This is a genomic window from Acidovorax sp. GW101-11A03 (assembly GCF_059424825.1).
On sequence record NZ_JBWKZU010000006.1, the window covers coordinates 84,261 to 129,045 of the forward strand.

Genomic DNA, 44,785 nt, shown 5'->3' on the forward strand with positions numbered 1-44,785 from the left:
CATCCCCTCCGGTCTGAGCGCTGGCACCCATGCGCTGGTTGCCAGCTACAGCGGCGACACCAACAACGCACCCAGCCTTTCTGCTCGGAGCGTAACGGTCACCGTGGCGTCGGCACTGCCGACTCCCAGTCTGGCACTGACCAAGACCACCGCCGCTGACGGTTCAGTCACGGTATTCATCAAGACCCAGCGAAGCGGGAGCCCTACTGGCCAGATCACGCTGCGAAGCGGCAATACAGTGCTGGGCACTGTGGATCTAGTCCATGGCCTCGGCAGCCTGGTGCTCACCACCCCGCCAGCCGGTGATGCGACCCTCTCGGTTGACTATGCAGGTGATGCGCTGCATGCCGCAACCACGGCCAGTGCAAAACTGCAGGACATTGCAGCCGCGCAAGCCTCCATCACACTGCGCGCCAGCGTAAGCGACCAGTACTACTCCACGGCAGATCTGCGCCTGACGGCCATGGCCGAGGGCGCAGCCAACGGAAGCACCATCACTTTCTATGACGGTGACACCTTGCTGGGCCAAGCCAGCGTGGTCAATGGCATTGCATCACTCACTGTCGGCGTTCCCGCCGGATTGCGCCAGTTGCGTGCTGAATACCAGGGCGCAGGTCAAGGGCAGCCTATCTCGTCAGCCACGACATCGATAGCAGCCCAAGGATCTGGCACAGGCATCGCAGCCGGTTTGAGCTGGCCACCAAACCCAGCCTGGGGCGACACCACCAAGTTCTGGGTCAGTTTGTGGGGGGGCGCCCCTCCGGGAGGCACAGTCAGCTTCTTCTCCAATGGCGTACTGCTGGGCAGCGCGATCTTGGATGCAGAGGGGGATGCATCCTTCAGCACCCGCGACCTGCCTGCAGGATCGAACTCTGTCACCGTGGTCTATTCCGGAGACGATGGGCATGTAGCCATCACCTCCTCCCCCATCGCCGTCGATTTAGCTCAGACCACGACCACCACCACACTGAGTGCCTCCAGAACACAAAGTGTGCAAGGCGAGCCCATCAGCTGGACTGCCAAGGTGATGACAGCCGCCAATGAGCCCGCCCCTTCCGGGGTCGTCAAGTTCTATAGTGGAACCACATTACTAGGCCAAGCCAACGTGGCCAACGGCGTGGCCGTCTTCACGACCTCGGCCTTGCCCGCAGGGATGACCAGCATCCATGCCATCTTTGACGATGGCACTCCTGTACATGCGTCAACCTCCGAGGTGGCCACAGCGCGTGTCAACGTTCCTTTGGATTTTTCAGCCACTCCAGTCAGCACGACTCTCGGAGAGAACGTCACGCTGACGGCCAGAATCGAAGGCAACGCTCCACAAGGCAAGGTCACCTTCCTAGAAGGCTCTCATGTCGTCGGCGTGGCCGATGTCATCAACGGCGTGGCCACTTTGCTCATCCCCTCCGGTCTGAGCGCTGGCACCCATGCGCTGGTTGCCAGCTACAGCGGCGACACCAACAACGCACCCAGCCTTTCTGCTCGGAGCGTAACGGTCACCGTGGCGTCGGCACTGCCGACTCCCAGTCTGGCACTGACCAAGACCACCGCCGCTGACGGTTCAGTCACGGTATTCATCAAGACCCAGGGAAGCGGGAGCCCTACTGGCCAGATCACGCTGCGAAGCGGCAATACAGTGCTGGGCACTGTGGATCTAGTCCATGGCCTCGGCAGCCTGGTGCTCACCACCCCGCCAGCCGGTGATGCGACCCTCTCGGTGGACTATGCAGGTGATGCGCTGCATGCCGCAACCACGGCCAGTGCAAAACTGCAGGACATTGCAGCCGCGCAAGCCTCCATCACACTGCGCGCCAGCGTAAGCGACCAGTACTACTCCACGGCAGATCTGCGCCTGACGGCCATGGCCGAGGGCGCAGCCAACGGAAGCACCATCACTTTCTATGACGGTGACACCTTGCTGGGCCAAGCCAGCGTGGTCAATGGCATTGCATCACTCACTGTCGGCGTTCCCGCCGGATTGCGCCAGTTGCGTGCTGAATACCAGGGCGCAGGTCAAGGGCAGCCTATCTCGTCAGCCACGACATCGATAGCAGCCCAAGGATCTGGCACAGGCATCGCAGCCGGTTTGAGCTGGCCACCAAACCCAGCCTGGGGCGACACCACCAAGTTCTGGGTCAGTTTGTGGGGGGGCGCCCCTCCGGGAGGCACAGTCAGCTTCTTCTCCAATGGCGTACTGCTGGGCAGCGCGATCTTGGATGCAGAGGGGGATGCATCCGTCAGCACCCGCGACCTGCCTGCAGGATCGAACTCTGTCACCGTGGTCTATTCCGGAGACGATGGGCATGTAGCCATCACCTCCTCCCCCATCGCCGTCGATTTAGCTCAGACCACGACCACCACCACACTGAGTGCCTCCAGAACACAAAGTGTGCAAGGCGAGCCCATCAGCTGGACTGCCAAGGTGATGACAGCCGCCAATGAGCCCGCCCCTTCCGGGGTCGTCAAGTTCTATAGTGGAACCACATTACTAGGCCAAGCCAACGTGGCCAACGGCGTGGCCGTCTTCACGACCTCGGCCTTGCCCGCAGGGATGACCAGCATCCATGCCATCTTTGACGATGGCAAAGGCAACACATCAGCATCTGCAAACACCAGTCAGATGGTGTTTCTATCAAACACTGAGTCAAACAGTGCGCCGAAGCCCCCAGTACAGCTCAGCAGCAGCTCGACCACCGCACTTCGCGGCGGGTTTATCACGATCCAGGTCAACGGCACCAATCCCACAGGCCACGTCGCACTTCTGCTGAATGGGGCCTGCCTGGCCGTTGCAGACGTTATCGACAACATGGCAAAAATTCCAGTGGGAGCATTGCCCTCTGGAACTTCCCAACTGGTGGCCACCTACTCCGGCGATGCCAACAATGCGGCAGGCCAAATTGCATTCACTCAGACCCTTCAGGATACCAAGGGCACCAGCGTCACCGAGTTGACCGGATTCAGGCAAGGCGAAAAAACCATCCTGCAAGCGCGCGTAGTCGGGAGTAGCCCCTGGGGGCAGGTGAGCTTCTACAAGGGCGGCACCCTGCTTGGCATAGCCCCCCTCGTCTCTGGTTCCTCCATGCTGGTCCTGGGCGATGCTCTGGCACCCGAAGAGCAGTTCACCGCCGTCTTCAGCGGTGACGAGCTGAACGGAGCAAGCACCTCCAAAACGCTGCTTGCCAGCGGCGTGAGGACGGCAGCGCCTGGTACAGCCGTCAGCACCACGGATCGCGTCGTCCGGCAGATCTACAGCAAAGATGGCCAGCTACTTGCCGCCGTTGACGGTGAAGGGTATTTGCAGGAAATGCGCTATGACGCAGCCGGACGGCAGATCGGCATCATTCGATACGCTACGCGAATCGCTGACTTCTCGGACGAGCCCGCGCTGCAAAGTCGGCTGCAAACTGCACGAAATACGTCGAACCTCAGCGGACTTCGTCCTGCTTCCAGCGCAGGCGACAGCAAGACATACACGCTCTACAACGCCCAGTCCCAAGTGGTCGCCTCCGTTGATGCTGAGGGCTATTTCACCGAATTTGCGTACGACCTCAACGGCAACCTGGCGCAGACAACCCGGTACGCGCAGCGCGTCAATCCAGCGCTTGAACCTGAAGCCTACAGCCTGCCCGCTCTTCGTCCAACCCCTAGTGCTCAGGATCAAACCGTCCGCAAGGAATGGAATGCACGCAACCTGCTGGTGCAAGAGACAGCAGCAGATGGCACAGTCACAAAGTACAGCTACGACGTTTCCGGGAACCTCGTTTCCACGACCAAAGCGGCAGCAACTGCCGACTCGCGCGGCGTTGCCAGCCGATACGACGCCCAAGGGCAGGTGACGGCGGAATTGTCTTCCACGGGCGTGGCCCTGCTCAATGCGGGACAAACGCAGGCGCAGATCGATGCCATCTGGAACCAGTATGGCCTCAAGCACGCCTACGACCTTGCAGGCCGGAGAACCAGCACCACAGACGCCAACGGCAACAAGACGCTCTACTTCTACGATGCAGATCAGCGCCTGACCCATGTGGTCAACGCCCTGGGCGAAGTGGTAGAAAATCAGTACAACGCGTTCGGCCAAATCGCCACCACGGTTCGCTACGGAACCCGTATCAGCCTTGCGGGCCTCACCGGTTCCAACGCCGGGGGACTCGTCAATGCGGCACTCACCAGCGCGTTGAATGCGGCCCGCAATGCGACAGTGGACAGCAAAGATGTCTATACCTACGCAACCACAGGCGCCTTACTGACCCACGGCACGGCACTTGGCCTGCTGACCAGCTACGCCTACAACGCATTCCGCGAAGAATCTGCCCGGACCTTGGTCAACGCCCAAGGCACGGCACTCCAGACCATCACGGCCTACGATCGCCGAGGCCTCAAGACCACCGAAACCCGCGACCCTGGTGGATTGAACACCATCACCAGTGCGGTCTATGACGCCTTCGGGCGTGTGACCAACGCAACGGATGCCATGGGCAACACCCGTTCGCAGGCCTACGACCGCCTGGGGCGCACCGTCAGCCAATCCAATGCCTTGGGCCAAACCGATCACACAGCCTACGACGCCTTTGCACGGATCGTCAGTCACAGTGATGCGCTGGGCAACACCACCACCTATGCCTACGACCACGCTGCGCGCAGCTTGACCGTCACCAGCCCCGAGGGCATCCAAGTCAAGACCATCCATGACCGAACCGGACAGGTCCAAACCGTCATCGATGGCCGTGGCAACTCCACCACCTATACCTATGACGCGGACGGCCACCCCACAGGAACGACCACGGCACTGACCAGTACCTCGAAGCAGTACGACGGCGCCGGACGCCTCATACAGACCACCGACGCGAATGGCGTCAAGGTCAACTTGACCTATGACGCAGCCAACCGCCTGCTGACGCGCACGGTGGACCCCACTGGCTTGAACCTTGTCACAGCCTACACCTACGATGCCAAGGGCCAGCAGCTCTCAGTGACCGATCCAAACGGATCCGTCACACGGTACACCTACGACCTGCAAGGCCAGCTCACCAGCCAGGCAGTGGACCCCAACGGGTTGAATCTCGTCACCCGCTACACCTACGACACGCAAGGCCACACGCTCAGCGTGACAGACCCGAACGGCTCGATCACCCACTACACCTACGACGCCGCCGGACGCCGCACCAAGGAACAGATCGACCCCACAGGTCTAAACCTCACGCGCAGCTACAGCTACGACAAGAACGACAACGTCACCAAGATCGTCGATGCGAACGGTAACGCCAGCTACCGTGGCTACGATGCAGAAAACCGACTCACCTACACGGTAGACGGCGCGGGCGACGTTGTCCAGACTGTCTATGATGCAGTCGGCAGGGTTGCCAAGACCATCGCCTACAAAAACGCCATCCAAACCGCCGGTTTGGATTCCGCTGCTGTGTTCGGGCCGGGCCCGTCCGGCATCGCGGGACAGATAGCGCAACGCCTGGCCCCATCCAGCAGCGACAGCGTCGAGTACCGCATGTACAACGGCGAAGGCTGGCTAATGACCAGTGTCAACGCCCTGGGCGAAGCCACCGCCTACACCCGCGATGCCAATGGCAACGTGCTGGAACAGCGTCGCTACGCCACACGACTGAACACGGGCAACGCAGCCTCGTGGACCACGGAAACCGTGCTCCCGCTCACGGTAGACGACGCGCACGACCTGCGCATTCGCTCCGCCTACGATGCCCTCGGTCGCGCCACCTACTCCATGGACGGCACGGGCGCCGTGGTGCGCTACGTGTACGACGGCAATGGCAACATGCGCGAGCGCACCGCTTTTGCACAGCGCATCAGCGCCAGCACCGGCTGGACTGAAACCGACTTTGCCTACGCCGTCTCCGGCCAGGCCCAGTCTGCGCAGAACGTTGTTCAACGTTTCGGCTATGACAACGCCAACCGGTTGCTGTGGAGTGTGGACGGCGTCGGTGCCGCCACGCGCAACGCTTACGACAAGAACGGCAACCTCATCAAGTCAGTGCGCCTCGCCACCCCGGTGGGCGCAGGCGACGGCCAGTCCACGCCTGGATTCATCGAATCTGCGGGCGACGCAGCTACCGATCATGTCTACGACGCAGCCAACCGGCGCGTGTACACCATCAACGCACTGGGAGGCGTCACGCAGACTGGATACGACGCCAATGGCAACGTCACCCAGCGTCTGGAATACGCCACCACCATCACGCCCCCGTCTACCAGCACAGGGGTTGTGTTCGGCCCCTCCGTCAGCAACTACACCCTCACCAACATCCGCTCTGCCCTGGGTGGAGCCGCTGACTACCAGCCGGGCAATCGCCTGACCCAATACGCCTACGACGCGGCAGACCGATTGGCCGTCTCCGTCAACGCGACAGGCGCGGTGACACGTACCGACTACGGCACCAACACCGTCACCACAACACAGTATGCAGCGCCAGCCAACACAAGCGGACTGACTGCCACCAGCCGACCGCAAGACATCCTGGCCCGTGTGCAGTACAGCTCCGACGACCGCCAGACCACACAGGTACTTGATGCCGCGCGCAGGGTGGTTCTGTCCATCGACGCGCAAGGGTATGCAACAGCCACTGCCTATGACGGCCTGGGCCAAGTCACCTCCACCGTGGCCTACGCAGCGCCCGCCAGCGGCACCCAGGCTGTGGCCACGCCTGGCCAAGACCGCACGACCACCTTCCGCTACGACGCGGCGGGCCGATTGATCGGCAGCACGGACGCACTGCAAGGCTCGGAGAGCTATGCCTACGACGCGCTCGGCAACAAGGCCAGTTTCACCAATAAGAAGGGAAGCCGCTGGGAGTACCAGTACGACGCCGCAGGGCGCATGGTTCTGGAACTCTCCCCACAAGTCCAGCTTGCATCGCTGGTCACCGACGCCAACGGCCGCCTCGCCATCGATGCGTCTCAAACAGGCGCAGCACAAATTGCCACGCAACTCGAATACGACACGTTCGGCAATCTCGCGGCTAGAACCGAGGCCTTGGGCCGCCCCGAAGCGCGGACGACCCGCTACGAGTACGACGCGTTGGGTCGCCAGACCAAGGTCTTCCTGCCCGTCACCGGGGTGTATGACGCCAACTCCGACAACCTCGTCAACAACGGACAAAACGGCAATGCCGGACGCATAGAAGCCGCAGTACAGCTGTGGACCGAAACCCGATACGACGCTCTGGGCAACGCCGTGGCGGGCCGTGATACGGCAGGCAACTGGAGCTACAAGGCATATGACCGCCTCGGCCAACTCGCCTACGAGATGGACGCTGAAGGCTTTGTCACCGGCTACACCCGCAATCGCTGGGGTGAAGCGGAATCGCTGGTGCGATATGCAGAGAAAAGCACGCTCGGCCTCGTCGCAGGAACAGCGCCATCCACTGCGGACTTGCGCTCGCACATGGCGGCCAAGAGCTCTGGCGCCAACCGTGAATTCCTGACCAGCTACGACCGAATGGGCCGCGTCCTGCAGGTTCAAGAACCCTTGGTCTTCAACTACGACAGCGAATCAGGCGTGCAGTCGCAGGGACGCAAGACCACCGTCAACAGCTACGACACGTTCGGCGACCTGATCGGGGTCAGCAAGAACCTGGGTGACGCGCGCTGGAGCACAAGCACCAACCGCTACGACCAACTAGGCCGCATCGTCTCTGCCACCGATGCACTGGGATTCACCACAACCTGGAGCTACGACGCAGCAGGCAACACCTTGCGCAAGGTGGAGTACGCCAGTGCGCAGAGCACGGCGGGTACTGCGCCCAACATATCCAATGGAGACCGCGTCACTGATTTCAGCTACGACCTGCTGAACCGCAAATCGGCAGAAATCCGCCGAGGCGCGGGCTACGCCGAGATCGATCCCAACGCTGCGTGGTCTTTGGTCGAAAGACCCGGAGACCTGACCACCAGCTATACCTACGATGCCTTGGGCAATCTCGTGCGCACCACGGATGCCGCTGGTGGCAATACCTACAGCTACTACGACGCATTGGGCCGGGTCACGGCCGTAGTGGCGCCCGCAGCCAACACTGGCACCGGCGGATTGAACAACGGTGAACGTCAGATTGCCGCATTGACCGAATTCAGCCGCGACGCGCACGGCAACGTTCTGGTATCTATCGAACGGGCCACCGGCGCGCTGGGCGCCAACGAAGCCGGATACACAACAGCTGTGGCCCCAATGCGTGACCGGGTAAGCCTATCGCGCTTCGACGCGCAAGGTCATCTGGTGCAAACCGCCGATGCAGAGGGCGCCAACCGATACTTCTCTTACAACGCGCAAGGCCAGATCGGCAAGGAGTGGCAAACCGTCAGCGTGCTCAATGAGCAGGGTGCGAAGGTTCAACAGACGCTGTGGCGCGCCTACGAGTACGACAAGGTGGGCCGCCAAACCCATACATACACCCCGCTCCAGCAAGGGGCCGCAGGCCCAGTGACCAAGGGCGACACCAGCCTGACCTACAACGCCTTCGGAGAAGTCACTCAGCGCGAAGTGCGTAACGGCCAGACCCTGGTTGCACAAGAAAAGCAGGAGTACGACAACGCCGGGCGCCTGTGGCGCAGCAATGCGGGCGATGGCGTCACCAAGGTCATGGCCTACAACCTGCAAGGCCAGCAGACCGTTCAACTCATTGCCAGCGGCAGCATCACCCTCGACAGCTATGCCAGCACCCAGGCCGCGCTCAACGGGCAGTACATGTCGCCCGGGCAGTTCCGCCGCACCGATATGCGGTACGACGCCCTCGGTCGTCTGACGCAAACGCTTGCGCCTGAACGGGTGAGCGACCAGGCCATGAGCATCTCCACGCGTGAGAGCTTGGTCTACGGGATCATCAGCCAAACACAGGTTGTCAGCGGGCACCCCATCAACACATCCATCAACCAAGTGGATCTGGTCTGGCGCTCTCTGCAAAACCTTGGCAGCGGAGACGTCCGAATCACGCTGACGTACGACACCAAACCCTACACAGCCATCACCAACCAGGAATCGGGCACAGAAAGCAGCTATCCCGCCACGCTCAATCAGAAGATCAGCGTAGTTGTAAGCGCCGAAGAAGCAGTCAATGGTTACGTCCTCAAATGGAGCACCGACGATCTACGCAGGCTTTCGGACGGACGTACAGTGTGGTCGCCAGGCCAACCCTTGGGCATCGGTGCCATCAAGGGCATCAAAGTCGAGAAGATGGATCTCTTCGGCGACTGGGCCACGCTGCACAACGTGGCTCCTCCCGCTCAAGACCTGTCCATTAACTGGTCTGAAACCCCCAGCCCGGGCTTCATCTGGAGCGAATCGGGCGACGGCCGCATCCCTATCTACCGCTACTACAACCGCTTCAGCGGCGCTCACTACTTCAGCACGAGCACCAGCGAACGCGACAACCTGCTCAACCAGCAGCAAGGCTGGCTGGACGAAGGCACGGCAGGCTACGTCAGCGCAAGCCCCGCCGCTGGACTGGTCCCTATCTACCGCCTCACTATGCCCGGGAAGGACGGTGCCATCTATGCGCGTAGCTCCGAACTGTCCACGCTGGCAAGTCAGGGCTGGGTCAACAAGGGTGTTGACGGCTACGTGGGCGACCCCGCTGGCAACGCGCCATTGGGCATGGTCAAGCTCTACAGCCTGCAAAACAACCTCAGCCCCTCCGGCGTGGACAGCGTGCGCACCGACGGCCTGTACACCACGGCCCTCTCGGATCGTAATGCCCTGCTAGGCATCACGCCGCCCGCACCTGGCTCCGCCAACCCGCGCCAACCTACCGTTTACGCAGCGGCAGGCGGGCTGAGCATCGAGGTCACCTATCCGCAGGATTTGATCAGCAGCACCACGCTGGAGTATCGGCCCGCAGGTAGCAGCGGTATTTGGTCGACTGCCCCCACCAGCATCCAGCGCGCCTTCGGCTCTGCCGCTCGCTTTGACGTGAGCCAATTGGGACTGTCTCCGGGCGGCTATGAGTACCGGATCCGCAATACCAATCCAGAAAAGACACGCGACGTTGGCTCTGGCACCTTCACCATCTACGGTGCAGGCGTTCCAGAGCAAGCCTCTATGCCCGTATTGAGCGGTGTGCACCAAAGCACCGCCAACATCGACGGCACCTTCTACAAGGTGCTGCAGTGGCCCAAGCCGTCATCCGACTGGACCGTGACCTTCCGCTATTGGCCGAAGGGGAATCCCAGTGCGGCGACTACACGTGCTGTAGGTAGCGGCATTTTCAGCTACGGCGACGGCCGCACCAGCGGCATGGGTGTGGGCATGCAGGGCATCGCTCTCAACCTGGGGACAGGAGACTTCGACTACGAGGTCCTCGCGCAAAAGTCTGGTGGTGCAGAACAAATGCACGCCACCGGCACGCTTTCCTTGTCACAAGGTGTGAGCTCGTGGGACAGCACTCCGCCTATCACCCAAGGTAACAACAACGTCACCAATCTGGGCATCGTAGGTTACGTCTGGACGAGTCCGGCCCCCGGTCGCGTACCGCTGTACCGCTACTACATGCCGTACAACAACGATCACCACGTTACGACCGCAGATCCCTCGGTGATCGCGCTGTTCGAGCAAGTCATCGCTGACTACCGCGCCAACCCCAGCAGTCCGGAGTACGCGCGATTTGACGGCATCGTGGGCTATGTCGAGAGCTCTCCCACTTCCGACAACCAACGCCTCTACCAATACAAGTACGGCAACGAGAACATCTACCGCCTGACTGCCAATCCGTCTGACATTGGTTGGTACCAAACGCTGTACTCGCCACCAAGCTCGCTCACCCCAGGCGTCTGGTACCAGTCTGCCTACCAGTTTGATGGCTACATTTCTAAGGTGCCGGCCGCCGGTACTACGGCGCTTTATGCGGTGTACGACGGCAACTCGTTCGGCCCCTTGAGCCAAGGCGACTACCTGACCACCTCACAGGAACAAGAGGTGCTCGCCTGGTACATGATGAATGCCAGCAACAGCGCCACGGCCAAGGTCCCCGGTGTCAAGACCAGCACCGCCCAAATCGACGGGCAGATGCAACCCGTCTTGCAGTGGCAGCAACCCGAAGCGGGCGCTCGGGTCACCGTCACGGCGTCGCCCGCCCTGCCCTCGTTTGGCAGCTCGCCCGCCGTGTTTACGCAAGGCGACAGCCATGGCAGCGTGTTCAGCGCAGGCGGCAGCCAGGGCATTGTGCTCAGCACCATGCAGCCGGGCGCCAGCTACACCATCTCGGTCGTCATCGAGTACCCCGCCACCCCATGGCGCAACGCCTACAAGGCCCGCACGGACTTCACCATCAACGTGCCAGCAAGTGGGCCGAATGCTGTCGTTGGCAACACCGACACCACGCAGCCATACACCCCTGGCGCCCGCATTGTTGCCGGCACTCCCTACAACCTCAGTAGCCGCGCCATCACCACCCGTGGTTACGACCGCTGGGGCAACCTCACGGCCTACCAAGACCCCCGGGTTCTTGACGGCACGGGCACCCAGCGCCACACCACCACCTACCGCTACAACGCAAGCAACCAGCTCATCGAGCAGACCCTGCCTCAGAACTACGCGGAGGGCGCCTCCACCACCCGTATCTACTACGACCAGCTCGGTCGTGAGATCGGCGTGCGTGACGGCGAGGGCAACCTCAATATCAAGGTCTATGACGCGGCAGGCAACCTGGTGCAAAAGCGCAATGCCGATGGCGGTCGCACCGACTACCGCTACAACGCCTTTGGAGACCGCACAGCCTCTGCCGAGGTCATCGATGCTCAGCGCACGGTGGTCACCCACTTTGCCTACGACAAGCTCTCGCGCCTGACTTCCACATCGCTGGAGCGCGCCATCACCCGCTATGGCGTCACCAGTACCGACGGCACGGTGCAGGATGCAGCAGCAGGCGGCGCTCCTTCGGCCAACGGCGTCACCCTGCAAACCCAGGAGCAAACCCTGCTCGAGCGTGTGGAGTACGACGAGGCCGGGCGCCGGGTGCGTGTCATCAACGGCAACGACGAATCCACCCGCTACGTCTACGACCGCGCAGGCAATGTCGTCTACTCTGGCCAGGAGGCCAGCTTGCGCCCCGCCGCCAGCACCACGCTACCCGACAGCTATGTGCTCAAGTACGGCTTTGCCTATGAGTACGACGCCCTGGGCCGCAAGATCAGCCAGGCCGACGCCAATGGCTTAGGCCAGACCTGGAGCTACAACACCCTGGGCCGCCTGGTGGGCCACAGCGACAACAACGGCGCTGTGCAATACAACTACGCCTACAACCTGGCCGGCCAGCTCACCCACGAGGGCAACAACGCCTCGCTCAAGAAGGACATCGACTACCAGTACGACGGCGCAGGCCAGCTCACCCGCATCCAGGACAACTTCCTGGGCCAGACCAGCACCTACAGCTACGACTTGGCAGGCAACCGCATCGCCGAACGCATCACACAAAAAACCTTTTTGGCCAATGGGGACTACGCCAACGTGGTCTACCAGGACAACCGCCTGGCTTACGACGCCCAGAACCGCCTGCGCGCGGTGTTCGATGGCCGCGTGGATGTGCGTATCGACTACGACCTGGCAGGCAACCGCAGCCGGGTGTCCACCAAGGTCACCACCCAGTCGGGCGGCACCGAGCAGATCAAGAACAGCGCCACGCTGTTCACCTATGACTCGATGAACCGGCAAAAAGGCAGTTCGGAGTACGCGCTGAACATCACCGCATCGGGCCCGCAGTTGGGCGCCCTGCTGGAGCGGCACAACTACGTCTATGACCTGGGTGGCAACCGCATTGCCGACAACAGCGTGTTCATCAAGGGCGGCGGAGAGAACGGCACCGATGTCAACGGCAGCTATGCCTACACCTACGATGACCTGCACCGCATGGTCAGCTACAACGGCTATGGCCTCGCTGAGCGCCAGACCTACCAGTACGATGGCGCAGGTCGGGTGGCCTACACCATGTCACTCGTCAGGCGCGATGGTCTGTGGCAGGAGGAGCACCGCTACAACCAGTACGACGCCACCGGCAAGCTGCAGGACACGCGCGCCGTGCTGCGCCATGATGAGACCAAAGCCAAAACCCATGTGGACGACATCCGCTACCATGACACCACCGGCAGCAACGCTGCCACTGGCCTGGGCTACGACGCTGCAGGCAACCTCAAGGGCTACCAGCAAATCAGTGATGGCTCCGCCACCACCACCCGCTACCAGTACGCCACACAAAACGGCAGCTATCTGCAGTCCCAAGCCACCACCACCCATGGCGGCACCACAGCCACCAGCAATACCTGGCGGGATGCCAATGGTTTCATCAGCAACATCACCGAAAACAATGCCGATGGCAGCGCCACGTTCAAGGACTTGCGCTTTAACCGAGCCTTTGTGAACGACGCCCAGGGCAATGCCCTGTACGTGAACCAGGCCGCAGGCCAGACCGGTCGCATTCAGAACGGGCCGGGTGGCTATATCGGTGGCTGGGTGGGCGATTCCCTGGACCCAGGCCACATCCAGCGCCAGTTGGTGGCCAATGGTGAGGTGCTGGGGCGCTATGGGGATGCGCCAGACCGCATCAACACCACGCCCCAGGGGCAGGTGCCCAAGTATGTGCACACAACAGACTTCCAGCTGGAAGCGCAGGTGCTCAACTTGAAAGGCGCCAGTGTTGATCCGGTCTCCTACACCGTGGTGGGCGGCGAGACACTGCGCGATGTGGCGCGCAATGTGCTGGGCGATGCCGGCCTGTGGTGGCGCATTGCCGACGCCAATGCCCTGGCGGTCTCGGCCGATGCGCCGCTCACGGCAGGGCAGACACTGTCGGTGCCCAAGCTGGCGCTGAACGCCAACAGCGCTGAGACTTTCCAGCCGTATGACCCGAGCAAGATCACGGGCAGCATGGATCCCACGCTGCCCATGCCTGCGCAGGGGGACAAGTGCGGGGGGATGGGCAAGATCATCATGGCGGTGGTGGCCATTGTGGTGACGATCTATACGGCGGGGGCACTAAGTGCAGGCACCAGCGGCTTCTTCTCCACCATGCAGGCGGGAACCTCGGCTTTGGCAGGCGGTGGCGGCCTGACTGCGGGCGGAGCAGCACTGTCGGCGGCCGCTGGCAGCGTGGTCAGCCAGGTGGTAGGCAACGCCCTTGGAGTACAGGACGGGTTCAGTTGGAAGGCTGTGGCATTGTCCGCGCTCAGTGGGGGCATCGGCTTTGGGCTCAGCGAAATGGGAGTTGCAGGCAGCATCGCCAAGGCCACAAGCAGCAATTTCCTCGGTGCCGCAGGCCAAGCGGCCATTGCCAGTGCTTTGACCCAAGGCGTAAGCGTGGCGACGGGACTGCAAAGGAGCTTTGATTGGAGAGGAGTAGCTGCCTCGGCCGTGGGAGCGGGAGCGGGGGCGGTAGTGGGTGAATCGCTGGGGATGAACAGTCTCAGTTTCAAAACTCTGCCCTTTGGCGAGCAGTTTGGAGCGCGTCTTGCAACCGGGCTGGTGGCAGGGACTGCAGCGGCCGTAGCCCGGGGGGGCAAGGTGGCTATTCAGCAGGTGGCCACCGATGCGTTTGGCAATGCGTTGGGCAGCTCCTTGCTCGACTACGCGAGCAATCCGGGTAGCCCAGTACAGGAGCCCATGCCCAGCGCGCAAGAGGCTTTCCGCGCAAGCGAAATCGCTTACCGCAATACCAACGATCCGCTGGACATGGGCGGGGCCTACGGGCTGCAAGTGGGGCGCGGTGGGTATGGCCTGAGCCCATCAGGCACTTCGCTGTCGCAGTGGAGCGATGAAATCGACGGGGGCATCATGCTCAACGGCAGCATGGCACCAGAGCCCAGAAGCCTGGGCCAGGCCGTGGTGGGCAAAAACCAAGGCCCGCTTGCGGCACTGGCAGCCGCAGGGCTCGATGCCGAGCAGCAGCAAGCCATGTATGGGCAAATGCGGGCCAATGGCACCATCCGCGTAAACGCGCAAGGCGTGCCGCAGGTGCAGCCGGGCCAAGTGCTGGAGTTTGATCTGTCGGATATGAGCGCGGGCAGGCTGGGGGCCAGTGCGATTGCGCAGGAGAGCCGGTTTCGTTCAGAGCGTTTGGCAGCGGCTGCGCAGGCCACCACACTGGACAATCGGGATGCCAGAGACATTCGTGCAGGATTTGGCTACCAAAGCATGCTGGCTAGAGGGCTGAGTGAAGCAGACGCCCTGGCATCCGTCAACAATAGTGGTCGCCCTGCGCAGTACATATCCCAGTGGGATGGCGTGACCCGTCAGGCACCTATCGAAAACTATCTGCAATCTACGCTGGGCGGTCTGGACCCTGTACGGGGCAGCCAGCCGCAAATTCAACTGGCCAGAAGCCTGCCTGAAGCGGCCGTGAATGAGTTGGGAGGTTTGGCCATTGCAAAGGTGCTGGGCGCGGGGGCACAGGTGTTCAACGCAGCAGTACGCAGCGAAACATCGCTACTGAATGCGGAGTTGAAAGCTACGGTCAATAATGCGTTGGTGCGGGATTTGCCGGTGGGAGCGCCTTTGGAGGGGATGGGGGTTGGCAGTGTTGCAAACAAAGCAAACGATTTTGTTACGTTCTATCATGGAACCTCACCCCAGAATGCCGCCAATATTCGACTCGCTGGAATTGATTTATCAAAATCGAAAGCCATTAACGATTTTGGCCCCGGCTTCTACATGACAACCTCACCTGAAGAGGCTATTAGTTCCGCAACGATGATGAGCAGGAGTGCTCAAGATGTTGTGGAATTTAGGGTTCCTCGGTCGGAGCTTGGAGGCCTGAATAGCAAAGTATTCAATGGCGCAGATGCTGAATGGGCTGATTTCGTCACGATGAACAGAAGGCTGGATACTGCACCGTATTTGCCACCAGATGAGTGGGGGTATACGTTTGATATCGTGACGGGGCCCATGTTTGGTGGCGTCAAAAAGGGTGGCATAAGAACATTGCCAGGCAGAGGCGATCAAACAAGTATTCACACACAGGATGCTGTAGACTTGTTCAATAGATATATGCAAGGAAGGTAATATGCCGACGCAGCTGTCGATATCATCAGATGATGAAGATGAGGTTTGGTTGTTTGAGCGAACTGCTCAGCAGCTGCAAAAGGAATATGGGCATACTGAGGCAGAGGCTGTAGATCTTGTGAATCGCTATTACAAGAAGTTTACAGACCCTGCGTTCTGCTCGTTGTACGACCTGTCCGTACAAACCGCAGAATTCTTTTGCCGCGAAGAGTCCTTGTCGATGGCGGATAGAGTTCAGTTCTATGAAGCGATGCGCAATACGCCGGATGAGCAGGCGTTTATCCAGTGGCAACGAGCAAGGCGCCTACCATGAATTGGAGCGATGATGGCAGTATTGATTGAAGGTATCTCGGTGGTAATTCGTTGCCGCTCAATTGTCGAAAAGGCATCCGGAGGTGTTGCCGATTTTATGAAAGCACTTCCCAACAAAACACTCAGGTCGGATGGGGAGTTGGCCTGCGTGCATTTCATGACCCCGCATGACACTAAAGGTTATGTGGACTTCTTGAATGGAAAAGGTCTTTTATATCGAGATGCTGATGGCGCCCCTGTTGATATTGTGATCGTTGATCAAAATCGTGGCCCTATGGTACCTTGCGATTGGATTGATTTTGGCCACACTGATTGGGACAATAATCCTCGCCAGACGGTTGCTGTTTGTTGTGCTCGGCCTACCAAGAATTCCGGCGTCGTGGCTCCGGAAGGTTGGAATTATGCAGAATCCCTAACAGCCACTAGCAGGTTCGTGGCGGGGGATGAGATCCCACCCAATCTAGAGTTTGTGCATCATGAAGGCGGAGTGGATGTTTTAAGGGACAGAGAGACTGGGCAAAACTTCTTTGTTCCTCGCTATTGAAATCAATAAGGCCGCATATGCGTATCCTGTCCGCGTGTCCGCAAGCTCTCTGGCTGTGAGGTTCCGGTGGCTTCTTCTTTTAGCCGTTGATTGGTGCGCTACGTCTTTTTGTTGCGCCCCACCTTGACCGCAAAGCCACCTACTCCGGAAAAAACATCTCCATAGCCCGGGACTCCTCGTGCGTCCAACGCGTGCTCATATTGCGCCGTAGCGCAAAGTCATGTGCGGCCTGGTTCATCAGGCGGCGTGTCTTGACCAGGTTTCCCGATGTCACCCGATTGCCCTGTTTGGTGTTGTCCAGCCAGCCACAAAACCACCGCTTATCGGCCTCCTCGATGTCGGGGTAATGGTGCAGCACGTCAGCGGCGCTAGCCGCTTGGTCGGGCGTTGCCTGTGTTGGAATGTGCCGGTTGAACTCGGCAAAGAAGGCGCTGGCTTGGAAGCGGTTCCCGCTGCCCTTGCCCTGAAATAGCGCCTCGCAGAGTGCATTAAACGTTTCCGGTGGTCCGATAAACGGGCGGATCACAAAGCCTTTGTGCACTTCCAAAAAAATGGCGAAGTTGTGGCCCAGGCAGCCCATCACCAACTCAAAGGGCCGCATGTCAGCAAAGAACAGGCAGTCAAACACCAGGTGATTGAGGTTGTAGCGGAACTTCACCCGCCCCAGATTCTGAGCGCGCATGCTTTGGTAAAGCGGGCTTAGGCCATCCAATTGCATCGTGTCTATCTCCCTTGCTTGTTGATTGCCGTCTTCTTCTTAGCCGCCTTAGGCTTGTTTGGCGGCTCCTCCTGCGTCACAAACCCAATAGGCCGCTTGGGCGCTGGTGGCGGCTCCGCAGGCGTCGCCTTATCAGCCAGTTCGCGCAGCGCCTCAAACACCTGGCGCAGTTGATTGTGTCCTGTCCGTGTGTCCGCAAGCTCTCCGCCACCACTGTGACGCCATTTTTTTCGACAATCTCGGCCTCGCGCCCCAATCCGGCAGCTCATGCAACTGGTTTTCGCTCATCGCACCGAGTTGTTTTGCCTGTTTTTCGGGCAAACCATAGCAGTGGACGAGTTGACCCCTGCCCGATGCGGACACATTACCTGCGCGACGTTTGTCTCGACTTCCGGTTGAGGATCAACATCGCAGCCAGTACCCCAGCATCAGCCCGTCCAGCGCATGCACCCACCGACCTTGTCCGTACCGGCGCTGCACCGCGTTCAGGTCCTGCCCGCTCCAGGCTTCTGCTGGCGTGAGGCCATCCAGGCTCTGGTGCACCCGCACGTGGTTGTAGAAATGGGCGAACTCATGGAGCCACTCTTGCAGCGCATTGGCCGTGGGAATGGAGAGTTGCCGAAGCAGCGGCTTCAAGGTGCCAAACAGCCGCTCGATGCGCCAGTTCTGCCAAGGGCAACCCGGCTCAATCCGCTGGCGTTTGATCCCAGCGATCTTGAAGAACGAGGCCCACAACCGGCTGGTGAACATGGCCTCGTTGTCGGTGCGCACCGCATCGGGCGCACCATGTTCGGCGCAAGCCGCACAGAACTCGGACAGCAAAGTCCAAGTGCATTTGCGCGTGAGGACCTGGATGCGTAGCAAGGCCCGCGAACCATGGTCGATGATGGCAATGGTGGGATGCTGGTTGCCGTCGCTGGTACGGATCAAGGTCAGGTCCATCCCCCACTCCAGCTTAGCAGGCACGCCCCGAGGGGGCTTGCCCCTCATGCCCCGGCGCATCGCAGCGGTGGCTTCACCATTCTCTTTGCACCGCGCATGCACCCAGGTCTTGCCCATCGTCATCCGCTGGCCATGCAGGCGATTGAAGTTGTGGGCGATGGCTCGGGGGGGTTCGCAAATGCACAGCCAGCCGCAGGACTTCGGCCAACACCCATACTCGCTTCTTGCGGGACGGCAGGGCTCCATGAGCCTTGTAACCCGCCACATCAATCCGCAACCTTGGCCTTCCTGCGCCGTTGCCACGCCGTTCGCTTGGGCTTCAATGGGCCAAGGCACAACCACCAGTGCACCAGCAGGTTCACCAGCAAGAGTCGCCGCAGGCGGGGACGCCAACAAAAGGCCAGCAGGATGACAGTCAGGAGGCATTGCATGTGCAACGGATCCAGACGAACCCCGCCTCGTTGAGCTACTGCACCCGCGCCATGCAACTGAAACTGGCCGCTACCGTGCACCCATCAATCGCGAGCAGCTATCAAATTGATGCCAGACTCCCACGCGCACGGCCGGACACCTACCGCCGCAGACACTCCGCGTACTCGCATCAGTTGCCTCAGCAAAGCTCCAGTAGGCTTGCATGTCCGAGAATCCCCCCGCATGCAGCCCACCGCGCTAGGCGCCATTTCGCGACATCCCATCCTCCAAGACCGCACTAGATATCGCGTATCCTGCTGCGTCAGACTTTCTCGCCGATCCCCCATGCAAACCCTGCCCTGCGACCTCCCCCCACTTCTTGCCCAAGCGATTGAAGCCAGCTCCAGCGGTGATGCCGACCTTGCGCTGAGCCTGTTTGCGCAGGCCACTAGGGACCCCGAGATTTCCGCATGGGCGCACTTCCTGATGGGCGCCGAGTACGCCGCCTTGGGGAGGATAGATAAGGCAGAGGCGAGCTTCTCTACGGCCGTGCTGCTCGCACCTGGATTGCCTGTGGCACGGTATCAGCTCGGGCTGCTTCAGTTTTCGTCTGGGCGTGTGCCTGCTGCGTTCCTGACCTGGCAACCGCTGTTGGAAGGCAACCCCGACACGGCCATTTGCCAGTGGATCAAAGGGTTTGCCGCCCTGGCACGCGATGAGTTTTCCGCAGCGCGCAGTCACTTCGAGGCCGGCATTCAGCTGAACACAGACAATCCACCGATGTCGGCAGATATTCGGCGTGTGATCGCGGAGATCGACCAGTTGACAGCTCCTTCTGGTGAAACACCTTCACAGGCGCTGGATGACTCAGCGGGCGCAGAGGAAGGCGATACCGCCCATGTATTGCTGTCGAACTATCAGACGCAAGGATCGCTGCACTGAGTGACTGCGAACTGATCGGCCATGACCCGCATTGACACGTCCGCGCTAAGCGCTTTGCTGCGCGCTCAGCTACAAGCCAAAGCGCAGCACAGCACAGCAAAAGACCCGGCCCCCATGCAATCCAAGGCCCGGGGTGCAGGTGGACAGGACGTGAACTGGCAGGCGCTTGCAACGCCAAAGGATGGTCTCAAGATCACCGCCCAACTGGCGCTGGAGCCAAAGTGGGTCCAGCGCTTGCAAGGAATCTCGCCCGATGACCCAGAGCGCAAGCGCAAGGCGTTTCGGATTTTTCTGGAAGCGGTGTTGGAAAAAGAACTGGGCGCTGTGTTCCAGAGCGATATCCAGTTCTCTCAAGTGGTAGAGCAGGTACTGCAGCAGATTGAATCGGATCCAGAGCTGAGGGAGCAAAGCTTGCACGCAGGCGACGCGCTGCTCAAACAGGTTGCAACCGGGCCAGAGTAGCTGGCCCGTTCGCTTCCTAAGGTGTCGCAAACAATGTGCGGAATTGTGGAATCACATTGTTACCAAACCCGTTGCCGGCACGAACTGAGTCTCCCCAGGTAAAGATCGTGACGACAGCGGGTGGTGGAGCACCGGCTCCGCCATTGACAACCGCCAATGCCGTATGAGGGTCCGTTTCAGCCACGGTCCACGGCCCTCCTTGCCTCTCGGCGTTGATTCGATTGAGCGCGAATGGGCCGCCAAAAGAAGACACCCCAAAATTGAGGCCATGCAGACGTGCGACGTTCAGGGGAGTGCGCTTCACTCTCGCAGCATCGTCCCCTGCGCTGGCCACAAGGTGCGTAAACAGCAACGAGCGAGGCACGCCATTACGCACGTACTCGTCAGCGCCAAACTTCACGAAGTCTCTGGCGACATTGCCGAGTTCAACCTCAAAATCGCCAGGCAAATTTCCTGGACCAAACGGCTGACCATTTGCTGGATTAACACGCCGAGCGAGAGCAGCGTAGCCTAGTCGGCTGGCGGTTCCGTCGGGCTTCTCCGCAATACCAACATCAGTCTCCCACCCAAAGTCGACGCCGAGAAACAAAGCCTTGGCAGCGGGGTCCGTGAAGATGTTGTTGACGATGAATGAACTGATCAATGCAATATCGTTTCGAACTTTGCTCCTGACAGCTGCACTCTCAAAGTTCGGCTTCAGACCGATTTCAGGAATGGGTGAACCCCATCCGATCCAGAACCGATTCAAAGGCTCGTTCCAATTGGTGTACTCAGCCCAGTCTGCGGCTGATACTCCAAATGGATTGGCACCAACTCTTAAAACCCATTCGTGGTTGGCGTGAATCGCGAAGTAGAAGTTGTTAGCCTTGGCGCTGGCCACCAAAGCACCCAACTCCTGCAGCACCTTCTGCTCCTGTCCAGGCCAAGGCGTGTCCAGAAGATCCACTGCGTACGATATGCCGACACGGAACCGCCCCGCGGGGCAAGTTGGAGAGCAAAAAGCGGATCTGATCTCCGAAACCATGGCCAGTTGACCGTCTGAGAGCACGCGATCATCCCGCCAGCCGTCGTTCTGGGTATTGTTTGAAGAGCGAAACACCAGCACTTGCGGACGATGCCACTTGGCGCCACAAATAGCGGTCGCCCCTGTGACTGAGGTCACATGGACATGAGTATTGAACTCCCCGTACTCAGGTTGACCAGGTTTGTGATTGGCAAGGTTGACATCCGCATACCAAGTACCGTTTCCCGCAGAAACCCCTTCATACCAAACCAGGTCGTCCTGGTCACCGCTACTTCCCCATGTTGGGAACTTGACGGATTGAGCATTCCGCACCCCGTGCGCGTATACGCGAAACAGACCAGATGCGGCTAGGGTAGAGGGAGCACTAGGTGCAACTATTGAGCAACTTGGAGCAGCCTGCTGCTCTCTCTGCCAAGTAACAGCAGCGCACAGTCTTTCGTCCCCCGTCGCAGACTTGACATAGACATGGGTTTGGAAATTTCCATACTCGGGATTTCCTGGTTTGTGCCGTGAAAGATCCACGTCTGCGTACCAAGTACCGCCTCCTGCAGAGACTCCCGGATACCAAACAAGATCATCTCCGCCCCCCACATCGCCCCAAGTTGGAAACGACATGCTTTGCGCACCACTAACGCCGTAGGCATAAATTCTGAAGGAACCAGAAGTACTCGATGTCGATGGCAACGCCGGAGCTGCTGAGCTACAACTTGGGGTCACTTGGCTTTCGCGTACCCACGTTGTAGCGCCACAAAGTGACTCCACCCCCGTATGGGTCGTCGCATAAACATGGGTGTCGAAGCGACCAAACTCAGGGGCACCTGCCTTGTGCTGGGCTAGATCCACATCGGCATACCACACGCCATTGCCAGCGTTCGTCCCTTGGTACCAGACAAGGTCATCTTGACCGCCAGAAGCCCCCCAAGTCGGAAACACCATGCGAACAACATTCAAAGGAACATTCTTCGCGGTGACGCGCAGCACCCCAGTTGTACTTGCCGTCGTCGGCGAAGAGGGTGAAACGGTACAAGACGTCTGAGCTGCAGACTCTCCTACAAGGGTCAAGGAGACTGTCAACGCCCCAAGAAAGGTCGATAGAACTCGAAAAACAGGAACCACAAGGCCTCCCTTCTACATGAACTTCACTTCAAACCACTCACCATCCCGTCTGACCCCAACCTCATGGGTAACTCGAAGATGAGTCATCTGTGCACACCGGCATAGCCAGAAATCGAGAAATTTCACTCCTCGCTTTCGGTGGCTCGACCACGGGCTCCGCAGTCAATATTCGGAAAAAATCAGGTTGGCAATCTGTTGGTGTCCCGTCGCGTTGGGATGGTAGGGATCAAGCATCCAGCTGTTGTAGACGCCCTGTGACTGCGCGTTGAAGAGACCTGTCACATCAAAAGTGGGCCATCCCAACTGCGATGCCGGTGTGGAGTAGTAGGTGGTCAGGCGCTGGTTGTGCGCCACATCACCGACCCGGTTCGATGTGATCAATCCGATTTCAGGGTTGTTAGTGGCTTGCTGGCGAACGGCTGCAATGGCCAGTCGGTACTGGTAGCGGAAGACCGAATAGAAGATGGGGCGGGTGTACAGAGACATGCCCGCATATCGCACGGGCTGATAGCAAGCCAGGCCCTCATCCTTTTTCTCGGGAAAGAGCGTTGACGTATTCGCAACCTCAAAGCTGTCGTTAATCCCGAACATCATGAACACCGCATCAGCATCTCTTGCCGTGTAGGGCACGTCGGCGCGGAACGGGTCGTCTGCGGTAAACAAGTTTTTGGCCCCTGCGTTGTCGTAGGTGATTTCGCTGGGTGCATTCTTCAACCTGGCCATGAAACGCCCCAGGTTCAAACCGCCAATGCCATCTGCAATCACAGTGATGGTTCTGGCACTGTTGATGAATCCACCGATGTATTCAGGATTGACGGGGTTGTCCAAGGAGTACGCGGGATAACAGGTGTTCTGGCCTGCGCCATAAGTCCCAGCTGGCCAGATGCGCAGGTCTTTCCCGTAGTAGAGCACGTTGGAGCCCGGATACTCGCTTTTCAAAAGCTGCGCGAACTTGCGAGGGTAGGAGTCGCCGTTCACACCGTACCCGCCAGTTACGCTGTCCCCCAGGAACACAATTTTGGTGTTCTGCCCAGACTCCAGCTTGGCCTCCAGTTGCGGCATCTTGCCGGCGTAGCTGGCCGTGACCACGCCAACGGTCAACAACAGCGATGCGCACACTTTGAGCACGTACTTTTTCATGATCTTCATAGACTTCCCTTTCTGACGGTTTAGAACTGACTCATTGGTATAAAAACAAAACGGGTGTATGCCCACGCGCCCCAGGGAGAGACTTCTGTCCAGGGCAGAGTGTTTGGCTATCGACGTACTAGGCGAAAGGTGGGCGTTTCTTCGGGCAGAGACCCTGTGCATGGACGTGTTCTCGCTGTGGGGAGTCACCGTGTATGGAGCCCGATGTGCCTAAGCGATGGGATGCAACGGCCTATTGGCTCAGGCCTCTTGGAATTGACGATGACCCCGGTTCACCGCCTGCCCCACATCGGTCGTGGATGGGCTGGAACTGCTCAAGGCCCGGCGAGGTGGCAGGGCTGTCTGCACTTGAACAGTGTTCAACGGCACACCATGGCTGGTGGCCACCGTGACACTTGTGCCCACGGATTTTGAGAACGCACGAAGGCTGTTCATTGATTGTTCCTCCCCCTGCGGCTCGGCGGTCATGTTTGCCGCGAGTCCTTCAGAATTTGCAGCGATCCTAACGGCGGGACAAATTTAATGTGCCGCTTTTTACGCTCTGTTTCGAACAAGAAAAATCCGGGCGCAGGTTCTAGGAATGGGATTTCATACCGCGTTCTGGTCTTCGTTGCGGCAGGTCATTGACCACAAACATCCCACGTCTTCGCCTTCTCACCACGCTGCTAAACATAGCCGACCGGCCTCACAGGGGTTCCGATGATGGCAAGACAAATGCATCACCAGGTGACGCCCCGTAAGCAATTGAAAAACTCCCTCCCCCGCTAACACGCTCACATCTTCGTCTGCTAGAACACCCAAGCAGTCGTCTGACTGCTCACAAACGAAAGGGAGAGCGCAATGCGTTTCAAGAGAGTTTTTGGAATGGCTCCTGCCATCTTTTTGACGCTGTCGGCTATGTCATCCGCAACACACGCAGACGACATGACCATTACCTTCCAGGGAACGATAGATCCCATGTTCGGCATCGCAGGGAACTATCACTATGGGTGGATGACTGCGTGCGGATACAAGCACATCAGCGAGCAGTGCAATGGCGCTCCTGCCTCGGGGCCATCCTATGGCGCATGGTTTGACGGTCCCATCAACCCCTACAAATTCGGCTCCGAGACTTACTTCCAGATCCCGCACTCGCAGAACTACCGCATCAAGGTGACGGGGAACAACTGGGGGGCACGCCATCTTTGGCAGATGGAGCCCAACAACACGGTTCATGGTGCGACCATCACCCCAGGGGATTCGGACCTGGACCAATCCCACTACCAAATGCGCAACTGGATTTTTTCACCGTACGTCCAGTACCCGAACATCTACGGTCTCACACATCACGAATGGTACTCATCGGTCAATTTCGTGAATGGCATCCCGTTCTTGGCAGCCGGCGGCGCCACTGTCTGGGGACTGGGCTGGATCAGTTCCGCCGATGGTGGCAACACCTGGGCAATGAATCCGATCAACTACAACGCACCCAGCAACGCCAACCGAATGGTGCTGATTCCAGAGCCATGGAACGCGAGTCTCCCGCCGTTCTATGGCTTTTCACACCCCTCCAACATCGTTAAAGAGGGCATCTACTACTACGCGTTCATGACGAACGCCAGCCAGAAATCCAATGGACAACAAGCGCTGGGTGTCAGTCTGATCCGGACATCCAACCTGGCCTCTTCCAGCGGCTGGCAATATTGGAATGGTGCTGGATGGACCACAGTAAGCCAAGGGACCTATCAGGGGAACGGCGGCCCTCAGCAGCCCTATATCTTCTGGGAGTCCGCCAACGCCTGCTCACACCTCTACGCCCACAATGTCAGAAAGCATGCCAGCAGCGGAAAGTGGATCGTCCTGGGCGCCGACTACTGCGCGGGCTTCGATGGGCAAGGCAACATCGCAGGCAAGGCCGTCTATACCTGGATCGACTCGCTGGCCAACCCAACCTATCTGGACAAAACGCCTGCCAATCAGCCTCGCCCCCCAAAGGTCATCGCCCGGGTCGGCAACTACATTCCCTTCAACGCCTACTACAGCTTCTTTGATGTCAGTGGGAGCCAGAACGTGGGGGACAACTTCGAAGTGGTCAACAACACGCCTTTGTTCACCGCCATCCATCCTGAGAAGCACACGATTCTTCATCAGTTCTTGAACATTTCGTATACGCCCTGAAGAAGCCCCTGATAGCGTGCCCCAGGTGTCATGAAGACACCTGGGGCACGCTGCTGGGTTGCGGGACAGTGACCAGGGTCCTAGCGATGCAGGAAGACTCGTCACCACGCTGGTAGAGCTTCCTTTTGCTCAAGGTAGCGCTATCTGGTCCGGGGGCTCTTGGTAAGTGATGTTGCCCCCCCGCACTTCCGACCCCGTTCTAGTCGCAATTGAGCGCCTGGCCCGTCGCTGGCTCCTGGCGCACTTGAGCGGCCTGTTGCCGCCGGAACTTCCGAGGGTGGCGTCGGGGGCGCGGACCGTTGCTCAACCGCCCATTTGGCGGCTGAACGCATGAAGCAGGCAATGCGGGGTTAGCGTACGGCGGCCGGGATCACGAGCGTTAAAGGGCAGTGATCTGATGGCCTGGCCTTGTCGCGCACGTAGGCAGCGTCCCCATAGTCCTGGCCCTTGGCTACGAGCATTTCCTTGGTGAAGCGATTCGCCAGTGACGGAGATAGTGCGAAGTGGTCAATGCCGAGATGGCACACCTGGTCCCACTCTTCGCCTTCCACAGTCTTCTTTCGGGCGTTGATTTCCGATCGCGCAACGACCAAGCTCGCGCCCGGTGGTTCGTTGTCGGATATCTCGCTCAGCATGGATCCGACTTTGACAGAGGGTAGCAAGAGGGATGTTGCACTGTCCTTGGTGTCGATCCGCGCAGGATGCTTGGTGTCGTAGTTCGTCCCTTTTTGTCGTTGTTGCGGGGTCAAATCACTTTCCAGCAAGGTGCGGTTCCAGTCGCCAAGAACGATGAAGTCCCTTTTGGCCTTCGCTTGCGCTTCTACCCAGGCTTCCAGCGGAGGGACTTGCTTTCTGAAGTCGCCACAGGCGTGGACACGACTCTCATCACCCAAGGGCTCGCTGCGGCAGCCCGCCTTGAGGTGCAGGTTGAGAAACGCCACCTTGGTGCCTTCGATGTCGGCAATCAGCTGAAGGCCCGGCCTGATCTTTCTGCCCTCGAAGCTCATGATTCCCAGCGCGTCATATGGCTCGGCCTTCACCACCTTCACCTTGCCACCCTTTCGGACCGCGAAGGCTATGTTCTGAGCCAGGGTGTCGTCCGGATTCTTGGGCTTGGAGAAATATACATCGAACTCTGCCGGAGGGAACACTTCGGCCACGGCCACCTCATCTCCGATTTCCTGGAGCGCGAACAGGTCGGACTTCAATGCCATCCTGGCGCTGCTCAGGGCCTGGAGCTTCTTGGCGTAGTCAGATTCCGTATGAAGCGGCAGCGACTCTGACTTGCCACTCATGGTCTTGCCGTTCAGTGCGTTGCAGTAGGTGAGGTGCTTGGGTTTTTCCACTCCCTTGGCAGGTTCAACCCAGCCAAGAGGCTCGCAATAGGCACGCCACTCCTTGAACACTTTGGAGCTCATCATGTGCTCCATGTTCCAGGTAGTGATGGACACCTGGGCGCTTGCACTGACAGAGGCCAGTACGCTTGCCAGCGCCAGAAGACATGCATGCATTCTCATCGTTGGAGCCTCACTTCCGTTTGATCAGGGGATTGACCGCAATATGCCAAGTCACCGAGATCTTGCAACGGAAAAATGACGGCAGCAGAACTGCGTGGTCCATGACCCATGGTTAGGCGGCACGATTTCACAAATCCGCCGCTACCAAGAGCTGCAATCAGCGCAAGTGCAGGCCACCTTCAGCGTTAAGCTACCCGCCTCGTTCGGTGCAACGAACAGGTTCAGTCCGTCGGTGAAGTCGCGCAGTTCCAAGGACGCCCGGAAGCGTTTGAAGTTCTCGATTCTCAACCGCTTGAGCTTCATGCGCCAGCTCCACGACCAGGGACCTAGCCAGCGCCAGGATCGCGTCCCGCGCCAGTTCAGGCTCGGTACCGGCTTGCAGCTCGCGCAGCTCCTGCAGCGCCTCGCCCATGAAGCCGTCGGCATGCAACGCTTGAATGTCCTCCTCGGTGGGCTCGATCCTCAATGCCGCCGCGTCCCAAAGGACGGCCCGCGCTTTGGCGCGTGCAGCCCCGAGCGAGGTCGACAGCTTGCGGAGTCCCGCCAAGTTGCAGGCTCCGGATACGCGTACGTGTAGGACATCACTGCCGCCCACCGCATCGAGAGTCCGCACACCCGACTTACCTCTTGCAGCCTGCAAGCTACCACGCCGGAGGTGGGTTCTACAGCATGAGGAGCCACACATGCTCACGGTCAAATAGCGGCCATTGGGTCCGCCGACTGCTTCTGCACGAGTGGCAGCTTGGAATACCACGTTCGAAGATCATCCACGACCCGCCTGGCGCCTTGCGACTGACCAACCCCTCATCCTCTTGACTGGCGACATCGACTCGTTGCAGCTTTAGAGGCCATCGCTAATTGTCGCCATGTTGCGAATATTCCAGGGCACAAGGGCAGAGTGACCCTTCGCGTCACGCCATCTACTCCTCCCGTTCGAGCGCCTCTTGTTCTGCAACGAACCCGGCCTCACGCATCGCCTGCCCTAATTCGGGCCATCCTGCCGCACACGCGAAGTGGTGAATGCGCTCCAAGGTCCGTGTCGAAGCTTTGACCCGCATATTCAGTGGCACATCCTTTGGTGACATCCCATAAGGCTGCAAGAAGAAACCAGCCCTTCGCGCTACACCTGCGATCGTCGAAGCGATTCGAAACCCTCCCTCGTCAACGTCACCCCAGTGATAGATCGGAGTGGTCGGCGGCAGGCTCTCCAGCACACGCCCGTACATTGCGCGCCAAGCCGGCGAGGGCATGCCCGCTGTGTAAATCAGAAGTACCTTGTCGTCCTGTCGGCGTTTGGCTTCACTGTGAAACGTGGTCTTGTTCTCGATGGTGATGACCTCAGTGACCAAACTGCGTGCTCCCAGAATGGTTGCCGCCGGTAGTCCCATGTAGGGCGCATCAATCAACCCGGTCGAGCGATCACGCGCGATGTGCACATGCCCTGCCAACAGCACAGGATGCTCCTCCCGGAAAAGGCCCAGTTCCTGCCAAACCTGGGCCGCAGCCCTTGGGCTGTCCTCAACGCTGCCACTCAGCAGAATGTCAAGTTGAGGTGTGAGCGCCTCAATCCGCTTGCTGTCTAGAAACAGTCGAGCACTAAATTCACGCACCGGGGCGGCAATCGTGTCTTGGCTACGTGCTTTGCAGGCTCGAATGGTCTTGGCCGCATCGATCCAAGCGCCCGCGACCTGCGGGCCCAAGCCGCGTATCTTTGCCATGCCAGTCCAGAGCCCAATCACGTCCAGAATTACTGGGAACTCTGTTTTCAGCGGCTCCAGCCGCCCAATGGTCTTTGACAATTGGTCCGCATAGGTTCTGCGTCCCAGGAACCGAGCCAGTGCCTGGACGTCCACTAGGTCAATGCGCTCAATCAATCCATCCTTCGGATTCAGCTTGTCACGCTGCAACATAACGGCGCCGGCGTCGCGCGCTGCGAGGAAGGTCTCATCACATTCCTGCTTTTGATGCCAGCTCCGCAGTTCCCTGTAGGGCTTCAGGTGCATGGCTGTCAGCGCGGGTGCGCGCGCACGGGCGCCGGCAGCGTGCTTGTCGCCGGCATCCAACAGTTTGGCCAACAGGTCCTTGGCGATGGTGCCTGCACTCATGGGGTCGCATCAGCAGGTTGTGCAATGGACTCCTGGCGGACGGCCAACAGCTCAGCTTCCAGAAGCTCAGGGTGGTACTCCCACATATCCTCTCGGAACTGCTCTCGCATGGCTTCGCTAACCCTGCGCTCCTCCACTTGGATCACATGGCGGGTTTCGTCCTTCATGATTTCGAAGTAGCGGTGCAGGAATGCAGTCAGCGTAGGCAGGTTCTCCCCTGGACTTGCCAGCAACACCTGCAGACCGAGCTTTTCGAGATAGCGCATGGTGGCCACGATGTTGGGCGTATCCATCTTGTCAAAGGCTTCGTCCAGCAGGATGAGCCGCAAACCATCCTGGTTGTTCTCATCCATGCGGTAGGCGGAGGACAGCGCCGCGCCGGCGATCACGTACAGCGGCGCGCGGTGCTCGCCACCGGAGCCGGGGCCAATGCGCTTGCTCAGGTGCCCGACCGTCTTGGTGACGCCGGTGACCGGGTCGTCGGTTTCAATCTCGATATCGAACTCGAAGAACTCCCGATAGTCATCCAGCGGGCTCTTAACCGCGGCATTGCCGGTGGTGGTTTTCTCGCGCAACAGCTCCGCGAACTGGGCGGGGATTTCTCCGGCATCTCCAAACAGACTGCCGTCGGCGCCGAAGTCGGCGATGTTCTCGATGAACTTCTTCAGTGGCATTAGGTCTGGGCGCACCTTGGCCTGGAACTGGTACCGCTCCCCATTGGTGAAGGCGGGGGAGGCTTTTAGCGCAGCATTCAAGCGCTTGAAGGTGGTGGTCAGGTACTTGAGGTTGGCGTGGAGGGCCAATGCCACGTCCTGGCGGAAGGTGTTCTGCGAGGCAAGATAGGCTTCCTGCGCCTGGGCCTTGTACTGGGGTAGCTCCGTGTTCTGCAGCCTGCTGACTTGCTGCTCCATCCATTCCTTGGCTTTGCGCCAGTCGGACGTCACCTCATCGCTGATAGCTTCGCGGTGCTCCGTGAGGAAGGTCCCAAGCAGCGTTTGGGCCGGGCCCAGATGCCGCGTCATGGCGGTGTTACAGCGTCTGGACTGGGTTTCGCACTGGTTGGCCATGGCTTGGTAGTCGTCGCCATATTGCTCCAGCAGCGCGTCCCAGCGATCGGAAGCATATTCCGGGTCATAGTCGGCATGGCTGCGGCAGGTTTCGTGCACTGTGCGCTTGCCCTGGAGCTCCTGCAGCTTGGCTGCGCATTCTCTGGTCAATCTCTCCAGTTCTGTCTCGGCCCGCACAACGGCATCACGGGCTTTGCGGGAATCTGTGTCCAGCTGAGGCTTGCGCGCCTGCAGTTCCCGTAGTTTGGCGGACAGGGCCTGGTACTCGGCACTGGTGCTTCCAGCGATACGTTTCTCGGCGAGTTCTCTCTCGGTGAGCGCTTCGCCCAGCTGGCGGGCAGATCCAAGTAGGAGGCGCAGGGTCTCAGGGGACGACAAGCTTTGCACCGCCAGGCGGATCCGATCAATGTCGCCCTGGCGCCCTTGAAGGTCAGCAACCTGTTGGTTCAGTTTGCGGGATTCGGCCCTGAGTCCGTCGACCTGGCCTTTGGCGCCGGCGCCGATCTGCAGGTCCGCCTCTGGCACCAGGCGTAGCCGCTCAAAGTCTCCGGGCCCCACCAGCATGCCGTCCAGGGTTAGGGTTCGCTCGCCCCGCAGCGCCTCTTGGGCGGAATTCGCGCGTTTGAGGTTGCCCAGCTTGCCACGCAGGTAGGCCACGGCCACCTGGTTGCTGCCCTGTATCAGGCTGGCCGCCGTGTCGGCGGCCGGCTGGCCCTGCCCAGGCCGGGCTCGGTCGGAGCGCACGATCTTGACGCCGTAGATACTGCGTTTGCCCTGCAAGGACTGGTAGATGCCAAAGGCTCTTTCCTCCTCCCGCGAGTCCCGCAGCAGAATGGCCTCCACGTTCTTGGCCAGATAAGCTTCGATCGCTGGCTGCCATTTGGGATCGGTCACCTTCACCAGGTCACAGACGGGGGTGGGGTGCAATCCGTGGTCCGCGAACTCATGCATCAGTAAAGCCGTAGGGGTACTGACCTGCGCGCGGTTGGTATTGGCGCGCTCCATGCCAAGGCCGATGGTATTGAGACGCTCTTTGGCGATCCGTAGCTGCTCCTTGACGACGTCGTGCTCCTCATTCAGGTGTGCACCAGCGGCCTTCAGCGCTTCTCCAAGGTTCCGGATGATCTGGCCCAGCGCATCCTGGTCGACTTGGTTCTGCTCCCAGGAGAACGCACCAAGCTGCTGTGCGGCCTGCGCAAGCGCGGGCTGCCACTGGGTAAGTAGGCCGTTGGAACTGGTGTTTTGGAGCAGCTGTCGGAAGCTGCTCAGCTCCGCCTTCAGATCTTTTTCCTGGCGGGCGGTTTTTGCTTGCGCCTGCGCCAGATCCTGCTGGGCGCCCGCGTTCTCGGCATGGTCCGCATGGGCTTGCTGCAGGCCTGACAGTTGAGCCACTTCGCGGGTCCAGGCCTCCAGCGCCTGATCGGCTTTAGTGCTGGCCTTGGTGCACTCTTCGAACACGCCCTCTTGGTCAAACTTTTGCCCCGTCAGCATTTCGTGGGCCACGTTGCTGAGCTCGTACGCCGCGGAGGCCTGTAGTCCCGTCCACGTGGCGGATTTGCGCGCCTCGGCCAGTGCAGCTTCAAAGTTCTTGCTGACCTCCTGGCCTTGCTTGATTTTGAGCTCGACGCCCTCGACCAATAGGTTGATCCGCTTGAAGGTCTCCACCAGCTGCTTGAATCGGGCGATATTGGTGGGGCGGTCTTCCAGCACGTCATTGCGGACGATCTGGTCCACGGATTTGGAGAAACTCATACGCAGCGCGAAGCGGAAGGCACGCGCGAACGCATCGTAGGACGCCGAGCCCGCCTTGCCGCGCAGCATGAACAGCACTTGCTTGACATAGCTGGCACCATCGTCAAACAGCGGTTCCTCACCGGTGACTTTGGATTGCTCCAGAAGCCGGTGACGGAAACTGCTCCAGGGCAGCGGCATGGTCGCGCCATCCACTGTCTGCAGGTGCTCAGACATGGTCAGCTCCACGCCGCGGATGACGTAGCGCCCCAGCACCTTTTCTGCCTCATTGCTCAGTGAGGCCTCAATGCACACGCCCATGGAAACCGGCTCATTGGTCTCGGTGTCGCGCCAGACCAGCGTGATGTAGGTAGTGGCCTGCGGCCGTGCGCACTGTTCGATGGTGTCACCGTACTGGCCCAGGCAGTAGGAACGCAGGGTGCGGCTTTGCTGGTGGGATTTGTTGTCGGCCTGCGCATTGAAGTGCATCTGGTTCTTGTTGGCGCCCATCATGGCGATCTGCACCGCATCGAGCGCCGAGCTCTTGCCGCTGCCGTTGCGGCCAAATAGACCGGTGATTTCTTCCAGACGGAATTCCTGCTGCTCGTACAACAGGAACTGCACCAGTTTGACGCTCTCAAGCCGCTTCATTGTTCATCCCCTGGTTGTCCTCAATCGCTACTGGCTCGCCGGCTGCCCCCTCCACATGCGCCTCGTCCTTGACTGCGCCCCACTGCGCCAGCCGAATCAGGGCCGTCTCGCCCAGCACGTCGACGATGGCCGGACGGATGGCCACGCCACCAGCCGACTGCTCCTGCAAGGCGGTGAGATGGCCGCTGTCATCGTCTTCCAGGCGCCGGGCGATACCCCAACGCTTGGCGGAGCGCAGCAGCGTGTCGAGCTCGCCGCGGGTGGGAAGGTCGCGCCCGGTCATGAGGTGGAACTTCTCCTGTAGCTCGATGTAGTCGCACAGGACCTCGCCGTCTTCGGTGAGTCCGCCGGCGCGCACGCCTTCGTCGTACAAGCCGCGCAGCACCAAGGCAAACAGTGTCTGAGCCACGGTCGCAGTTCCAGCCTTGGCGTGCCGCGGGAGTGCCGTGACATAGCGCAGCTGCCGGTTGATCGATAGGGACACACCCAGCGGCGCCAGCACCTTGGCGAACTCGCGCTCGTAGAGGTCCAGGATTCCATAAGTCACCCGGCTGCTGCGGTCGGAGTGGTAGATCACCTGCTCAGCCACTAGCCGGTAGGCGGCAGTCTCGAAGTCTTCGACGGTATAGACGCAGTCCAGCCTGCTGGCCAGACCCTCCCAATCCCGAGAGTTGCTCATTTGGTCTCCCTGTTCTTGGTCTGGCGCTTACGCCAACTCAGTGTGAATGGCTTGCCGCTCAAATACGGGTGCTCGGCGGCTTCGTCGCTGGTGTAGCGCAGCTCCATGCCCGGGGCCGATGCCCGACCTTCCATCTCCAGTCTGGGGATCCGGGAATTGGTGGCCATGGCCACGCTGGTCAAGGCCTGGAAGGCGCGCAAGTCCTCAATGGATCCACAAGGCAGGGTGTCGCTGCCGGCGGCGGTCGTGTTCTGCAGCACCTTCTCTGCATAGGCGCGCAGCTTCATGGGCGTAATGGACCGGCGCTCCTGGGCGCGGCGCACCAAGTTGCCGATCGCGCGCGTGCGGTCTGAGATGATCACCTGGCGCAAAGGCATGGGCGCCAGCCGCGGCACCTCCTTGCGTGGCTGGGCCAAGCGGGCGCCGCCCATCAGGGTATCCGGCGGGAAGACGGGGGCAACATCAATCTCGGGATTTGCGAGCAGGCGGTCCATCGTCTGCCGGAGCAGGTTGTCGATGGGGCGGATCGCGCGCAGCTTGTATTCCAAGAAGGCCAGCGCGCGCCGGTTGGCGACCCGGATCTCTTCGTCTAGGCGCTCCAGGTACTCTTCGATCCGGTCAAGCTCGTAGAGACGCTGGAGGTCCCGCTGGAAGGCGGCCTGGCCTTTCTTATCATCCCCATTGGAGAGACGATTCACATACCAGTCCAGCAAACGGCTGCGCTGCTCGGGCTGCGTGTCGATGTCGGTGACAGCTTCCAGAATCTGCTGGCGCTTGGACAAGGGGTGCTCTCTTGTGCGCAGCTCCTGGTAGTCTCCAATGAAGACTTCCTGGACGTAGGCAGTAAAGAAGGACCGCACGTACTGCGCAGTGGTGGGCTCCGCGCCGATGGCGGCCATCAGGTCGCGCACATTGGTGCTGGTGTTGCGGATGTAGACCAACAGGTTGCGGCATTGCTCGGCCGCCTCGCGCAGCAGGTCGCCGCTGGCTTCGCCCTTGTGCACCTGGGTCACGGCAGCGTCGATCGCGCGGATCTTGCCGGACACGAACACTGGGCCCGTCTCTGCGAAGTTGATCAGTTGGGTCAGCAGCTGGCCCACGGCCGGCGCCATGTTGACGGTCTTCTCAATGCCGTACCTCTCCAAGCGGAACCATCCCGCATCGACCAGGCGATTGAAGATGCCAATGGCCCGGATGTTCAGTGGCGTGTCGGGCTGATCGCAAGATTCGGGCTGCCATTCGTCGACGTATTTGAGGTGGTCCTCGATCTCTTGGATGACATCGCGCTGCAGGAAGCCGTAGCTGGGCGGCAGTGGCGCGTCGGGGCCGAAGCGCCGACGGTGTAGGTGGCACAGCAGCGCCCAGTAGCCATGGCGGTTTTGCGAGGCTAGGGGCCCGAAGAGGCGCTCCGGGATGCGCTGGAACAGCGCCATGGAGGCGGGGGTTACGCTGGAAACAGCCATTTGCGTACCTCCTCGACGTTCTCCACCGCCAACTGGTACTCAGGCGGCAATTCCTTGGCCACGTCCAGGGCCAGCCGCAGTTCCTGGACCAGGTAGGGCAACAGGGCGCCGCGGCAACTGTGCACGCGCGCCGCAGTCCCCTCAAAATACTCGCTGCGGACCAGGTCCTGCTGGCCAGGTGTCAGCTTGGGGTGCGCCTGGATGCGCACCTTCACCACAGCGTTCCACTTTGTGTCTTCTGCGACTGTGGATTCGGCCTTTTGGTCCAGCATGGACAGCTTCGCGATACGCCCCAGCACGAAGTCCCGGAAGTCACCGGTCTCCAGGCAGTAGCCACGCATGTGCCAGCGCCGGCCGGCCTGCACCAGGCTGTGCGGCTCTACGGTGCGCGGGTGTGGCTCCGGTGTGCGCATAGACCGATAGTCCAGGCTCAGGCGCGTGCCCTGCTCTATTGCCAGGCGGATGCGGGAGAAGGTACTGGGGTTGACCTGGGAGAAGCCCCACGGAGCAACCGCGACGGGTCCAGCACCTGGGGCGAGGTCAGCATGGATGTCCGCTTCTGCAAGGTAGGCAGCCAGGGTGAGGTCTGATGTGCCAGCCTTGAGATCGGCCTGGGCTTTTTTGTAGGCAACAGGGGTGACAAAGTAGGATTTGCTTTTACTGTCCCACTCGAACCAGTCAGGGGTTTCTTCTCGAACTTCTCGAAGAAGCTGACTCACTCGAATGCCGCTCAGTCCGAGGACGTCCATAAGTCGACCCCGGCTTAGCCGCCCTTCCCATAGAGCCATGCGACGCATGACCTTGTAGCGGTTTTTCTCGAAGAGGTTGGCTAGGCTCATCAGGTCGGCTCTATGGTGTATAAAAATATATCATATAAAAATATACACCATCTAAACCTCGTGTGCTACCGGGATGGCTTCCGCCACTCGCTCCGGGTAGAAGGGATACTTTTCGACGCGTGGCCAGGCTTGTCTATGCTGAGTGACTACAGAGGTGCGCTGCAGCCGTCAACCAGGCCATCCTCGAAAGGCGGATGGGCGAGGCGATTGATGCCCGTCTCTGTCAGGTCACCGGGGGCAAGCAGCCTGGCGTCGGCTTCGCAGCGGTTGCTGCCGTTCACTGACGCGCTTCCACAGCACGGTGACCGACACACAGCGGCCATTCGCCGCACCAGCACCTAGTTCGGTCGGTCGGCGGGTATCTGATGAGCTGGTGACGTGGGTGTTACCAAGGATCAGGGCGGCGACTCGAAGATCTGCTGCCTGGCATTGTGAGTGGGTACAGGTAACGCATTTTCTTAGCAACGGTTATCCATCGGCCAACCACTACCCATAGCGCTTGATGTGACCAAAGACGCTATATATAGTGTCGGCACAAGGCTAATCTCAACCAACGCGCGGCTGACAAGCCCGCCTCCGCCCCGGACCTCCACAAGTGCCGCTTTCCTCATATCACCTCCCAGCTCCGGCCGACTGGCAAGCGTTCGAACGCTTGAACCGCGACCTGTTCAGCGCTGTCTGGAACGACCCTCGCGCGCAGGCGAATGGCCGTGCCGGACAGGCGCAGGCCGGGGTCGACGTTTTCGGGACGAACTCGCGCACCGGTGGGCTAGAGGGGGTTCAATGCAAAGGCAAAGACGCACGCTACGGCAATGCGGTGACCATCGACGAGCTGCAGGCGGAGGTGAAGAAGGCTTTGACCTTCAAACCGGCACTTACGCACTACTACTTGGTCACCAGTGGCGAGACTGACGTGAAGGTGCAGGAGGAAGCGCGCAGCATCACTGAATCGCACATTCAGAACGGACTGTTTGGCGTAGATGTCTACAGCTGGGACCAGCTGCTCGGGCTTCTCCAAGATCACCGGAAAGTGGCACGAAAGCATTTCCGCGCGCTCCAAATTGCCCTTTCTGAAATCGACGTGCGTGAGGAGCTCATCGCCATCTGTCACCAGTCGTTCCAGAACGGCAACGCCCAGTTCCGGACCGTGGATGCTGTAGCGGCGGCCGAGGGCTTCTACCCAATACAGATGGATGCCTCAATGCACTACGAAGGCGGCGTACTGGACGCCAGGGCAGCGCTCGCTAGCCAGCGCAATCTGTTCCGCGACATTACCGCACAGCTGCGAGCTCTCCCCAATGCCATGTTGGCCTATTTCGGCATCGCGCACATCCCGCTGACCATGCACGCGGGCGCAGCAGCGTCAACCAAACAGGCAATCAAGCTGTACGAGCTAGATGCTGCCTCAGGCCAGTGGGAGCCGCTTCTGGACGATGCCGGCCCAGACCTAGGTGTAGAGCTGGTGGACATGGGCGGCCCGGTCGGTGGTGGGCACGCCGTTATTCAGGTGGAGGTCAGCGCACGCGTGGCCAAGGCCGACATCGACCAGACCATCACCAAGCCGTATCGGCACTTTGTACTTCGTATTGCCGACCCGCGGCGCGGCGTCGTCACTCACCATGATCAGGCACGAGCCATAGCGAACAAGTTCCGAGAGGCTGTTGACCACATCCACAACGAGAACCCGGGGACGGTGCAACACGTGTTCGCGGCCACCCCGATCTCGGTGTCCTTCCGGCTTGGCCAGATGGTCAGTCAGACTATGCACTGCTCGGTGCTGGCCTATAACTACTCGCAACGAAGCACCCCGCCCTACCACTGGGCGGTCGATTTGGTGGCCGCGGACGGTGCTCTCGGTCAACTCTGGATTTCGGAAGGCCAGCCCCGTGTTTGATGCATCTGCTGAACTGAACTCCTTCTATGAGAACCACGTTCGCCTGGGTACCAAGCTGCGCAACGACCTTGCTGGCTACCGTGACCTGAACCTGCAGCGCATTACCGATGGGCTCAAGCTGCTTGGGGAGAAGAACGGCGTCGTCTACAAGTCCTACTCGGAGTACAAGAACCAGGGGAGCTACGCAATGCACACCCTGAATCAGTGCGATCACACGGACTACGACATCGACGTAGCGGTCATCTTCGAGAAGGACGATCTGCCTGCAGGTGCCGCCAACGCTCGCATGCGGGTGCGCGATGCCCTTCAGGAGAAGATGAAGGGCACAAACTTCAGCAAGGACCCGGACGCGCGAAAGAACGCAGTAACAGTGTGGTACTCGGACGGATACCACATTGACTTCGCTGTGTACCGTCGTCGCACAGACTGGCTGGGCAATACAGTTGTCGAGCACGCCGGCGGCGACGAGTGGACCGCACGCGATCCAATGGCGTACACCAACTGGTTTACGGACCAGGTCGACTCCAAGAGCCCGCCAACAGTTTTTCACACGGCGCTCAATTACAAAGTCGCGGTCCCTTCGGGCCAACTGCGTCGTATCGTTCGCTTCGTGAAGGCGTTCGCTCGTTCACGCTCGGCCTGGGCACTGCCCGGAGGCATCATCATCACCACCCTTGTGTGTGAGGTGTACAAGCAGGACCCGATGCGGGACGATCTTGCCTTAGTCAACACACTGAAGGCGCTTCTGGCACGCTTGAAAAGTTCGGCACATGTCGAAAATCCGGTGCTGCCGGGCGTCTATTTCACCTCCTTGGACCGGCGCCATCGCGAGGTGGAACGCTTGCGCGATGAGCTCGAAGCCAAGCTGCCGAGCTTGGACGTCCTCAGCCACGCCGACTGCACGCTGAAGCAGGCCATGGATGCCTGGGACGCCATCTTCTGGCACGACTTTTGGTCTGACGCCAAGAAGGATGCCGCTCGCTCGACTCTGAGCTCCACTGGCCTCGCTATCGAGTGCTGGCTGGCCAAGAAAAGTGAGGGACCGGTTTACAAGCAGCACAAGAGCGACTCGACAGCCCTGCCCAAAGGGGTCCATCTACGATTCACAGCGGTTCCGGACGGGGTTGTGCCGCCCTATGACGTGCGATGGGCAGTGCGCAACGAAGGCCATGAGGCCAAGGAAGACCGTGCGCTAGAGCACGACACCATGAAGAGCGCGAATGAGCCGTACTGGACCTCCACCGCCTACAAGGGGCGTCACAAGATGATTTGCGAGGTCATCAAGGATGGCGTAACCGTTCGTCGTGGTGAGCACCTAGTGCGAATTGGTCCCGGCCGCCGGTTCTTCTAGCCGGGGCGGCGCCGGAATCGCTCTTTGATCTAGGCGCGCTTATCCCCACGGATTACAAAACCAAGTGGATTGGCTTGGCGCAGTTGCTGGCCTTGTCGCGCTTCTCCACGGCCAAGTCTCAAATTGACCTTCGATAGTGCGGCGCCCGTCGATCCAAAGTGAATGTGGTGCGCCCACCGTGCTGGGACTGCAATCGTTCTTAGGACACGCCTTTCGGTGCGCCCCCTAGTAGGCAATGGACGCTGCCGCCCCGGACGGCTGCCACTCAGCGGATGCGTCCGCCCGGTGTCACCAATCCGGAGTGCCCCTCGCTGCTCGCCCATTCCAGAGCAAGTTTTGGTACTACTGAATTAGGGCCGAACCGGGTTCGATGACGGCCGCGGCCGGAGTACCATGCGCAGTAGAAATCAACAAGAATCGATGGGGAGTCCAATGAGTGCTATGTCGACCGAAGGGAAGAAACCGTCCGCCCTCCGTGGCCAGGTTGTGACTGTGATGGAGTTGCTTTCCACACGCTTGCAGTGGAAGCATGCCCGAGCCTTGATCTCTGCCACCAGCCTGCACACCAGCAGGGGCTGGTCCGAGACTCTCGCTGGCGTTCGCGAGGACGCTTACAGCGACGCGATCTGGACTACCGCCTTCAAGTCCCTTGCTGCTGTCGCCGAGCAACACACATATGTGGGCAACAAGCGCGTCAGCTTCTTCGACCTGCGCGAACGGAACAAGGAAGAACGCGCCCGCATCCTCACGTGGGCCGGCAGCTCAGCAGCCTCCGACTTGGCCGGCGTCCTGCGGCGTCGCCCCTTCTCGATCTTAGCGGCACCAACCAGCGAAGCGGGGCTCGAGCCGTACAAGCAAGCGCCCCCCAGGCTGATCGCGGCTGACTCCGAGAACGGCAAGCTGTATCTCCAGTATTTCAGCACCCGCGCCTACACCCACCGCGAGCCGCTGGACATCTCGAAGATGACGGCGTCGCAGCAAAAGGTCTTTGCTGAGTATGACGAACTTATTGGCGTCCGCACGCGGTCGGTGCCGTGCTTCGACACCGTAGTTATCGACACCAACTCCGAGCTGGTTGAGGTCCGTGTGGACTTCCAACCTGGCATGACGGAGGACAAGGCGACGCCTGCCTTCCAGCGAGTGGTCGGTGAACTCAACCGCGCCTCCGAGAAGTTCATCGGACACGGCGCCGCCGGGGCTGGTCTCATGAACCTCCACCCTGCCATCAACCCCATGTACATCGACGAGAGCTGCGGTCGTGTCACTGCGCTGGGGTTCGTTGCTACAGGCAAAGACTCGTCCTCGAACAATCGCGGTCAGCTCCACAGGAACAAAACCAAGGATTTCCGCAAGGATGCGTTCCACGTTGGCGGAAAGCTGCACGTAGACCGCGTTGATCCTTACGCGATCGGGATCACTTGGGCGGCCAAACCCCCAAAGGCAGAACTGGACCTAGAGATCAGGGGTAACGCCCGCGCGATCTACTCCGGCAAACTGACTGCTGTCACTGAGGCGGAGATCGTCGGTTGCACCGACGATGCGGACTTCGACTTCGTAACCAGCCAGGTACTGCACCACATCAAGCGCAGGAACAAGTGAACGTGGACGGCGTGATCCGGGACGACTGGGCGGCAGAGCCCGGCGTGATGCGAGCGTGCCTGCACGTTTGGCATGCCCTATCGACGCGCTCCTACCAACTTGATCACTACTCGTTCGCTGAACTGGCACAGTTGTCCGAGGCGAGTGACGAATCACTTGTATCCAAGGCCCTGCTTTACTTGACGAACCCCAAGCTCAAGGTTCTCAAAATTTGCCTCATGTACGAGTTCGACGACCAGTTTTTCGAGCTGCCGGAAGACGAAATCGCACACTACTCCAAGGGCGAGGCGGTGATTCACCCGCACTTCGGTGAACCTATCCCAGAGTCTGAAATCTTGATGTGCTTTACGCCTGGCGTGCGGCTTCAGAGCAAGGATGCTGCGTGACGCAACAGACGACACTTGAGCAGTTCCAGCGCTTCGCTGGCAAGCGCATCGTCCAGGCGGCACTACGCCGTGAGTGGATCAGCGAGGAAGGCACATACCAGGATTTCGTTTCGCAGCTGTACACTGACCTGGATGAGTCAATCTATGCACTGCAGGCCACACCTGAGTTGAGGCAAAAGGACGGCGAAGACCGCATCAGCCAGGACATCCTAGTTGGGTTGAATCAAAAGGGCTACCAGGCTACCCACGACACAAAGACGGGTGGGCACGTCGACTTGTCGATCCGGCTAGGCGATCACTCCTGGATCGGCGAGGCAAAGAAGGACGGCAACTTCAAGGAAGGGTTCCTGCAGTTGGCCACGAGGTACGTGCAGGCGTCCGGCAATTTTGCGCACGACCATGGCGGCTTGCTCTTCTATATGGTTCAAACCGCGGACGCGCTTGGCAAGCTGAATGGATGGCGCACTAAGCTGACTGCTGACGGTCACCCGTGCATCGACTGCACGAAGAACAAGCTCGCCTTCTACTCAACGCACAAGCTCGAAGGCCCAGGAACTGACTTCACCGTCCGTACGATGGCAGTGTCGCTTTACCACCAGCCGAAGGACAAGTCGGCCAGAACCTCGGCGGCAAAGAAGACCGCCAAGACAAAGCCGTAGCGCTTGGCCGGTCAACTCGTTCAAGCCGGCCCCAACTGGTCAGCTAACTAGAAAGTCCTCCGAGGCCGTGCAGCCAAGCTGACCATCTGTCGCGCGGAGCAATCCAAACGCAATTTGTGGCCTAGATGTTGACGATGAAAGCGTACGGCTTGCAATAAAGCGATCTCTCGAAGGCCCCAAGACGTCGCAGCAGCAACAAGTCGCGGACAACTGCTTTGCCCTCAATCAGTTGCAGCTTACACGCTGTTCGCAAATTGTTCGGGATCTTAAGTGCCATGCAGCTCCCAGAATCAAGTCCCTGATCAGAAATCGATTCGGACGTGTGTGTACAACCTATCGATTGGAAGCTCTTGGGTGGAGTGAAAATGCGTATCGTGTTTCAGCTCATCCACCAGCGTTTTCCTTGGAACTTCTGTTCGCTTCTCTTCGCTGCCGTGCTTGCCTGCCATCGTCGATAGAACGGAGGTCATGCGGTTCTTTTTTGAGGAGTTTCCACGCTTGTTGAAGCCCTTCCAAAGTGACTTGGGCGTGGCATTCAGGCTCCCGTGATGCCCGACCTTGTAGAGGTCAACATCTGCCAGCATCTCCGCAATCCCGGGTTGTTCAAGTGCATATGACCAGTTCTCGATCTGCGCATCACCAGGAAACAGCAACTGCTTTCCACCCACCTCGAAAAGCAAGATAAGACTGGTGTTGTTCATCGCCTTGTCCAGCATGGTGACAATGCCAAGAAGCTGATTGCCGCGAGCATTGGTGATGTGCTTCGCTGCCCAGCGTGCCTCTCGCGGTAGCTTGCCTTTTTTGGCGAAAACATAGCTTGCAGCAAATGGCCCATGCGCATTGCCGTCGATTGAGTTTGCCGTGGACACTCCACGAGCATGGAAATGCCAAAACTCATCGTTGTCCGTGGCGCGCTGCTTCTTGATGGTTGCGCTTTGATCCACCGTGGGCGGCCCCAGAACGTGGGTTTTCACACCGGGTAGCAAATCCTTAAGAGGATCCTCCATACCGTAGTACGCGTACGAGCTTTTTCCAGCCTTGCCCATGTCCGCCAGATTCTCGACAGCAGATAGGTTCTTGGTGTTGTCCCGCCCCAAAAAATCAAGCCGTTCAGCCAGGCCTCGTGGTAGTCCTCCTGGCTTTTCGGCGGCCAATTTGACGACCTGCTCCGCCACGTTATTCATGGCCTGAAGTGCGCTAAACGCCCGAGTGCTTCCAGAGGTGGCTTTCGCATTTTTTGTGCGTGGCCCCGTAGCGTCCGTTGCCAATGTCAAATCTTCAGTCCAAGGCTGTAACACAAGGCGCGGCTGAAGTGCACGAATGATGTCTCCGGAGCCATTACCGTTGGATTTCGTGGCGAACCCGCTGATGTGGTCGGCATGTCGGTGTGTGGCCACAACAGCATCCAGTTGTGCTCCCCGACATTTCTCCCTGATGTCTTCCGCAACTCTTTGCATTAGCTTTCCACTGTCCGCTTCCGGCGCTCCAGTGGTGCCGAAATCAATGAGCACATGCCGCTTGTCTGAGTCACCATCCCCGTACACGAACTGCAACAGAAAGCAGTCGCCAAAGCCTACTTGGTAGGCGAACAGATTGAGATGAGTCGGGCTCTTGGCGGACTTCGTCGAAGCATGATGCTTTGCGCCCGTGCCGGTCTTCGCACGCGCCTTGTTCGTACTCATACCTAGCCTCCTAAATGGCCTTTGATCGGACGCGATACAGGTTGTGCGCTTTTGGCTCGCGGAATGGACGAAGTTCTCTGCCGTTTGCCTGTGTCATCACAAGAAGCGCAGTGCGCTCGCATCCGATGCAGATTGGCAAAGGCACTACCTATCTCGGGATCCTCCGTGGGCTCTCCGACAAGGTACTCAAGCCGTTTGCGCTGCCATTGACCATCGTTCATTTGCCTGGCGATGTGGTACTTCAACTGGCCATACTGGTTAAACACAAGTGTGCCTGCGCCATAGACGGTCAGTGCCGTATTGGAGTTCACACCTGGTGGTCGCGGATCCACGTTGCAAACCACCTTGAGCTCCGCCCCGAATATGTTGGCGCGGCTGACGTATTCGCAGATGGTCTCGCGCAACAGGAAGCCTTCAGGCCCGATGCGTAGGCTGGGGCGTACGGAGACTACTTGGGTGTAGGACCGCTCGTCGACGCCCAGTGCGTCTCGGTTTTCCCAGATGAATCGGAATACCTCTTCCGGGTCGCGGAGCATGGATTCAAAGTTCGTCCTTCGGTACTGGATAGAGGCATGTTGCGAGAAGCCAAGCCAGCAGCCACTCGCGTCCGTTCTACTCACGGGAGGTTCTATTCCGAAGGACCCAAATACTTCCAAGACAGTGCTTCGATAGTGGTACCGCTTGTCATCGGGGGCAATTTCAGCATCCGCTGTGAGCAGTGCAGCAAGGTAGTCCCCAAATTCCAAGTCCAAAGGCGGGCAGTAGTCGAGGGCTCGAATGGACATGGTGAGAAGGTGGTCAGCCACCTTGGCTCCCTCGGCCGCAACCTCAACGAGGTTGTAGTACCCATCATCAAAGGTCCCGAGCTCCTCGATGCGCCGCAGCCAGATCTGAAGGAACGTACGCATCAGGGCAGCAGCGAGGATTTCGCCTCGGGTATGCGGCTCTCGGAACTCTGGAGAGTCGAGCAAGTCGCGTGCGGGCTTGATTCGTACCGATCGACGCAAAGCATTCGCTCGCATCCCACCAAGCGCCCGCCCAAACTCCTCCGCAAGTCCCATGAGGGCGCCGTCGGTCAAAGCGCTGGCAGTGAGCGCTCTTCGATGAATCAGAGATTTACCCTTGCTCTTGATGGCGACGCGGTTGGTGCCATCATTGAACTGGGTCAGGGCCAGTTCAACGACTTCCTTGAGGGAAAAGATCGACAGCAGCGCGACAACATCTGAGAAACCTTCATGAAATGCAGCCTGATCCGGTCCGGAGAAATTCATGAAGCCCGAGCGGAGTCCGTCCAGCAGAGCATGGGTAGTCTCGTGCACGACGATGTCATGCGAGAGGCTCGTAAAGATAAAAGGCCTCGCAGGCTCCTGCTCGGCCCTGAA

General features: G+C 59.7%; 24 protein-coding genes (1 of these 24 running past the window's edge). 11 read left to right on the forward strand and 13 right to left on the reverse strand.

Annotated features, from left to right (window positions below; all coding sequences use genetic code 11):
- The 3 genes in view from AC07Z7_RS04810 to AC07Z7_RS04820 are tightly spaced (at most 12 nt apart) and all read left to right on the forward strand, a layout consistent with a single transcriptional unit that may run on beyond the window.
- A protein-coding gene (locus tag AC07Z7_RS04810) for an Ig-like domain repeat protein (RefSeq protein ID WP_494765501.1) crosses the window boundary here: on the forward strand, positions 1-16,003 show its 3' portion. The gene continues 3,041 nt to the left of window position 1, outside the view; the window shows 16,003 of its 19,044 coding nt (coding positions 3,042-19,044); the start codon falls outside the window, past its left edge; the stop codon is at positions 16,001-16,003.
- Between the two features lies 1 nt (position 16,004).
- A complete protein-coding gene (locus AC07Z7_RS04815) occupies positions 16,005-16,316 on the forward strand; it encodes a hypothetical protein (protein ID WP_494765502.1) in 312 nt (103 codons plus the stop codon).
- A gap of 12 nt (positions 16,317-16,328) precedes the next feature.
- Positions 16,329-16,859: a hypothetical protein gene (locus AC07Z7_RS04820; protein WP_494765503.1), complete on the forward strand. Its 531-nt coding sequence runs from the start codon at positions 16,329-16,331 to the stop codon at positions 16,857-16,859.
- 139 nt (positions 16,860-16,998) lie between these two features.
- Here AC07Z7_RS04820 and AC07Z7_RS04825 read toward each other — a convergent pair whose 3' ends face one another.
- Together AC07Z7_RS04825 and AC07Z7_RS04830 are read right to left on the reverse strand one after the other, a co-directional pair.
- A complete protein-coding gene (locus tag AC07Z7_RS04825; RefSeq protein ID WP_494765504.1) occupies positions 16,999-17,577 on the reverse strand; it encodes a DUF6037 family protein in 579 nt (192 codons plus the stop codon).
- Between the two features lie 402 nt (positions 17,578-17,979).
- Entirely contained in the window at positions 17,980-18,519 is a 540-nt protein-coding gene (locus AC07Z7_RS04830; RefSeq protein WP_494765505.1) for an integrase core domain-containing protein, read from the reverse strand.
- A 756-nt stretch (positions 18,520-19,275) separates the two neighbouring features.
- Here AC07Z7_RS04830 and AC07Z7_RS04835 point away from each other — a divergent pair.
- On the forward strand, positions 19,276-19,872 hold the full coding sequence (locus tag AC07Z7_RS04835; protein ID WP_494765506.1) for a tetratricopeptide repeat protein: 597 nt from the start codon (positions 19,276-19,278) through the stop codon (positions 19,870-19,872).
- A 21-nt stretch (positions 19,873-19,893) separates the two neighbouring features.
- Complete coding sequence (locus tag AC07Z7_RS04840) at positions 19,894-20,334, forward strand: hypothetical protein (protein WP_494765507.1); 441 nt, start codon at positions 19,894-19,896, stop codon at positions 20,332-20,334.
- Between the two features lie 16 nt (positions 20,335-20,350).
- On the opposite strand, the gene AC07Z7_RS04845 is transcribed toward AC07Z7_RS04840, so the two are convergent.
- Positions 20,351-22,339 carry a GBS Bsp-like repeat-containing protein gene (locus tag AC07Z7_RS04845; RefSeq protein WP_494765508.1) on the reverse strand — a complete coding sequence of 663 codons (1,989 nt, stop codon included), beginning with the start codon at positions 22,337-22,339 and terminating at the stop codon, positions 20,351-20,353.
- Positions 22,340-22,636: 297 nt separating this feature from the next.
- A complete protein-coding gene (locus AC07Z7_RS04850) occupies positions 22,637-23,623 on the reverse strand; it encodes an SGNH/GDSL hydrolase family protein (protein WP_494765509.1) in 987 nt (328 codons plus the stop codon).
- Between the two features lie 924 nt (positions 23,624-24,547).
- Between AC07Z7_RS04850 and AC07Z7_RS04855 the strand changes: the two genes are divergently transcribed.
- Positions 24,548-25,780 (forward strand): hypothetical protein, encoded by a 1,233-nt coding sequence (locus AC07Z7_RS04855; RefSeq protein WP_494765510.1) that lies wholly within the window; start codon positions 24,548-24,550, stop codon positions 25,778-25,780.
- Positions 25,781-26,130: 350 nt separating this feature from the next.
- On the opposite strand, the gene AC07Z7_RS04860 is transcribed toward AC07Z7_RS04855, so the two are convergent.
- The 7 genes from AC07Z7_RS04860 to AC07Z7_RS04890 all read right to left on the reverse strand — a co-directional run bounded on the left by AC07Z7_RS04860 (position 26,131) and on the right by AC07Z7_RS04890 (position 35,832).
- Complete coding sequence (locus AC07Z7_RS04860) at positions 26,131-27,198, reverse strand: hypothetical protein (protein WP_494765511.1); 1,068 nt, start codon at positions 27,196-27,198, stop codon at positions 26,131-26,133.
- 289 nt (positions 27,199-27,487) lie between these two features.
- A complete protein-coding gene (locus AC07Z7_RS04865) occupies positions 27,488-27,844 on the reverse strand; it encodes a hypothetical protein (protein ID WP_494765512.1) in 357 nt (118 codons plus the stop codon).
- 373 nt (positions 27,845-28,217) lie between these two features.
- Positions 28,218-29,402, reverse strand: a complete 1,185-nt coding sequence (locus AC07Z7_RS04870; RefSeq protein ID WP_494765513.1) for a Wadjet anti-phage system protein JetD domain-containing protein — start codon at positions 29,400-29,402, stop codon at positions 28,218-28,220.
- Entirely contained in the window at positions 29,399-32,851 is a 3,453-nt protein-coding gene (locus tag AC07Z7_RS04875; RefSeq protein WP_494765514.1) for an SbcC/MukB-like Walker B domain-containing protein, read from the reverse strand. The genes AC07Z7_RS04870 and AC07Z7_RS04875 overlap by 4 nt, the downstream gene beginning before the upstream one ends.
- Complete coding sequence (locus AC07Z7_RS04880) at positions 32,838-33,530, reverse strand: DUF4194 domain-containing protein (RefSeq protein ID WP_494765515.1); 693 nt, start codon at positions 33,528-33,530, stop codon at positions 32,838-32,840. The genes AC07Z7_RS04875 and AC07Z7_RS04880 overlap by 14 nt, the downstream gene beginning before the upstream one ends.
- Positions 33,527-34,993, reverse strand: coding sequence for a Wadjet anti-phage system protein JetA family protein (locus tag AC07Z7_RS04885; protein ID WP_494765516.1), 1,467 nt, complete (start codon positions 34,991-34,993; stop codon positions 33,527-33,529). The genes AC07Z7_RS04880 and AC07Z7_RS04885 overlap by 4 nt, the downstream gene beginning before the upstream one ends.
- A complete protein-coding gene (locus AC07Z7_RS04890; RefSeq protein ID WP_494765517.1) occupies positions 34,975-35,832 on the reverse strand; it encodes a WYL domain-containing protein in 858 nt (285 codons plus the stop codon). The genes AC07Z7_RS04885 and AC07Z7_RS04890 overlap by 19 nt, the downstream gene beginning before the upstream one ends.
- A gap of 652 nt (positions 35,833-36,484) precedes the next feature.
- Here AC07Z7_RS04890 and AC07Z7_RS04895 point away from each other — a divergent pair.
- From AC07Z7_RS04895 to AC07Z7_RS04915, 5 genes are all read left to right on the forward strand, one after another.
- Entirely contained in the window at positions 36,485-37,726 is a 1,242-nt protein-coding gene (locus AC07Z7_RS04895; RefSeq protein ID WP_494765518.1) for an SAVED domain-containing protein, read from the forward strand.
- Complete coding sequence (locus tag AC07Z7_RS04900; RefSeq protein WP_494765519.1) at positions 37,719-39,077, forward strand: nucleotide-binding domain-containing protein; 1,359 nt, start codon at positions 37,719-37,721, stop codon at positions 39,075-39,077. The genes AC07Z7_RS04895 and AC07Z7_RS04900 overlap by 8 nt, the downstream gene beginning before the upstream one ends.
- A gap of 540 nt (positions 39,078-39,617) precedes the next feature.
- Positions 39,618-40,676 (forward strand): hypothetical protein, encoded by a 1,059-nt coding sequence (locus AC07Z7_RS04905; protein ID WP_494765520.1) that lies wholly within the window; start codon positions 39,618-39,620, stop codon positions 40,674-40,676.
- Positions 40,677-40,678: 2 nt separating this feature from the next.
- Complete coding sequence (locus tag AC07Z7_RS04910) at positions 40,679-41,062, forward strand: hypothetical protein (protein WP_494765521.1); 384 nt, start codon at positions 40,679-40,681, stop codon at positions 41,060-41,062.
- The gene (locus tag AC07Z7_RS04915) at positions 41,059-41,721 is read left to right on the forward strand and encodes a hypothetical protein (protein WP_494765522.1); all 663 of its coding nucleotides are present in this window, start codon (positions 41,059-41,061) and stop codon (positions 41,719-41,721) included. Before AC07Z7_RS04910 ends, AC07Z7_RS04915 begins: the two co-directional genes overlap by 4 nt.
- 302 nt (positions 41,722-42,023) lie before the next feature.
- Here the strand turns inward: AC07Z7_RS04915 and AC07Z7_RS04920 are convergent, their stop codons facing one another.
- Together AC07Z7_RS04920 and AC07Z7_RS04925 are read right to left on the reverse strand one after the other, a co-directional pair.
- The gene (locus tag AC07Z7_RS04920; RefSeq protein ID WP_494765523.1) at positions 42,024-43,403 is read right to left on the reverse strand and encodes an MBL fold metallo-hydrolase; all 1,380 of its coding nucleotides are present in this window, start codon (positions 43,401-43,403) and stop codon (positions 42,024-42,026) included.
- A gap of 2 nt (positions 43,404-43,405) precedes the next feature.
- Positions 43,406-44,785: gluzincin family metallopeptidase (locus tag AC07Z7_RS04925; protein ID WP_494765524.1), on the reverse strand; the 1,380-nt coding region annotated here is incomplete at its 5' end.

Coding starts and splice junctions, on each gene's coding strand:
- AC07Z7_RS04850 (WP_494765509.1), bottom strand. CDS start 23,623: ATGAAGATCATGAAAAAGTACGTGCTCAAAGTGTGCGCATCGCTGTTG.
- AC07Z7_RS04860 (WP_494765511.1), bottom strand. CDS start 27,198: ATGAGCTCCAAAGTGTTCAAGGAGTGGCGTGCCTATTGCGAGCCTCTT.
- AC07Z7_RS04885 (WP_494765516.1), bottom strand. CDS start 34,993: ATGGCTGTTTCCAGCGTAACCCCCGCCTCCATGGCGCTGTTCCAGCGC.
- AC07Z7_RS04890 (WP_494765517.1), bottom strand. CDS start 35,832: ATGAGCCTAGCCAACCTCTTCGAGAAAAACCGCTACAAGGTCATGCGT.
- AC07Z7_RS04835 (WP_494765506.1), top strand. CDS start 19,276: ATGCAAACCCTGCCCTGCGACCTCCCCCCACTTCTTGCCCAAGCGATT.
- AC07Z7_RS04825 (WP_494765504.1), bottom strand. CDS start 17,577: ATGCAATTGGATGGCCTAAGCCCGCTTTACCAAAGCATGCGCGCTCAG.
- AC07Z7_RS04815 (WP_494765502.1), top strand. CDS start 16,005: ATGCCGACGCAGCTGTCGATATCATCAGATGATGAAGATGAGGTTTGG.
- AC07Z7_RS04880 (WP_494765515.1), bottom strand. CDS start 33,530: ATGAGCAACTCTCGGGATTGGGAGGGTCTGGCCAGCAGGCTGGACTGC.
- AC07Z7_RS04870 (WP_494765513.1), bottom strand. CDS start 29,402: ATGAGTGCAGGCACCATCGCCAAGGACCTGTTGGCCAAACTGTTGGAT.
- AC07Z7_RS04830 (WP_494765505.1), bottom strand. CDS start 18,519: ATGGACCTGACCTTGATCCGTACCAGCGACGGCAACCAGCATCCCACC.
- AC07Z7_RS04920 (WP_494765523.1), bottom strand. CDS start 43,403: ATGAGTACGAACAAGGCGCGTGCGAAGACCGGCACGGGCGCAAAGCAT.
- AC07Z7_RS04840 (WP_494765507.1), top strand. CDS start 19,894: ATGACCCGCATTGACACGTCCGCGCTAAGCGCTTTGCTGCGCGCTCAG.
- AC07Z7_RS04875 (WP_494765514.1), bottom strand. CDS start 32,851: ATGAAGCGGCTTGAGAGCGTCAAACTGGTGCAGTTCCTGTTGTACGAG.
- AC07Z7_RS04820 (WP_494765503.1), top strand. CDS start 16,329: ATGGCAGTATTGATTGAAGGTATCTCGGTGGTAATTCGTTGCCGCTCA.
- AC07Z7_RS04855 (WP_494765510.1), top strand. CDS start 24,548: ATGACCATTACCTTCCAGGGAACGATAGATCCCATGTTCGGCATCGCA.